Annotated in this window: 43 protein-coding genes and 3 pseudogenes (2 of these 46 running past the window's edge); 14 read left to right on the forward strand and 32 right to left on the reverse strand. The window is 71.9% G+C overall.

Annotated features, from left to right (window positions below; translation table 11 throughout):
- From IF01_RS0117800 to IF01_RS0117815, 4 genes are all read right to left on the reverse strand, one after another.
- Nucleotides 1–1,463, reverse strand: the 5' portion of a protein-coding gene (locus IF01_RS0117800; RefSeq protein WP_030394416.1) for a sugar ABC transporter ATP-binding protein. The gene continues 61 nt to the left of window position 1, outside the view; 1,463 of the gene's 1,524 nt are visible here — the first part of the coding sequence; its start codon is at nucleotides 1,461–1,463; its stop codon lies beyond the left edge, outside the window.
- Nucleotides 1,464–1,540: 77 nt separating this feature from the next.
- Entirely contained in the window at nucleotides 1,541–2,524 is a 984-nt protein-coding gene (locus tag IF01_RS0117805; RefSeq protein ID WP_030394417.1) for an ABC transporter substrate-binding protein, read from the reverse strand.
- 524 nt (nucleotides 2,525–3,048) lie between these two features.
- Nucleotides 3,049–4,038 carry a LacI family DNA-binding transcriptional regulator gene (locus tag IF01_RS0117810; RefSeq protein ID WP_051742850.1) on the reverse strand — a complete coding sequence of 330 codons (990 nt, stop codon included), beginning with the start codon at nucleotides 4,036–4,038 and terminating at the stop codon, nucleotides 3,049–3,051.
- 489 nt (nucleotides 4,039–4,527) lie between these two features.
- A complete protein-coding gene (locus IF01_RS0117815; protein ID WP_030394419.1) occupies nucleotides 4,528–6,084 on the reverse strand; it encodes an alpha-L-arabinofuranosidase B in 1,557 nt (518 codons plus the stop codon).
- Between the two features lie 370 nt (nucleotides 6,085–6,454).
- Here IF01_RS0117815 and IF01_RS49295 point away from each other — a divergent pair.
- Both IF01_RS49295 and IF01_RS43995 read left to right on the forward strand, forming a co-directional pair.
- A pseudogene (locus IF01_RS49295) lies at nucleotides 6,455–7,000 on the forward strand (RICIN domain-containing protein); the annotation flags it as partial.
- A 68-nt stretch (nucleotides 7,001–7,068) separates the two neighbouring features.
- A complete protein-coding gene (locus IF01_RS43995; protein ID WP_078880055.1) occupies nucleotides 7,069–7,428 on the forward strand; it encodes an RICIN domain-containing protein in 360 nt (119 codons plus the stop codon).
- Between the two features lie 83 nt (nucleotides 7,429–7,511).
- Here IF01_RS43995 and IF01_RS0117830 read toward each other — a convergent pair whose 3' ends face one another.
- The 6 genes from IF01_RS0117830 to IF01_RS0117855 all read right to left on the reverse strand — a co-directional run bounded on the left by IF01_RS0117830 (nucleotide 7,512) and on the right by IF01_RS0117855 (nucleotide 16,255).
- Nucleotides 7,512–8,972 (reverse strand): glycoside hydrolase family 10 protein, encoded by a 1,461-nt coding sequence (locus IF01_RS0117830; RefSeq protein ID WP_037780116.1) that lies wholly within the window; start codon nucleotides 8,970–8,972, stop codon nucleotides 7,512–7,514.
- A gap of 120 nt (nucleotides 8,973–9,092) precedes the next feature.
- A complete protein-coding gene (locus IF01_RS0117835; RefSeq protein ID WP_051755575.1) occupies nucleotides 9,093–11,465 on the reverse strand; it encodes a beta-xylosidase/alpha-l-arabinosidase in 2,373 nt (790 codons plus the stop codon).
- Entirely contained in the window at nucleotides 11,462–12,280 is an 819-nt protein-coding gene (locus IF01_RS0117840) for a carbohydrate ABC transporter permease (protein WP_030394424.1), read from the reverse strand. Before IF01_RS0117840 ends, IF01_RS0117835 begins: the two co-directional genes overlap by 4 nt.
- Nucleotides 12,280–13,197 (reverse strand): carbohydrate ABC transporter permease, encoded by a 918-nt coding sequence (locus tag IF01_RS0117845; RefSeq protein ID WP_051755578.1) that lies wholly within the window; start codon nucleotides 13,195–13,197, stop codon nucleotides 12,280–12,282. The genes IF01_RS0117840 and IF01_RS0117845 overlap by 1 nt, the downstream gene beginning before the upstream one ends.
- Nucleotides 13,198–13,226: 29 nt before the next feature.
- Complete coding sequence (locus tag IF01_RS0117850) at nucleotides 13,227–14,525, reverse strand: ABC transporter substrate-binding protein (RefSeq protein ID WP_030394426.1); 1,299 nt, start codon at nucleotides 14,523–14,525, stop codon at nucleotides 13,227–13,229.
- Nucleotides 14,526–14,884: 359 nt separating this feature from the next.
- Nucleotides 14,885–16,255: an extracellular catalytic domain type 1 short-chain-length polyhydroxyalkanoate depolymerase gene (locus IF01_RS0117855; protein ID WP_030394427.1), complete on the reverse strand. Its 1,371-nt coding sequence runs from the start codon at nucleotides 16,253–16,255 to the stop codon at nucleotides 14,885–14,887.
- Between the two features lie 586 nt (nucleotides 16,256–16,841).
- Here IF01_RS0117855 and IF01_RS0117860 point away from each other — a divergent pair.
- Complete coding sequence (locus IF01_RS0117860) at nucleotides 16,842–18,275, forward strand: non-reducing end alpha-L-arabinofuranosidase family hydrolase (RefSeq protein WP_030394428.1); 1,434 nt, start codon at nucleotides 16,842–16,844, stop codon at nucleotides 18,273–18,275.
- Between the two features lie 123 nt (nucleotides 18,276–18,398).
- Here IF01_RS0117860 and IF01_RS0117865 read toward each other — a convergent pair whose 3' ends face one another.
- Nucleotides 18,399–19,424, reverse strand: coding sequence for a LacI family DNA-binding transcriptional regulator (locus tag IF01_RS0117865; RefSeq protein ID WP_030394429.1), 1,026 nt, complete (start codon nucleotides 19,422–19,424; stop codon nucleotides 18,399–18,401).
- A 296-nt stretch (nucleotides 19,425–19,720) separates the two neighbouring features.
- On the opposite strand from IF01_RS0117865, the gene IF01_RS0117875 reads away from it, so the two are divergent.
- A complete protein-coding gene (locus tag IF01_RS0117875) occupies nucleotides 19,721–20,692 on the forward strand; it encodes a glycoside hydrolase family 6 protein (RefSeq protein WP_030394430.1) in 972 nt (323 codons plus the stop codon).
- A gap of 288 nt (nucleotides 20,693–20,980) precedes the next feature.
- On the opposite strand, the gene IF01_RS0117880 is transcribed toward IF01_RS0117875, so the two are convergent.
- The 11 genes and pseudogenes from IF01_RS0117880 to IF01_RS0117925 all read right to left on the reverse strand — a co-directional run bounded on the left by IF01_RS0117880 (nucleotide 20,981) and on the right by IF01_RS0117925 (nucleotide 33,541).
- Nucleotides 20,981–21,982, reverse strand: coding sequence for a LacI family DNA-binding transcriptional regulator (locus IF01_RS0117880; RefSeq protein ID WP_233290486.1), 1,002 nt, complete (start codon nucleotides 21,980–21,982; stop codon nucleotides 20,981–20,983).
- A 156-nt stretch (nucleotides 21,983–22,138) separates the two neighbouring features.
- Nucleotides 22,139–22,492, reverse strand: a complete 354-nt coding sequence (locus IF01_RS51895) for a non-reducing end alpha-L-arabinofuranosidase family hydrolase (protein WP_510991192.1) — start codon at nucleotides 22,490–22,492, stop codon at nucleotides 22,139–22,141.
- A gap of 183 nt (nucleotides 22,493–22,675) precedes the next feature.
- Nucleotides 22,676–23,656, reverse strand: a complete 981-nt coding sequence (gene xynA / locus IF01_RS0117885) for an endo-1,4-beta-xylanase XynA (protein ID WP_030394432.1) — start codon at nucleotides 23,654–23,656, stop codon at nucleotides 22,676–22,678.
- A gap of 263 nt (nucleotides 23,657–23,919) precedes the next feature.
- Nucleotides 23,920–24,084 (reverse strand): annotated as a pseudogene (locus tag IF01_RS45600) (helix-turn-helix domain-containing protein); the annotation flags it as partial.
- 66 nt (nucleotides 24,085–24,150) lie between these two features.
- Entirely contained in the window at nucleotides 24,151–26,619 is a 2,469-nt protein-coding gene (locus IF01_RS0117895) for a glycoside hydrolase family 9 protein (protein ID WP_030394433.1), read from the reverse strand.
- Nucleotides 26,603–26,971: pseudogene (locus IF01_RS45605) on the reverse strand (TIM-barrel domain-containing protein); the annotation flags it as partial. The pseudogene IF01_RS45605 and the gene IF01_RS0117895, both read right to left, overlap by 17 nt.
- A gap of 191 nt (nucleotides 26,972–27,162) precedes the next feature.
- Nucleotides 27,163–28,233, reverse strand: coding sequence for an aldose epimerase family protein (locus IF01_RS0117905; protein WP_037780118.1), 1,071 nt, complete (start codon nucleotides 28,231–28,233; stop codon nucleotides 27,163–27,165).
- Between the two features lie 101 nt (nucleotides 28,234–28,334).
- The gene (gene araA, locus IF01_RS0117910; protein WP_030394435.1) at nucleotides 28,335–29,843 is read right to left on the reverse strand and encodes an L-arabinose isomerase; all 1,509 of its coding nucleotides are present in this window, start codon (nucleotides 29,841–29,843) and stop codon (nucleotides 28,335–28,337) included.
- Between the two features lie 11 nt (nucleotides 29,844–29,854).
- Entirely contained in the window at nucleotides 29,855–30,523 is a 669-nt protein-coding gene (locus IF01_RS0117915; RefSeq protein WP_030394436.1) for an L-ribulose-5-phosphate 4-epimerase, read from the reverse strand.
- Nucleotides 30,520–32,217 carry a ribulokinase gene (locus IF01_RS0117920; protein WP_051755580.1) on the reverse strand — a complete coding sequence of 566 codons (1,698 nt, stop codon included), beginning with the start codon at nucleotides 32,215–32,217 and terminating at the stop codon, nucleotides 30,520–30,522. The genes IF01_RS0117915 and IF01_RS0117920 overlap by 4 nt, the downstream gene beginning before the upstream one ends.
- Before the next feature lie 331 nt (nucleotides 32,218–32,548).
- Complete coding sequence (locus tag IF01_RS0117925; RefSeq protein ID WP_051742852.1) at nucleotides 32,549–33,541, reverse strand: LacI family DNA-binding transcriptional regulator; 993 nt, start codon at nucleotides 33,539–33,541, stop codon at nucleotides 32,549–32,551.
- A gap of 564 nt (nucleotides 33,542–34,105) precedes the next feature.
- Between IF01_RS0117925 and chvE the strand changes: the two genes are divergently transcribed.
- The 3 genes from chvE to mmsB all read left to right on the forward strand — a co-directional run bounded on the left by chvE (nucleotide 34,106) and on the right by mmsB (nucleotide 38,113).
- Complete coding sequence (gene chvE, locus IF01_RS0117930) at nucleotides 34,106–35,230, forward strand: multiple monosaccharide ABC transporter substrate-binding protein (RefSeq protein ID WP_030394439.1); 1,125 nt, start codon at nucleotides 34,106–34,108, stop codon at nucleotides 35,228–35,230.
- Nucleotides 35,231–35,326: 96 nt separating this feature from the next.
- On the forward strand, nucleotides 35,327–36,874 hold the full coding sequence (mmsA, locus tag IF01_RS0117935; RefSeq protein WP_030394440.1) for a multiple monosaccharide ABC transporter ATP-binding protein: 1,548 nt from the start codon (nucleotides 35,327–35,329) through the stop codon (nucleotides 36,872–36,874).
- Nucleotides 36,875–36,877: 3 nt separating this feature from the next.
- Nucleotides 36,878–38,113 (forward strand): multiple monosaccharide ABC transporter permease, encoded by a 1,236-nt coding sequence (gene mmsB / locus IF01_RS0117940; protein ID WP_030394441.1) that lies wholly within the window; start codon nucleotides 36,878–36,880, stop codon nucleotides 38,111–38,113.
- Between the two features lie 131 nt (nucleotides 38,114–38,244).
- Here the strand turns inward: mmsB and IF01_RS0117945 are convergent, their stop codons facing one another.
- The 4 genes from IF01_RS0117945 to IF01_RS0117960 form a co-directional block, all read right to left on the reverse strand.
- On the reverse strand, nucleotides 38,245–39,750 hold the full coding sequence (locus tag IF01_RS0117945) for a GH1 family beta-glucosidase (protein WP_078880058.1): 1,506 nt from the start codon (nucleotides 39,748–39,750) through the stop codon (nucleotides 38,245–38,247).
- A gap of 48 nt (nucleotides 39,751–39,798) precedes the next feature.
- Nucleotides 39,799–40,725 (reverse strand): carbohydrate ABC transporter permease, encoded by a 927-nt coding sequence (locus tag IF01_RS0117950; protein WP_030394443.1) that lies wholly within the window; start codon nucleotides 40,723–40,725, stop codon nucleotides 39,799–39,801.
- 3 nt (nucleotides 40,726–40,728) lie between these two features.
- Nucleotides 40,729–41,739 (reverse strand): carbohydrate ABC transporter permease, encoded by a 1,011-nt coding sequence (locus IF01_RS0117955; RefSeq protein WP_030394444.1) that lies wholly within the window; start codon nucleotides 41,737–41,739, stop codon nucleotides 40,729–40,731.
- A gap of 137 nt (nucleotides 41,740–41,876) precedes the next feature.
- Nucleotides 41,877–43,235 (reverse strand): ABC transporter substrate-binding protein, encoded by a 1,359-nt coding sequence (locus tag IF01_RS0117960; RefSeq protein WP_030394445.1) that lies wholly within the window; start codon nucleotides 43,233–43,235, stop codon nucleotides 41,877–41,879.
- A 372-nt stretch (nucleotides 43,236–43,607) separates the two neighbouring features.
- Between IF01_RS0117960 and IF01_RS0117965 the strand changes: the two genes are divergently transcribed.
- From IF01_RS0117965 to IF01_RS48325, 4 genes are all read left to right on the forward strand, one after another.
- Complete coding sequence (locus IF01_RS0117965; protein ID WP_030394446.1) at nucleotides 43,608–44,663, forward strand: LacI family DNA-binding transcriptional regulator; 1,056 nt, start codon at nucleotides 43,608–43,610, stop codon at nucleotides 44,661–44,663.
- A 98-nt stretch (nucleotides 44,664–44,761) separates the two neighbouring features.
- Nucleotides 44,762–45,073 (forward strand): trypco2 family protein, encoded by a 312-nt coding sequence (locus IF01_RS0117970; protein ID WP_030394447.1) that lies wholly within the window; start codon nucleotides 44,762–44,764, stop codon nucleotides 45,071–45,073.
- 95 nt (nucleotides 45,074–45,168) lie between these two features.
- Complete coding sequence (locus tag IF01_RS0117975) at nucleotides 45,169–48,036, forward strand: trypsin-like peptidase domain-containing protein (protein ID WP_167349751.1); 2,868 nt, start codon at nucleotides 45,169–45,171, stop codon at nucleotides 48,034–48,036.
- Nucleotides 48,037–48,055: 19 nt separating this feature from the next.
- A complete protein-coding gene (locus tag IF01_RS48325) occupies nucleotides 48,056–49,351 on the forward strand; it encodes a hypothetical protein (RefSeq protein WP_157855265.1) in 1,296 nt (431 codons plus the stop codon).
- Nucleotides 49,352–49,627: 276 nt separating this feature from the next.
- Here IF01_RS48325 and IF01_RS0117985 read toward each other — a convergent pair whose 3' ends face one another.
- Nucleotides 49,628–50,746, reverse strand: coding sequence for a fatty acid desaturase family protein (locus IF01_RS0117985; protein WP_030394450.1), 1,119 nt, complete (start codon nucleotides 50,744–50,746; stop codon nucleotides 49,628–49,630).
- A 7-nt stretch (nucleotides 50,747–50,753) separates the two neighbouring features.
- Nucleotides 50,754–51,827, reverse strand: coding sequence for a ferredoxin reductase (locus IF01_RS0117990; protein WP_078880060.1), 1,074 nt, complete (start codon nucleotides 51,825–51,827; stop codon nucleotides 50,754–50,756).
- A gap of 113 nt (nucleotides 51,828–51,940) precedes the next feature.
- On the opposite strand from IF01_RS0117990, the gene IF01_RS0117995 reads away from it, so the two are divergent.
- Both IF01_RS0117995 and IF01_RS0118005 read left to right on the forward strand, forming a co-directional pair.
- Nucleotides 51,941–53,107 (forward strand): PucR family transcriptional regulator, encoded by a 1,167-nt coding sequence (locus IF01_RS0117995; RefSeq protein ID WP_030394452.1) that lies wholly within the window; start codon nucleotides 51,941–51,943, stop codon nucleotides 53,105–53,107.
- Nucleotides 53,108–53,447: 340 nt separating this feature from the next.
- Nucleotides 53,448–54,050 carry a DJ-1/PfpI family protein gene (locus IF01_RS0118005; RefSeq protein WP_030394453.1) on the forward strand — a complete coding sequence of 201 codons (603 nt, stop codon included), beginning with the start codon at nucleotides 53,448–53,450 and terminating at the stop codon, nucleotides 54,048–54,050.
- Nucleotides 54,051–54,392: 342 nt separating this feature from the next.
- On the opposite strand, the gene IF01_RS0118010 is transcribed toward IF01_RS0118005, so the two are convergent.
- From IF01_RS0118010 to IF01_RS48335, 4 genes are all read right to left on the reverse strand, one after another.
- Complete coding sequence (locus IF01_RS0118010; RefSeq protein ID WP_030394454.1) at nucleotides 54,393–54,590, reverse strand: hypothetical protein; 198 nt, start codon at nucleotides 54,588–54,590, stop codon at nucleotides 54,393–54,395.
- 120 nt (nucleotides 54,591–54,710) lie between these two features.
- Nucleotides 54,711–55,559: a hypothetical protein gene (locus IF01_RS44000; protein WP_051755582.1), complete on the reverse strand. Its 849-nt coding sequence runs from the start codon at nucleotides 55,557–55,559 to the stop codon at nucleotides 54,711–54,713.
- Between the two features lie 5 nt (nucleotides 55,560–55,564).
- Complete coding sequence (locus IF01_RS48330) at nucleotides 55,565–56,194, reverse strand: RNA polymerase sigma factor (protein ID WP_051755583.1); 630 nt, start codon at nucleotides 56,192–56,194, stop codon at nucleotides 55,565–55,567.
- On the reverse strand, nucleotides 56,191–56,361 hold the full coding sequence (locus IF01_RS48335; RefSeq protein ID WP_157855266.1) for a hypothetical protein: 171 nt from the start codon (nucleotides 56,359–56,361) through the stop codon (nucleotides 56,191–56,193). Before IF01_RS48335 ends, IF01_RS48330 begins: the two co-directional genes overlap by 4 nt.
- 371 nt (nucleotides 56,362–56,732) lie before the next feature.
- On the opposite strand from IF01_RS48335, the gene IF01_RS0118030 reads away from it, so the two are divergent.
- On the forward strand, nucleotides 56,733–57,671 hold the 5' portion of the coding sequence (locus IF01_RS0118030; RefSeq protein WP_030394458.1) for a hypothetical protein. The gene runs 171 nt beyond the window's last position; only the first 939 of its 1,110 coding nucleotides appear in the window; its start codon is at nucleotides 56,733–56,735; its stop codon lies off the right edge, out of view.

The raw sequence follows: 57,671 nt of genomic DNA on the forward strand, positions 1-57,671 counted from the left end.
TTGCGCAGTTGAGCGACCATCCGGCGGTCGCGCAGCACACCGACGCGGTGGCTGAGCCGCAGCACCTCCTCCAGTTCGGCGGAGATGAACAGCACCGCCATGCCCTTCTCGGCGAGGTCCGCGACCAGCTTCTGGATCTCGGCCTTGGCGCCGATGTCGATGCCGCGGGTGGGCTCGTCCAGGATCAGCAGCTTGGGGTCGGTGATCAGCCAGCGGGCCAGCAGCACCTTCTGCTGGTTCCCACCGCTGAGGTTGCGGACCAGCGCCTCCGGGTCGCCCGGGCGGATGTCCAGGGCCCGGATCCAGCGCAGCGCCAGCTTGTCCTGCGTGGTGCGCGAGAGCGGACGGGCCCAGCCGCGGGCCGCCTGCAGCGCCAGCACGATGTTCTCCCGGACGGTCAGCTCGCCGACCAGGCCCTCGGTCTTGCGGTTCTCCGAGCAGAACGCGATGCCGTGGCCGATCGCGTCGCGCGGGCTGCGCAGGTCCGTCTCGGCGTCGTCGATCCGCACCGTGCCGCGGTCCTTGTGGTCGGCGCCGAACAGCAGCCGGGCGGCCTCGGTCCGGCCGGATCCCAACAGGCCTGCCAGGCCGACCACTTCACCGGGCCGGATGGCGAGGTCGTACGGTTCGACGGCGCCCTTGCGGGCCAGGCCCTGGGCTCGCAGGAAGGCCCGGTCGCCGGTCGGGGCGGAGCGCTCGCGCCGCTTGCCGCCGGCGAGTTGGTCGAGTCCGGCGAGTTCGGCACCGATCATCCGGGAGACCAGTTCGACCTGGTTGAGCTCGCTGGTGAGGTACTCGCCCTCGAGCCGGCCGTTGCGCAGCACGGTCATCCGGTCGCAGATCTCGTAGATCTGGTCGAGGAAGTGCGAGACGAACAGGACGGCGACCCCCTGGTCGCGCAACCGCCGCATCACGGTGAAGAGCCGGCTCACCTCTTCGCGGTCCAGGCTGGAGGTCGGCTCGTCCAGGATCAGTACCCTGGCCGAGGCGTCCACCGCGCGGACGATGGCGACCAGTTGCTGGATCGCGATGGAGTAGTTGTCCAGCGGCGCGGTGACGTCGATGTCCAGCTCCATCGTCCGGACCAGTTCGGCGGCCCTGCGGCGCATTTCGGCCCAGTCGATCAGGCCGAGACGGCGCGGTTCGCGACCGATGAAGATGTTCTCCGCGACCGAGAGGTTCGGGCAGAGGTTCACCTCCTGGTAGACGGTGCTGATGCCCGCCTGCTGGGCCTGCAGCGGACCGGCGAACCGCACCCGCTGCCCGGCCAGCACCACCTCGCCGCCGTCCGCCGGGTACACTCCGGTCAGCACCTTGATCAGCGTGGACTTGCCGGCGCCGTTCTCCCCCATCAGGGCGTGCACCTCGCCGGGGAAGAGCCGGAAGTCGACCCCGTCCAGCGCCACCACCCCGGGGAACTCCTTGCGGATCCCCCGCACTTCCAGGACCGGTTGCTGACGCACCCCGGTTCTCCTCTCTTGTGCGACCCGGCCCGCCCGGGGAGCGATCCGCCGATCACTCCCCGGGCGGGCGGGCCCGATCAGTACTGGCGGGTCGGCAGTGCGGCAGCGGCCTGGTCCTGGGTGAAGACACCCTCTTCCGTCTTGATCCGCTTCGGGACCTGCTCGCCGGCCTTGACCTTCTTCACCAGGTCCATCAGCTGGTCGCCGAGGAGCGGGTTGCACTCCACATCGACGTTGATCTTGCCCTGGCTCATCGCGGTGAAGGCGTCCTTGACCCCGTCCACCGAGATGATCCTGATGTCGCTGCCCGGCTTCTTGCCGGCCTCCTCGATCGCCTGGATCGCCCCGAGCGCCATGTCGTCGTTGTGCGCGTACAGCACGTCGATCTTCGGCTGGGCCTTCAGGAAGGCCTGCATGACCTCCTTGCCCTTCGCCCGGGTGAAGTCACCGGTCTGCGAGGCCACGACCTTGAACTTCGCCTCGGCCTTGATGACGTCACCGAAGCCCGCCTTTCGGTCGTTGGCGGGCGCCGAACCCGTGGTGCCCTGCAGCTCGACGATGTTCACCTCGTCGGACTTGCCCTGGTACTCCTTCACCAGCCAGTCGCCGGCCTTCTTGCCCTCCTCGACGAAGTCCGAGCCGAGGAAGGAGACATAGAGCGAGTCGTCCTTGGAGTCCACCGCCCGGTCGGTGAGGATCACCGGGATCCTGGCGTCCTTCGCCTCCTTCAGCACGGTGTCCCAGCCCGACTCCACCACCGGCGAGAAGGCGATGACATCCACCTTCTGCTGGATGAACGAGCGGATCGCCTTGATCTGGTTCTCCTGCTTCTGCTGCGCGTCGGAGAACTTGAGCTCGATACCCGCCTTCTTCGCGGACTCCTGGACCGACTTGGTGTTCGCGGTACGCCAGCCGCTCTCCGCGCCGACCTGCGAGAAGCCCACGACCAGCTTGTGACCGGCACCCTTGTCGGCCGAGCCTCCGCCACCGCCGGAACCGCACGCGGTGAGAACGGTGACCATCGCACCGGCGACCAGGGCCGCCGCAGCTCTCTTGGGCATGGTGGGACTTCCTCTCGGGATCGTCGATCGCGCGAACGGCACCGGTCCAGATGAACGGGAGGTATCGGTGCCGTTTCGCTCGAAACAGATTGTTAACGCTCACAATCGCAACCGGCAAGGCTCTCGCGCCCCGTTACCCAATCTTGACCGCGCCATCCGCGACGGCCCGAGCTCCCGTCAACTCGCCGACGGACACGGGAGTTGATCACTCGGCGGAGACACCTCCCGACCTCCGCGACCGGACCGACCGCGCCACTGCGCACCCTCGGCGGGGCGTGGCAGGGCCCGCATCCGCGCCCGACCGGCCCCGACCTTCGGACGCGGAGCACCCGCTGCCCGCACGGATTCCCCGGCGCCCGCAGGATCCACCGCGCCCCACCGAGGGACGGCCTCTTCGCGGACCTCGACCGGCGGAGCGGCGGACACCCCAACCGCTCGTCGACACCCGGGCGTCGACGAGCGGGCGGGTGGGCGGCATCAGTCGCCGCAGGCGGGGCCGCCCCGACGGCGACGGGCGGGTGGGGTCAGTCGCGGTGGGCGGGGCCGGCGCTGCGGCGCAGGACCGTCTCCGGGGAGATCCGCACCGGGTCGCGGCCGTGGCCGACGCCGTCGAGCTCCTTGAGGAGCAGTTCGAGGGCGCGGCGCCCGAGTTCGCCGAAGTCCTGGCGGACAGTGGTGAGGGGCGGGGTGAAGTACGCGGCCTCGGGGATGTCGTCGAAGCCGATCACGCTGATCTCTCCCGGGACCGCCCGGCCCGCCTCGTACAGGGCGCGGAGCAGCCCCAGGGCCATGTGGTCATTGGCGCAGAAGACGGCTGTGACCTCGGGGTCGTGCGCGATCCGGCGGCCCGCCTCGTACCCGGAGCGGGAGCTCCAGTCCCCCGTCCCGGCCCGCGGCACGCGGGCGCCGGCGGCCTCCAGGGTCCGCCGCCAGCCGTCCTGGCGGTCGCGGCTCTCCATCCAGCCGGTGGCGCCGGCGAGGTGGTGCACGGTGCGGTGGCCGAGGTCGAGCAGGTAGCGGGTGGCGGCCTCGGCCCCGGCCCGGTTGTCGAACGACACCATCGGCACCCGGGAGCGGCCGCCGGAACCGACCGCGACCACCGGAACCGGGCTGGACAGCTTCGCGAGGGCGCCAACCGCGGAGACCTGCGGCGCGATCACCACGACGCCCTCCACGCCCTGGTCGCGCAGCCGGTCCACGGCCTCCTGCACGGAGCGGCTGTCCAGGGAGCGCAGGCTGGCGACGCTGACGAAGTAGTCGGCGGTGCGGGCGGCGCGCTCGATGCCGTCGAGCATCGACGCGGGCCCGTAGAGCGTGGAGTCGAAGGTGACCACACCGAGGGTCTGCGAGCGGCGGGTGACCAGGGCACGGGCCGCCGAGTTGGGCCGGTAGTCGAGTTCGCGGATCGCGGCGAGCACCCTCTCGCGGGTGCCGGGCCGTACGTGCGGAGCGCCGTTGAGCACCCGGGACACCGTCTGGTGGGAGACGCCGGCCAGCTTCGCGACGTCCGCCATCACCGGCTGTCGCACCTCCGTACCGACCGCTTCGGCTCCCACGTACTGCCCCCTCCGGTGCCACGGTCCGCCCGTCCGCCTCATGGCGGTGCAGCGGCGCCACTGTCTCATGCCTATAATGCGCAACACATAGGTTAGCGTTAACAGAAAAGGGCGAGGTCAGGGCCTCGCTCCAGCCTCGGGACGCCGGCCGGGGGCAGGCTGGGGGCAGGCCGGGGCACCTCTCCTCGACGTGGGCGGCGCACGCCCCGGATGACGTGCCGACCCGTCGGAGCGGAACTCCCGGAGGCGGCCGGGGAGGGACGACCCGCAGCCGAAGGCCCTCCGGTGCTTCGCGGGTGACGTGCGCGTCGCGAACACGCCGATGGGTCGGGGGAAGTACCGCTCCTCCCCCGCCGGCGAAAGCCCCGACGCCGAAGCATCACAGGCGGGAACGGCGAACGGGGCGGACCCACGACCGGGTCCGCCCCATCCGCCGAACCGGTCGGCTCAGCCCCAGGGCCGGGCGACCGTCCAACTCGTGTCGGCAGCCCAACTGGTCGTGCTGTCCCAGCTGTTGGAGCCGCCGTTGGCGGCCACGTAGGCCGTGTAGTTGTAGTGCCGGAGGAACTTCGACGGGAAGTTGACGGACCTGAAGGACGTGCCGGTCCCACTGTTGCCCTGAGTGGGGCAGAAGGTGGCGTCCTGGGCGAAGTCGCCGCCACCGTTGTCGGTGTTGAGGTAGAGCTGGTAGTCGAAATGGCGCAGGAACCGGCCGGGGCTGTTGGCGGACTCGAATGACACGCAGGAGCTGTTGGCCAGGCCGGCGCGCACGATCCAGGTGGCGTCGGCCTTGTCGAGTCCCGAGCTGGCGGAGTTTGTGGCGGAGATGACGACCTTGCTGTCCGCGTCGTCGTGACGGAGGTAGTGGGAGGTGCAGCAGGGTGCGGTGGTGGCCTGGAGGGAGATCCGGGATCCGGGCGTCAGCGTGCCGATGCCGGTCGAGCCGCTGGTGTAGCCGGCGGCGGTGATGTTGGCCTGCACGGCGTTCTCGGTGGCGTCCGAGGGGTAGCCCGAGGTCATGACGCCCTCGTAGAAGGTGCCTTGGGCCCACTTGCTGTTGTCGCCGCCGATGCCGAGGATGATCGCGCCCTGCTTCTTCATCGGGTTGTAGCCGCCGGCGGTGGGGCGTATGCCGTTGTAGAAGGTCGACAGGCTGCCCGCCTGGGCGTCGCCGCCGCGCAGGGCCCACTGGTTCGGCCCGCCCTTGAGCATGGCGGTCAGGAAGCGGTTGCTGACGCTCGGGTCATTGGCGTTGAAGCCGCGGTTCACCCCGGAGAACAGGCCGTTCTCCAGGTCGGCCATGACCCACGGGCCGTTTCCGCTGCCCCAGCCCCAGGCCTTGCTGTTGCCGAAGTAGAGGGCCTCCATGGTGCCGTTGCCGTCGTCGTTGTTGCTCGTCTCGGCATTGCCGTAGTCGAAGCAGCAGCCGCTGTTGAAGTGCGTGCCGTCGAAGATCGCGTACATGCCCTCCGGCTGGTCGCCGGTCGCGATGCCGTTGGTGTGGTTGTTCCGGTAGCCGGTCCCGGGGGCCACGTAGACGCCGTAGGCCTTGTGCCCGCCGACGGTGACCGGCGCCTGGAAGGCGTTGGCGAGGTTGTCCGGCCCGCCGGCCGCCCCGCCGCCGGGTGCCTGGGTGAGGTGGTTGCCCTTGCCGGACTGGTCGTAGACGACCGTGATGACGCAGGTGGTGCCGGCGCAGAAGGAGTCCTGGGCGGCGGCGTCGGCGTACCCGCCCGCGCTCAGCACCCCGATGTCCCTCGTCGCACCGTCGGTACCGCGCCTGACCTGGTAGAGCGCTCCGCTGTACGAGCCGTACAGCGCCCGGGTGCTGCTGTGCGCCGCCACGCAGGGCGTGTTGCCGGCGGCGTAGATGTCGCACGGGCCCTGGGTGGCCGCCTGCGAGGTGGTGGCGCTGCCGGTCAGGACGCCGGCGGTGAGGGCGGCCGTCAGAGCGGCCCCGAGAACGGCCTTCCGGGCGCGGCGGATCACTTGGCGATACGTCATGGAGGCTCCCTTGCACGGGTGGAGGAAGGGGAGTTTTGTTAGCGCTAACAATCTGCGGCTGCAAGATCGGCGCGCCGGGACCCTCGCGGAGATGAGTGGACCCCGTCAAACGACTCACCACTATCACCACCCGTGGAGACGGCGTCAAGGCGTCCGACACGGCCAACAAAGCCGCGTCTTCGCACCTCTGGACGGGATCTGGCGGCCGGAGCTATAAACGTGACACCTGCCGAAAGGTCTGATGCCGCGCTCCTCGCGCCCCCGGCAGCCCGTTGACCGAACCTCCGTCACTCGCCGGCCCAGCGCCGTCCGATCCAATTCTTGTTAGCGCTAACGGACCCGTGTCGGCCTCCTCCCCCCACCCGGAAGGACCCTCGATCCGGCGTCGATCACCCGCACCGGCACCACGGGTCTGGCCCTCTCCGCGACCGCCAACGGTTCGACCGTCGCCCTCGGGCCGTTCCACGACGCGCAGGGCTTCAACTACTCCGTCTACTGGAACACCAGAAGGACCAGCGGGTTCCGCCTGCTCAACGCGGGCAGCGGGCTCGTGCTCGGCGTCCAGAACATGTCCACCGCAGACGGTCGGCCGGCCCTCCAGTGGAACGACAGCGGCACCGCCGACCACGACTGGGAGCTCGTCGTCGACGGCACCGCGCTGCGGCTGCGCAACGTCAACAGCGGCAAGGTCCTGGGCGTGCGGGACATGTCCACCGCCGACGACGCCCCGGTGCTCCAGTGGTCGGACAACGGCACCGCCGACCACCGGTGGACCGTCGTCGGGGCGGCCGACGGCTCCCACGGCCTGCGGAACGCCAACAGCGGCCGCATGCTCGGCATCGCCGGGGCCTCCACCGCCCAGGGCGCCTTCGCCGTGCAGGTCCCGGACACCGGCTCGGCGACCAGCCGGTGGCGGTTCTCGTCCCGACCGGCACCCGGCGCATCCAGAACGTGGGCAGCGGACTTCTGCTCGGCGTGTCGGCGATGTCGACCGCCGACGGCGCCCGGGTGCTCCAGTGGGGCGACAACGGCACCGCCGATCACCTCTGGACCGCGGTGGTCGACTCCGGGGGCAGGCTGCTGCTGAGGAACTCCAACAGCGGCAAGGTGCTCGCGGTGGAGGGCGGCGCCCCGGCCAACGGCTCCAGGATCGTCCAATGGAGCGACAACGGGGCCGAGGACCACCGCTGGCACCTGCGACACGGCGGCGGCGACACCTTCCGCATCCAGTCCGCCGTCGGCGGCCGCATGCTCGGCATCGCCGGTGCGTCCACCTCCCAGGGGGCCGAGGCCGTCCTGTGGGACGACAACGGCACCTCCGACCACCTCTGGCGGTTCCTCTGACCGAGGGCACTCCAGCGCCCCGTCGCTCCGTGCGGCGGGGCGCAGGAGTGCGCGCGTGGGGGCGCGTGCGGGCCACCGTCAGGTCAGGCCGCGCCGCAGACGACCCCGTTGAGGCTGAACTGGCCGGCCGGTCCGGCGTTGCCGGTGTGGGTGGCCTGGAAGCCGAAGGAGACCGAGCCGCCGGGGGCGATGGTGCCGTTGTAGCCGAGGTTGCGAGCGGTGAGCCGGCCGGCGGCGGGGCCGACCGTCGCGTTCCAGGCCCCGGTGACGGTCTGCCCACCGGGCAGGGCGAAGGACAGGGCCCAGCCGTCGACGGTGCTGGAGCCGGTGTTGGTGACCGTCAGGTTCTCGGTCAGGCCGGTGTTCCAGGTGTTGAGCTCGGCGGTCACCTTGCAGGCAGCCCCGTCGGTCGGCTTCGGAGTGGGGGTGGAGGTGGGGGTCGAAGTGGTGGTCGGGGTCGGGCTCGGCGAGGGGTTCGAGGTGGAGCCGCCGAGGGCGTCGACCGAGGCGTAGTAGGCGGGCTTCGGCCGGTAGTTGTTGTCGTACATGGTGCCGGCGCCCTCGCCGGGGAAGGTGCCGGGGATCCACGAATCGGCGTCGCCGACGTCCCACTGGCTGAGGCCGACGCAGCCCTTGACGGCCAGGCAGGTGGTGACCACGTTCGCGTAGTCGCGCCCCTGCTGGGCCAGCTCGGCGCTGTCCGGCGGCAGTTGCATGCGGTCGTCGAGCTCGGTGACGGCCACCTCCAGGCCGAGCGCGGTGAACCGCTCCAGGTTCGCCTTCAGGCTCGACGGGACCTGGCCGACGACGAAGTGGGCCTGGAAGCCCACCCCGTCCAGCGGCACGCCCTGGCTCTTCAGCGACTTCGCCAGGTTGTACATGGCGTCGCTCTTCGCGTTCAGGCCCTCGATGTTGTAGTCGTTCAGGTAGAGCTTGGCACCCGGATCGGCGGCCCGGGCGGTGCGCAGCGCGTCGGCGACGTAGCCGGTGCCCATCGCACGGTAGAAGGCGTCCTCGCGGAAGGTGCCGTTCTCGTTGAAGAGCTCGTTCACCACGTCCCAGGCGTAGAGCTTGCCCTTGTAGTGGGTGGCCGTGGTGGTGATGTGGTTGCGCATCGCGGTCTGCACCTGGCTCGCCGGCAGCTTGTCGACCCAGGAAGGCAGTTGGTTGTGCCAGACCAGGGTGTGGCCGCGCAGCTTCATCGAGTGGGCCTGGCCGAAGGCGACGATCCGGTCGCCGGGGCCGAAGTCGAAGCTGCCCGGCGAGGGCTCGACGCTGGCCCACTTCATCTCGTTGGTCGGGGTGAGCATGCCGAACTGGGTGCCCGCGACGGTGGTCAGGGCGGTGTTGTTGAGGTCGCCCTGACCGATCGCGGTGCCGAAGTAGATGCCCTTCGCCTCGGCGAGGCTGCGAAGACTGCCTGCCGCCGCGCCGGCCTGGTCGGCGGGGAGCAGGCCGGCCGCGGCGACCGCGGCGGCGGTGACGGAGACGGCCAGGGCGCCGAGGGCTCGGTGGGAGCGCCTCGGGCGGGGGGTGCGGAACATGCGGACAGGCACCAGCGTGGTCCCTTCTCTTCTCGGGTGGGGAAGGAGCTGGGCGTGCGGTGGAGCTGGGGGGATCGGCGGCCCGTCAATACTCGGGACCGACGAAGCCGTGGGGGCCCCTCAGGCCGAGCGGAACTCCGCGTGCAGGCGGCGGGTGTGGTCCAGGACCCGGACCGGTCCGTCCAGGCGGACCGCGGCGGTCAACCGGACGTCGGTGCTGGAGGCCGCGATCCGCAGCTCCAGCTCTCCCGGCTCCACGACGCGTCGGCCGTCGCGCCCGGTGAAGGAGGCGAGATCGGCGGGGACGGCGATCCGGACCCGGACCCCCGCTCCCGGATCGAGGTCGATCCGCCGGTAGCCGACCAGCCGCTGCACCGGCTGGACCACGCCGGCGACGGGGTCGTGCAGGTAGAGCTGGACGGTTTCGCTGCCGCTCCGGTCCCCGGTGTTGCGCAGGGTGAAGGACAGCTCGAAGGTCCCGTCCGTCGCGGCGACGGCCCGTTCCACCTCCAGGTCGGTCCAGCTGAAGGTGGTGTAGCCGATACCGTGCCCGAAGCCGAACGCGGGCGTGGGATCGGTGCTGGAGACCTCGCTGGCTCCCGCCAGGCGGGCGGCCAGGTAGGTCGAGGACTGGACACCGGGCCGGGCCGGAATGCCGACGGGCAGTCGGCCCGAGGGGTTGATCCGGCCGCTGAGCACGCCGGCGACCGCCTCGGTGCCGGCCTCGCCCGGGAAGAATGCCTGGACGACGGCCGCCGCCTCGGTCACGGCCCGGCCCAGGGCGTAGGGCCGGCCGGCCAGCAGTACCGGTACGACCGGCGTGCCGGTGTCCAGCAGGGCGTCCAGCAACTGCTGCTGGACGCCGGGAAGTTCCAGGGACTCCACGTCGCAGCCCTCGCCGCTGGTGCCGCGCCCGAACAGTCCGGCCCGGTCGCCGAGGGCGACGATCACCACATCGGCCCACCGGGCCGCCTCGACGGCTTCGGTGAAGCCGGACGTGTCGGGGCTGTCGATGCCGGACCCCGGGACGGTGCGGATCCCGCTGCCGGGGAACTCGGCCGCCAGCGCCTCTGCGAGCGTGGGCAGCTCGATGCCGGCCGGGACATCGGGGTGCTGGCCGCCGACGTGCACGGGGAAGGAGTAGCAGCCGAGCACCGCGGTCGGGGCCTCGGCGTTGGGGCCGATCAGCGCGATCCGCCGTGGTGCTCGCAGCGGCAGGGTGCCGTCGTTGCTCAGCAGGACCACCGCCCGTTCGGCGATCTCCCGGGCCAGCGCGCGGTTCTCCGCCGGGTCGAGGTCGATCGCGCCGCGCAGCGCCTGCGGGTCGTCCAGCCGGAGCCCGGTGAGCGCGGCGGGGACGGCGTCCCAGTCCTCGTCCAGCAGGCCGAGTCGGGCCTTCTGGGCCAGGACGCGGCGCAGGGCCCGGTCGACCAGCGCCTCGGGGACCGTGCCGTCCTCGACGGCACGCAGCAGCGGTTCGCCGAAGGTCTTGACGGTGGGCAGTTCCACGTCGACGCCGCTGGCCAGGGCGAGCGCCGCGGCCCCGGCCCAGTCCCCGGCGACACCGTGCAGCACTTTGAGGAAGGCGATGCCGAAGTAGTCGGCGACCACCGTCCCGTCGAAGCCCCAGGTGTCCCGGAGCAGTCCGGTCAGCAGGGCTTCGTCGGCGGCCGACGGGATGCCGTCGGTGTCGGTGTAGGCGTGCATGACCGAGCGGGGGCGGCCTTCGCGCACGGCCATCTCGAACGGCGGCAGGATCACGTCGGCGCGTTCGCGGGGGCCCATGCCCACGGGGGCGAGGTTGCGTCCGGCGCGCGAGGCGGAGTAGCCGGCGAAGTGCTTGAGGGTGGCGACGACGCCCGCGGACTCCAGGCCCCGGACATACGCGGTGGCCACCGTGCCGACCAGGTAGGGGTCTTCGCCGATGGTCTCCTCGACCCGCCCCCAGCGAGCGTCGCGGACCACGTCGAGGACGGGGGCCAGGCCCTGGTGGACGCCGACGGAGCGCATGTCGCGGCCGATCGCGGCGGCCATCCGCCGGATCAGGTCGGGGTCGAAGGTGGCGCCCCAGGAGAGCGGCACCGGATAGGCGGTGGCGCCCCAGGCGGCGAAGCCGGCCAGGCACTCCTCGTGCGCGACGGCGGGTATCCCGAACCGGTTGGCGGCGGCGATGCGCTGCTGGCTGCGGGCGAGCGAGAGCGCGCCGAGCGCCGGGTCGACGGGAACGGTTCCGAAGGGGCGGGTCAACTGGCCCAGTCCGGACGGCAGCAGGTCGTCGAGGTCGGGCGGCGCATCCATGTCGTGCTGGTGCGGGGCGACCTCACCGCCCTCGTCGGAGGCACCGACCCAGATGCCGACGAGCTGGGCCAGCTTCTCCCGCGGCGTCATCTCGGCGATCAGGGCGTCCGCGCGCTCCTCGGGACCGAGCGCGCGGTCGCGCCATCGGCCGGTCCGGTCGGCGGACGGGGTGGCGAGGTTCGTGTGGCCGGTCATTTTCCTCCGACGCCCATCAGGCCCTGGATCAGGGCCCGCCGGGCGAACAGGTAGACGATGAAGATCGGGAGCATCGACAGCACCACGGCGCTGAGCAGGCCGGGCACGTCGACGCCGTGCTCGGTCTGGAAGTCGTACAGGCCGAGTGTGATGACCTTGGTGCTGTCCGACTGGGTGAGGATCAGCGGGAACAGGAAGCCGTTCCACGCCTGCAGAGCGGCGAAGACCACGACGGACGACAGGCCGCCCCTGGACAGCGGCACCACCAGCTGCCAGAACACCCGCCAGGGGGTCGCGCCGTCCATGGCCATGGCCTCGTAGAGCTCGTTGGTGATGTCGCGCATGGCACCCGTGAGGACCAGCGTGCACACCGGCAGGCAGAACGCAGCGGTGGGCAGGATGACGCCGAGCAGGTTGTCGTACAGGCCGGCCTTGCTGATGACGTAGAACATCGGCACGATCACGGCCTGCGCCGGGATCGCCAGACCCAGCAGGAAGATCCGGAAGACCGTGCCGATGGTCCTGCCCCGGGCCCGCACGATCGCGTAGGCGAGCGGGGGCACGACCAGCAGCACGATCGCCACCACGCACAGGGTGACCAGGAGCGTGTTGAGGAAGTCCTGGCCGAAGCCGTTGGAGAAGTCGTCGACGTAGTTCTGCAGGGTCAGCTCGGAGGGGAAGGTGAGCGGCCCCTTCGAGGAGTAGTCGGCGCGGGTCCGGAACGTCGAGATCAGCAGGACGTACAGGGGGAAGCCGACCAGGACGAGCCAGAGCGACGAACCGAGTCCGGCGAGGAGGTTGGGGCGCCGTCGCATCACAGTCCCTCCGAGGTGCTGCGCATCCTGTCGTAGCCGGACAGCCGCACGACCGCGAGCGAGACCAGGGTGGCGACCATCACGAGGACCAGGGCGATCGCCGAGCCCTCGCCGAAGTCGAAGCTCTTGAACGCCCGCCGGTACATGTAGAAGGCGCTGTTGGTGGTGTCGGTGCCCGGGCCGCCCTGGGTGAGGATCAGGACGGTGTCGAAGGTGGTGAGACCGCCGACCAGCATCAGGATCACCGAGGTGATCATGGTGTTGCGCAACTGCGGCAGGGTGATGTGGAGGAACTGCCGCACCTTGCCCGCGCCGTCGATCGCCGCCGCCTGGTACAGCACCCGCGGGATCGCCCGGGCCCCGCCCTGGTACAGCAGGGCGTGCATCGGCGTCCACTGCCACATGCCGACGAAGGTGAGCACCGCGAGGGCGCCGGCCTGACTGCCCATCAGGTTGCCGTCGCCGAAGAGCCACTCCATCTGCGAGGGCACCCCGAAGTTGGGGTCCAGGACGGCGCGCCAGACCACCGAGACCGCGGTCGCGGACAGCAGCAGCGGGATGAAGAAGATCGCGGACAGCACGGCGCGGTTGCGCTGGTGGCCGGCCGCCCACACCCCCAGCAGGATGCTCACCGGGGTCTGCACGACCGCCCCGGCCACGGTCAGTACCAGGGTCAGCCGGACGCTCTGCGTCATCACCGGGTCGTGCAGCAGCGAGGTCCAGTTGGCGAGGCCGTTGAACCGGGGGGCGTCGACCCCGTTCCAGCTGGTGAAGGAGAGTACCGCGACCAGTGCCAGCGGCACGATGGCGAACAGCAGGAAGAAGACGGTCGCGGGCACGGCCCAGGCCAGGCCCGGGCGGGTCACCCCGACACCGGTCCGGCCCTCCGCCCGGAGGCGGCCGACGGACCCGGACATGTGGGAGAGAGCACTCATGGCGACCCGTCTCAGGAGGCGGGCAGGGCCTGCATGGCCCTGACGAAGCCGTCCACGTCGAGCTTGCCGCTGAAGAACTGCTGGACGGCGGTGCGGATCGGCGTGTTGGCGGCCGGCGGGTAGGCCTGGTCCCAGGACAGCTGGAACGACGGGGCGGCCTTGACCAGGTCGTACTGGTACTTCGAGTAGTCGGGGTCGGCCGCCGTGCCGAGGAACTGCTCGGTGTTGGTGGTGGTCGGCAGGTTGCCGATCGCCAGCTGCGCCTTGACGAACTCCTCGGAGTACATCAGCTTCAGGAAGGCCGCCGCCGCCTCGGGGTGCTTGCTCTTCTTCAGCACCGAGTAGAAGTTGTTGGTGTTGCCGACCAGGTTGGCCGGGTCGCCCTTGCCGCCGGCGATGCCGGGGAAGCCGCTGTACCCGAGCTGGCTCTTGGCGAACTCGGGATTGCCGTCCTGCTGGGTGGCGTACTCCCACGAGCCCATCAGCTCGAAGGCCGCCTTGCCCTTGGCCAGCAGGGCCGGTGAGCCGCCGTCGGTGAACTTCACCGAGTCGAAGTTCGAGCCGAAGGCACCGGCGTCGACCAGCTGCTCGAGCATGCCGAGGGCCTTCTTGGCGTCCTCGCTCTCCCAGGCGCTCCTGTCGCCGGACAGGGCCTTCTGGAACAGCTCGGGGCCCGCGACCCGGTCGAAGACGTACTCGTACCACATCAGGGTCGGCCACTGGTCGCCGCCGCCGAGGGCGAAGGGTGTGATGCCCTTGGCCTTGAGCGCCTGGACGGCACCCAGCAGCTCGTCCCAGGTCCTCGGGACGGCCAGGCCGGCATCGGCCAGCACCTTCTTGTTGTGGAAGAGCAGCACGGGCTGGGTTCCGCGCATCGGGATGCCGTAGGACTTGCCGTCGATCACCGCGGTGTTGAACACCGACGGCAGGAAGTTGCCCTTCAGCCCCGGGTCCGCGGCGATCATGTCGTCCAGCGGGAGCAGGAGGTCGGACTTCACATAGGGCTGGATGCTCCCGCCGCCCCAGTTGAAGAAGACGTCCGGCGCCTGGGGGGTGTTGATGACGGTGTTGAGCTTGGCCTGGTAGTCCGCGCCGGGGATGGTGTCCAGGACGGCCTTGACCTTCGACGTCCTGTTGAAGGTCTCGACGATCTGCTTCTCGACCTTGTTGCTGGCATCCCCGTACACCAGCACGTGGATCGTGCCGGAGTCCCCGCCGGAGGAGGGGGAGGAACCGGCGCTGCTGCAGGCGCTCGTCGTGACCAGGACGGACGTCAGACCGAGCGCAACAGCGGAAGCGCGTATCTTCACAGAGCTCTCCAAAAGTTTCGGGATGTACCTCGAAAACGTCGCTTGCCCGGGACGGTAAGTTGCGGAGATGTTTCGGGTCAAGCCCTCAACGCCTCCTTCCTGGAGGCTCCTTGGCCGGCTGCGGCGGTTCGCGCCCCGGCCGGGCGCGGAGTGGAACACCCCTGCGCACGGCCGGACCTGGGACGGACCAGGCCGGGAGTGGTCCCCGGTCAGGTCCGTCCGGTGTTGGGCGAGTTCCCCGACGACCTCCCTCACGGGGGTGGCTCAGAAGTGTCGAAACTTTCGAAACTGCCGACTGTCCGAGGCATCACCCCGCGGGCTCAGCCGGTTCGGTACGGCCGGGCAGTGCCCACCCGTTCTCATCCGAAGGTCCACTGCTGGTTCCTGCCGCCGCTGCAGGTCCACAGCTGGACCGGGGTGCCGTCCGCGGTGGCCAGGCCGGCCACGTCCAGGCAGAGGCCCGACTGCACGCCGGTGACGGTGCCGTTGGAGTTCAGCTGCCACTGCTGGTTGGCCTGGCCGTTGCAGGTCCAGACGATCGCGCTGGTGCCGGGCGTGGTGCCGTGCGCGGCGGCGTCCAGGCAGAGCGTGGCGCCGCTCACGGTCACGGTCAACCGGCCGGACGAGGTCCTGGTCCAACTCTGGTTCGCACCACCCGTGCAGGCCCGGATCTGCTGCCGGTTGCCCGGCGCCGTGCTCGCGTCGGTCAGGCACTTGCCCGCGTCCACCGCGCGCAGCGCGCCGGTCGTGCCGCCACCGGAGGATGCCTTGTCCAGGCCCATGAAGCGGATCGCCTCGGCGGCCATCGTGGATCCCTTGACCGGCAGTTCGTGCCCGGCGCCGGCGAGACTGTACGCCTCCACCTGGGTGACGCCGGCGCCGTTGTCGTACCGGGTGCGGGTCCAGTTGGCGGCCGGGGTGTCCGTGGCCGACGGGGTCTGGCCCACGCCCAGGACGTCGGTCCACTGCTTGACCTCCTCGCCGAGGAGGTTGTGGCTCAGCGTGGTGTCGGCGGTTCCGTGCCACAGCTGCACCCGGGGACGCGGCCCGGTGTAGCCGGGATAGCCCGTGTTGCGCACCAGACTGCCCCACTGCTGCGGGGTCCTGGAGATCCGGCCCTGCGCGCAGGCCGGGTTCCAGGCGCGGACGGAGCCGGTGCGGAAGCAGTGGTAGGGCACTCCCATGAACGCCGCACCCGCCTTGTAGACGTCGGGGTACTCGGCGAGCAGCACGTTCGTCATCATCCCGCCCGACGACTGCCCGGTCACGTACACGGCGTCGGCGTTGCCGCCGTAGTGCTGCTCCGTGTAAGTGATCATCGACATCAGCCCGACCGGGTCACTGCCGCCGTCGCGGGTGAGCGCCTGGTCGGAGGAGACGTCCCAGCAGCTTCCGCCGGGGTTGCTCGAGGGGTAGACGACGAGGAAGCCGTACCGGTCGGCCAGCGACGCGAAGTCGGTGCTCGAGTACAGGTAGGGACCGCTCCCCTGGCATCCGTGCAACGCCAGCAGGATCGGCGGGTCGACCCTGACGCTCGTCGGCACGTACAGGTTCATCACCAACCCGGTCGGATTGGTGCCGAAGTCGGTGATCCGGGTCAGCGAGGCCGCGGCTGCCCGGGGGGCGGTCGGCAGGCTCAGGCCCACCGCGAGGCAGAGCACGGCGAGCACGCCAAGCAGCCGTGAGACGAGCGGGCGGGATCGCGAGACGAGCGGGCGGGATCGGGACATGGGACCTCTCCGTCCGGCTAGCCAGATCGTGAGGAGGTTCCCGGCGCCCACCGCGGACCGACACCACCGATGGTCGCGCCGGTCCACCCCCGCCGTCAACGGTGTCCGCGCGGGCCGGGTGCCGCCGGTCCGGAGCGCCGGTGACCGGGGACGGCCTCGGCACGGCTCGTCAACGCCGGTTTATATCCTCGGTGTTGACAACCCGCACAGGGTTGCTGGAGATTTCACCCTGGCAGTGGATGTTTCTGCCAGGTAAATTGTGAACGCTAACAGACGTAGTCGAGGATCCGGCGCCCGCCCCTGCCCTCGCCGTCCCGCCGCACCGCACTCGCCGCGCCGTCCACCAGGAACGGACCGCCGACGGGTGCGCTCGCACCATCGCCGCCGCACGTCCTCTGCCCCCACCCAGCACGCGGCCCTCCTCCCGGCAGGGAGGTCCGGACCTGCGCTACGCCCCCGGAACGGTGCGGCACACCGTCATGTTCCGTCCTGGAGCGGACGGTTCGGGTGAAGGTCCGTGCCCGGGAGGCGGCCGTCGGGGCGCCGCGCGACGGCCGTCTCCCGTCCACCAAGAGAGAGGTCCCCCATGCACACCGGAAATCCCAGTCGCAGGAAACTGTCCGCACTGCTCGCCACCGGGGTCGCGGCCGCAGTGGCGCTGGCGGCCACGCTCGTCGCCGGCCCGGCCCAGGCCGCCACCACCGCCGCCCTGCGCGGGGTGGGTTCCGGCCGCTGCCTCGACGTGTCGAACGCCGGCCGGTCCGACGGCTCCGAGCTGCAGATCTACGACTGCTCGGGCGGCGCCAACCAGCAGTGGACGTCGACGTCCGCCAACCAGCTGGTGGTCTACGGCAACAAGTGCCTGGACGTTCCGAACCATGCCACCACGCCCGGCACCCGGGTGCAGATCTGGTCCTGCAGCGGCGCGGCGAACCAGCAGTGGCGGGTGAACGCCGACGGCACGATCGTCGGCGTCGAGTCCGGGCTCTGCTTGGACGTCACCGGCGCCGGCACGGCCAACAGCACGGCGGTCGGGCTCTGGACGTGCACCGGTGGCAGCAACCAGAAGTGGACCGGCCTGACCGGGACGACCCCGACACCCGACCCGACGGGCGGCACGTGCGCCCTCCCGTCGAGCTACCGGTGGTCCTCCAGCGGTGCGCTGGCGCAGCCCGCCCACGGATGGGCCGCGGTGAAGGACTTCACCACCGTCACCTACAACGGCAAGCACCTGGTCTACGCCTCGAACGTCAACGGATCCTCCTACGGTTCGATGGCGTTCACCCCGTTCACCAACTGGTCGGACATGGCCTCGGCCGGCCAGACCGCGATGAACCAGAACGCGGTGGCGCCCACCCTGTTCTACTTCGCCCCCAAGAACATCTGGGTCCTCGCCTACCAGTGGGGCCAGTGGCCCTTCATCTACCGCACCTCCAGCGACCCCACCAACCCCAACGGCTGGTCCGCCCCCCAGCCGCTGTTCACCGGCGGCATCCCCGGCGCAGCCCCCATCGACCAGACCCTGATCGCCGACGACCAGAACATGTACCTGTTCTTCGCCGGTGACAACGGCAGCATCTACCGGGCCAGCATGCCGATCGGGAACTTCCCCGGCAGCTTCGGCTCCACCTACACCACGGTCATGAGCGACACCGTGAAGAACCTCTTCGAAGCGCCCCAGGTCTACAAGGTCAAGGGCCAGAACCAGTACCTCATGATCGTCGAAGCCCGCGGCGCCAACGAACAGCGCTACTTCCGCTCCTTCACCGCCACCAGCCTCAACGGCTCCTGGACCCCCCAGGCGGCCACCGAGAGCAACCCCTTCGCCGGCAGGGCCAACAGCGGAGCCACCTGGACCAACGACATCAGCCACGGCGACCTGGTCCGCGACAACCCCGACCAGACCATGACCGTCGACCCCTGCAACCTCCAACTCCTCTACCAGGGCATGGTCCCCGGCTCGACCGCCCCGTACGACCAACTGCCCTGGCGGCCGGGCCTCCTCACCCTCAAGCGCTGACCCGGCCCCCGCGCCGGCTGCGGCGACGTGACGGTCGGCTCCGCGGCGGCCTCGGCAAGCGCCACGGCGGCCGGTTCCGCCCGCGCCGGCGCGGCCCCGCCGCTCACCGCCCGGCGTCGACCGTCAGGACGAGCCGTCGGGGGCGGACCCCCGCACGACGAGCCGGGTCGGCAGGATCAGCGGACTCGGGTCCCGCCCCTCCACGGCTCCGACCAGCATCCGGGCCATCTCCTGCCCCAGCGCTCGCACCGGCTGGTGGATCGTGGTCAGCGGCGGGCTGGAGTGCCGGGCGCTCTCCAGATCGTTGAACCCGATCACGGCGACGTCCTCCGGCACCCGCAGCCCGTGCTGCCGCAGGGTCCGCAGGGCACCGATGGCCATCGCGTCGGAGGCGGCGAACACCGCGTCCGGGTCGCGGTGCTCGCGGAGCAGCCGCTCCATCGCCTCCGCGCCGCCGTCCTCGGTGAAATGACCGGGCTCGACCCCTAGCAGCGGGACCCCGGACAGCGCCAGTCCCTCGGCGAAGCCCTGCTCGCGTGCGACGGCGGCCCGGGCGTCCGGCTGACCGGTGATCGCGACGGGCCGCCGGCGGCCGGTCCGCACGAAGTGCTCGGCGGCCAGCCGGCCGCCGCCGCGGTTGTCGGCGTCCACGTACCACCGCGGCGTGCCGACCAGCGGCAGGCCGCCGAACACCACCGGCAGGTCGGCCTGTGCGCCCAGCCGGGCCAGCGGGTCGTCGCCGCGCAGCGCCATCAGCATCACACCGTCGGCCCGCCGGGAGCGCAGCATCCGTTCGAACCGCTCCCGGCCGCGTGGGGTGTTGGCCAGCAGCAGGATCAGTTCGAGGTCCGTCGACTCCAGTGCGCCGCTGACGCCGACGACGACCTCGGCGAAGAACGGGTCGGCGAACAGGCCCGGCTCGTCGCTGGAGACCGCGAGCACCACCGCACCGACCCGCCGGGTCGCGAGCGCCTGGGCGGTCGGGTTCGGGACGAACCCCAGCTCCCGGACCGCCCGCTGGACCGCCTCGCGCTTGGCGCGGCTGACGTTCGGGGCGTTGTTGATCGCCCGGGACGCCGCCGAACGCGACACGCCCGCGCGTTCGGCAACCTCGTCGAGGGTCGGCATGCGCTTGGGGGACGACACCATGGAAGGGACTGCTCCTCGGGCTCGCGCGGGCGGCGGACAGCGCCATGATTCCACGCCCCCGGCCGCGCTCCCGGCCTGCCGGAGGCAGGCGATCCGGTAGCGCTTCCAAGCTCTGACGCCCGACGGCCGCCCAGGTCGATTTCTTGTTCAACCCATTGACATGTCCTCCGCCGGAGCCCAATCTTCCCCTCGGTGCGTTCCGTTTTCGCGGTCAGAACTGGAAGCGCTTCCACTGCTCCCCCGCTTCCACATCCACGCCCTTCCCCTTCTCCGCCCCCACCCCCGGAGGAAGAACCATGCGCAACCTCGTTCGCACGGCAGCCGCCCTGCTGGCCGGTGCCCTCAGCACCGGCCTCGCCCTCGTCAACGCCGGCCCGGCCCACGCCGCCGACCCGACCGGCATGACCAGCGGCTTCTACACCGACCCCGAGAACTCGGCACTCGGCTGGGCCAACGCCAACCCGGGCGACGGCCGGGCCGCCGCGATCCGGTCCTCCATCGGCAACACCCCGGCCGCCCGCTGGTTCGGCAACTGGAGCGGAGACATCGGCGCGGCCGCCGGCGCCTATGCCGGCCGTGCCGACTCCGTCGACAAGCTGCCGCTCCTGGTCGCCTACAACATTCCCGACCGGGACATCTGCGCCGGTCACTCCGGCGGCGGCGCGGGCAGCCGGGCCGCGTACGACAGCTGGATCGCGGCCTTCGCGAGCGGCATCGGCAGCCGACCGGCCCTCGTCGTCCTGGAACCCGACGCACTCGGCCACGAGAGCTGCATGACCTCCGCCCAGGTCGCCGAGCGCAACGCCATGCTGAGGAACGCCATCGCCCAGTTCAAGGCCAAGGCTCCCAACACCTGGGTCTACCTCGACGCCGGGAACCCCGGCTGGATCGGCGCCTCGGCCATGGCGCAGCAGCTGGCCGCCGCCGGTGTCAGTGGGGCCCACGGCTTCTCGCTGAACGTCTCCAACTACTTCACCACCGAGCAGAACACCTCCTACGGCAACGCCGTCAACTCCGCCCTGAGCTCCTTCGGGTACACCAAGCCCTTCGTGGTCGACACCAGCCGCAACGGCAACGGCTCCAACGGCGAGTGGTGCAATCCGGCCGGCCGCCGGATCGGCACGCCCACCCGGCGCGGCGGCGGCGCCGAGATGCTGCTCTGGATCAAGATCCCCGGCGAGTCCGACGGCAACTGCGGCGTCGGCAAAGGCTCCTCGGCCGGGCAGTTCCTGCCGGAGGCCGGCTACAAGATGATCTACGGCTACTGAAGCTCCGGGGCGCTGCCGGACCGCCCCGACGCGGTCCGGCAGCGCCTCCACGCGAGGCCCGCGACGAGGAGGCCCGTGCGCAGGTCCCCGCACCGGTCCGTCCCGCGGCCGGGGCGCGGCGACGTACGGGCACGGCCACGGGCATGCGGCCGCACGTCGGCGCGATCGATGCCGGCCGGCCTCGTCGGTGCCACCGTGCCACAGTGCCACGACCGGTAACGGCCCCTCCCGCCCCTCCGGCGGTCATTCGGGGACGGCCCCGCTCCGGCCTCCGACCGGCCCGGCCGGCTACCGCGGCGGAGCGGTACTGCTGCGCTCGACCAGGGTGGTGGCCAGGTCCACCCGCAGGGCGGCGGGCCTGACGCCCCGCCCGAGGTCGATGACCAGGCGGGCCGCGACCTCGGCCATCTCGGTCAGCGGCTGGCGGACGGTGGTCAGCGGCGGACCGACCCAGCGGGCCAGCGGCAGGTCGTCGAAGCCGACCACGCTGAGGTCCTCGGGAACACGGAGCCCCAGCTCCCGGGCGGCCTCGTAGACCCCGAGGGCCTGCAGGTCGTTCCCCGCGAACACCGCCGTCGGCCGGTCCGGTCCCCCCAGCAGTTCGAGCCCGATCCGGCGGCCCGACTCGTGGTGGAAGTCTCCCTCGCGGACCAGCTCAGGGTCGTAGGCGATCCCCGCCATGTCCAGTGCCGCCCGGTACCCGTCGGCCCGGGCCCGGCTGCACATCATCCGGGCCGGCCCGCCGATGAGGCCGATCCTGCGGTGTCCGAGGTCGAGCAGGTGCCGGGTGGCGGCCAGGCCGCCGTCCCAGTTGGTGGTACCGACGGCGGGCACCTGCTGCCCCGGGTCGCCCGCCGGGTCCAGCACCACGAACGGGATGCCGCGCCCTGCCAACTGCTCCTGCTGCGCGCGCTCCAGGCCGGACAGCACCAGCAGGACACCGGTCGGCCGCCGGGCGAGCACGCCGTCCACCCAGGACTGGCCCGGTGTCGGGCCCCCGGCGGACTCGGAGAGCACGATGCTCAGACCTTCGTCGCGCGCCACGTTCTCGACGCCGCGGATCACCTCCGTCGCCCAGGAGCTGTCCAGCTCGTGGAAGACCAGGTCGAGCAGCGGGCTGATCCGGCTCTCACCGCCCCGCCGACGGTAGCCGTGCTGCCGGAGCAGCCTCTCCACCCGCTCACGGGTGGCCGGGGCGACGTCGGCCCGACCGTTCAGGACCTTCGAAACAGTCGGCGCCGAGACGCCCGCCTCCTGCGCGATCTCGGCGAGGGTCGCCACTCTTGTCACCAGGTCCTCCCGCACGCCCCGCCGGGCGAGCTCCGCTGCTGTGATCCGGCCGTACGGGACGGATGCTAACCGCTCGGCTGCGGGGGGCGAACCCCGCCGCAGCTGCCGGCGGGCGCGGACGGCCACCTGGATTTCCCGGACGGTGCGGACCGGCCGTCACGGTGACCGCCCGGCGGGTGGCGGACCGACCGTGCCACCGGCCGCTGCGGTGGCCGGTGGCACGGTCGGTCCGGGGCCGGATGCGGGTCGGAAGGTGCTGTCGGCCCGGGCCAGGAAGCCTATCCGGTAGGGCAGTTCGATGCAGGGCGGCTGCCTGGGGGTGGCGGGGTCGACCCCCTGGCAGACGTACTGGAGCTTGCAGGGGTTCACGGTGAGGGCCTGGTCGATGGAGGCGCGGACCGGCTCTCCGTGGACACCGCCTCGGCACGGCGCTGCGTCGTGCCGAGGCGGCTGTGAGGTCCGGTCCTGGGGGGGAAGCCTGGGTCGGGGCGAACCGTTAGCGCTAACAATTCACGTGATCAACCGGCATGTCCAGGGAGGAGACGACGGGGGCCGATCGGCCGTCAAGTGGTCGTGCAGGATCAGGACCGCGCGACCGGTCGGCGCCGTACGGACCGTCAGGTCGGCCGTGCGACGGCGCGGCCCATCGGCGCCGCCGGGCCGAGGGCGGCGGAGGCCGTCGCAGGGGTCGGGTCAGGCGGTGGTGCAGGAGGCGGTGGGCCAGGTCCAGTTGCCGTTGGGCTGGATCGTCACCCCGAAGGTATTGCCGCTGCCGTTGGGCTCGGCCACCAGGACCTGCGAACTCGGGAAGGCGGCAGTGGTGTTCCAGGTCGACAGGACCTTCGCCGGGGCCGGCACGTTCATCGTCACGGCCCAGTTGCTCGCGCCGCTCACCGCGACGTCGAGGTTGTAGCGGTCGCCCCACGACTGACCGGCCGACAGCGTCGCCGTACAGCTGCCGCCGCCGGTGCCGGTTCCGGCGGCATCGACGGTGATGTCGGAGCTGCCACTGCTCTGGTAACCCTCGGTCGCCAGGATCATGTAGTTCATGGTGCCGAGCCGCATGCCGGCCCGGGCCCAGGCGTCGAAGTGGTTCCCGGTGGTGATGGTGCCCCCGGTCCGCTTCGTCTGCCGCACGCTCCAGAACTGCTTGAAGGTCCTGATCCCCTCGATGGAGGGAGCGTTGTACCGGGTGGTCTCGTAGATGTCGTACGTGCCGCCGTCGCTGCTGACGGTGCCCTTGAACGCCCCGGTGGGCCGGTAGGTCCCCCAGTTGTCGACGATGTAGTACTCGACCAGGGGGTTGGTGGACCATCCGTAGAGCGTCAGGTAGGCGTTCCCCGAGGGATTGAAGCCGCCCGAGTAGTTCACCGCGCGCCGCCCCCCGGTGGCCCAGCCCTTGCCGGCCACGAAGTTGCCGGTGTTGCTCCACCGGGTGCTGTAGCGGCCCCCGGAGCTCAGGTTCATCGAGACCGATCCGGGGCTGTCGGTCCAGAACGAGTAGTAGTAGCCGTTGTCGGTGCCGGTCCGGTTGGACGTGACCACGGTGTCCGCCCTGGCGGTCGTCGGCAGCACCAGGGCGGCCACGAGTGCCACCATGACGGTGCACGTGCTCCTGACGACGCGTCGGAAGCCGCCGGGCCGCGGGTCACTGGTCCGTGCGAGTGGGTTCATGCGCCAACTCCTCTTGATGGCAGATCAGTTGGAACGAGCGAGCTGTCGTACAGTGTGCCCGCCGGTCATCCCTGTCAATACATTCGACATATTCACCGAAAGATTCGACACGCTGTTGACGGTCTCGTCCGCACCGATTCCCAGGTCAGCGGTGCTCCAGGCCAGGCGGCCGGCCGGGCCGGGCCTTCTCCGGCCGCAGTCGGTGAGATCTGCCGCAATGACGAAGAACCACGCCGGAAACTTTCGGCCCAACGGAACGGGCCCTACGGAACGGGCCCGGCGGCCCGGACCCCGCGGGGCGACGCCCCGAGCTCCCGTCGGCACGCCTTGTTGAACGCCTGGAGGTCGGGGATCCCGACCGAGGCCGCGACGGCGGGGATGGAGAGCGTGGTGGCCTGGAGGAAATGACGCGCCCGCTCCATCCGCCGGACCGGACGGACCGGTCCGTCCGGTCCGTCCGGTCCGGCACGGGAAGCCCGTCGGCCGAGGCGTACTCAGGCGCAGGCGGCTCCGTTCACGGTGAAGAGCGCAGGAGCCGGGTTGGTGCCGGAGTAGGTGGCCTGGAAGCCGAGGCTCGCACTGCCACCGGGGGCCAGGGTGCCGTTCCACCCGGCGTCCCGGGCCGTCACCGCGCCGCCGGACTGGCTCACGGTGGCGTTCCAGGCGCTGCCGACCCGCTGGTCACCCGGGAAGGTCCAACCGAGGTTCCAGCCCGAGATCGCCGTCGTGCCCGTGTTCTTGAGGGTCACCGTCGCCGTGAAGCCATTGCTCCAGGCGCTGTCGATCCGGTACACGACCGAGCAGGGCGCCCCGGACGGCACGTCGTCGTCCGCCTCCGTCGCCGTGAATGTCGCACCCTGCACCCCCGGGCCCCCGACCGTGAAGGTCGCGCTGCCCGCGAGCGCGTCGGCGTCCTGCGCGGCGGAGACCGGGACCTGCTGCGCCGTAGCCCAGTCGGCCGGGGTGAACACCAGCGTGGCCGCCGCCGAGAGGTCCTGGTCTCCGGCACTGCGGGCCACCGTGACGGTGACGTTCTGCGCCGGAGCGGCCGAGAGCCGCACGCCGACCGACGTCGAGCCGCCCTCGGGGACCGTCACCGCCGACGGGGCCACCTGGACCGCCGGCACCACCGGGGTGCTGCGCCGCTCGGCCGCGAAGGCCGCCAGCCAGGCCAGTGACGCGTTCCAGTTGATCGCCACCTCGTTGGTGGAGTAGGAGCCGATGTCGTCCACATAGCAGGCCGCGGGGGCGCAGCCGGTGAGCTTCTCCTTGGCGACCGGGTCCTCGAGCCCCGCGTTCGGGCCGCCCGCGAAGGAGCCGGCCGGCGGGTGCGGGGCGGAGGCGTCCTTCTGGTGCGCCCAGAACCGGTGGTGCTGGTTCTCGGAGTGGCGCTCGCCGTAGCCGGTGACGTAGGAGAGATCGAGTGCGTTGCGACCGAGCAGGTAGTCGAGGGATTCCAACGCTCCGGCACGGTAGCGCTGTTGTCCGGTGAGCTCGTGGGCGACACCGAGCAGCATCGCGTTGTTGGCCACCGAGCTGTTGGAGCCCCAGACATAGGCGGTGGCGGCGAGCGGTACGGCGTAGCCCTGGGCGGCCATGGTGGCCAGGTGGCCGTCGGCGGCCGCGATCAGCCCGCCGCGCAGCCGGGAGACGTCCTCGGCGGGCAGGGCGACGCCGGGGACGGTGGCCAGGGTGATCCGGCCGAGGGTCGCGGTGCCGCCCCACCAGAATCCGTCCACCGGCCTGGTGTGGTGCGGCGACGACGTGACGGCCTCACGGTACTGGGACTCACCGGTGGTGGCGAGGAGTTCGGCCGCCGCCCAGTAGAACTCGTCGGAGACGTCGGCATCCTCGTACGCGCCGCCGCCGGTGTTGTCGGTGGCCGGGGCGAGCAGGCTCGGATTCGCCTTGGCGGCTGCCCAGGCGCGGCGGGCGACCTCCAGGCTCCGGGCGGCGAAGGCGGCGTCGTACGGCGCGTACACCCGGGCGGCCTGGGCGGCCACGGCCGCCAGGTTGAGCGTGGCGGCCGTGGAAGGCTTGTGCACCTCACGCTGTGCGTCGTCGAGTTCGGGCCTGGTCGGCAGGGCGGTCCACTTGTCGTCGTGCAGCTTGTGGAAGGCCGTGCCGGCCATCGGCCTGCCTGCGGGGACCTGCATCCGCAGCAGGAAGTCCAGCTCCCAGCGGGCCTCGTCCAGCACGTCCGGCACGCCGTTGCCGCGCTCGGGCACCTTCAAGGTGGAGTCGCCGAGGGCGGCGTCGCCGCCGGAACGGCGGGCCCGTTCGAAGGAGTTGACGAGTTCCCAGGTGGCGATGCCGCCGTTGACCACGTACTTGCCCTGGTCGCCCGCGTCGTACCAGCCGCCGCGTGCGTCCACCCGGTAGTCGCAGACCCCGGTCTGGCAGGGCACGCTGGTGTCGCCCTTGTTCGGCGCCACGCCCAGGTGTCCGGCGGGCCGGGCGTAGGCACTGCCGCCGGCCAGCGCCGCGTCGATCGCGATGCCGCTGCGCTGCTGGTAGAAGAAGGACATGCTGTCGGCGCGCAGCCCGTCGTACAGCGAGGCGGAGATGTCGAAGGGGTGGCTGGCCCGGCCGTCGACGACCAGGGTGTAGTCGGTGCCGCGTCCGGTGTAGGCGCTGAAGTCGACCAGGTGGGTGGACTGGCCCGAGGCCTGGTCGGCGCCGTGGACGGTGGTGCTGCCCGAGGCGGCCACGGCGCCCGAGGCATCGCGCAGTTGCCAGGCGAGCGGCGCGGTGGCGGAGCTGACCACGGTGGCCCGCTTGGGGCCGTCGGGCAGGTAGCCGACCTGGTTGACCCGGACGGGCGTGTCGGCGACGGGGGTGGCGGCGGCCGCGACCGGGGTGGTGAGGGCGGTCGCGGTCGGACCGCCGGCGGCCAGGAGGACGACGGTGACGGCGGCGGCGACTCGGCGCGGCACGCCGCGGGCGGAAGGGGCAGAGGGCACGGGGAGCCTTCCTCGGCGGGTGGGGGGAAGAAGTGTGGGAGCGCTCCCACTCATGAAGCCAGCCTCCGGCCTTTCCCGTCAAGGCACGTGATGGAAGGTTGGTCCACGCCCCCTCGGGCACGTAGTACTCGACCGTGCCGTCCTCGGTGAAGACCGGGGCCACCAGCAGGTCGTCACCGAGGCCGAACTGGGCCCAGCGCTTGAACACCGCGGGGGTCGGAGTGCCCTCGAAACCGCCGATGTCGTGGCTCCAGAAGCCGAAGCCGGAGAGGCCGAGGGACAGGCCCCCGCGCAGCGACTCCGCCATGGCGTTGAAGTGCGGTTCGCAGTCGCCGCCCCAGTGCACCGGGTACTACTGGCCACCGGCGCCTCGGTGGCCGCCGGCGGGGCGGTCACTCTCGGCGCCCGGGACGCGCGGGTCTTCGTCGCGAACCGCGGGACGACGTGAGCCGGGGCGGCGGGCCCCGTCCGGCCCACCGCCCCCGCCCATCTCCCCCCACCCCCCACCCACCGCGCACCGCGCACCGCTCGACGGCACGTCCGCTACTCCGCCGAGAAGCGGTAGACCGTCGTCGAGCGGTACTCCTCCCCCGGGCGCAGGACGGTGGAGGGGTAGTCGGGGCGGTTCGGGGAGTCCGGGAAGTGCTGGGTCTCCAGCGCGACGCCCGCGTGCCGCCCGTAGCGGCGGCCGGAGCGGCCGGTCAGCGAGCCGTCGAAGTGGTTTCCCGTGTACACCTGGAGGCCCGGCTCCGTCGTCCGGCACTCGACCCGCCGGCCGCTGGCCGGGTGGCTCAGCTCGGCGACCCGCCGGAAGCCGACACCGTCCAGGACCCAGTTGTGGTCGAAGCCCCCGCCGGCCAGGCGTACCTGCGGGTCCTCGGCGGCGACGCGCTCACCGATCACCGCCGCTTCGCGCAGGTCGAAGGGTGTGCCGGTGACGTCGGCGACCGGGCCGAGCGGGATCAGCCGCGCGTCGACCGGCAGATAGCCCTGCGCGTCGACCCGGAGCAGGTGGTCGAGCACCGTCCCGTGGCCCTCGCCGGCCAGGTTGAGGTACGCGTGGTTGGTGAGGTTGACGACCGTCGGGGCGTCCGTGGTCGCGAGGTAGTCGATCCGGAGTTCACCGTCCGGGTCGAGCAGGTACGTCGCCACCGCACTGAGGGCCCCGGGAAAGCCCTGGTCGCCGTCGGCGCTGTCGAGGCGCAGGCGCACTCCCGCCCGGCGGCCCTGCCGGACGGGCACGCCGGCCCAGAGCCGGGTGGCGAAGCCGTCCGCGCCGCCGTGCAGGGTGTGGCCGTTCGGCCGGGTCGTGAGCGGGTGCTCCGTGCCGTCGAGCGACAGCAGGCCGTCGGCGATCCGGTTGGCGTAACGGCCGACCGAGGCACCCAGGTAGGCGGCCTCGCCCAGCAGATCCTCGACGTCGTCGCAGCCGAGGACGACATTGGCCAGTCGCCCGTGCCGGTCGGGCACGTGCAGCGCCTGGAGGCGGGCGCCCAGGTCCAGCACCTCCGCCGTCGGGCCGTCGGGCGAGCCGATGGTCCAGCGGGTGACGGGCCGCCCGTCCGGCAGGGTGGCGACGACCTCCTGGGAGACGGTCGGTTCGCCTTGCGACACGAGTGCGTCTCTCGACACGGGATCACTCCGTTCCTTGCGGGTGGTGGGACCCGGCGACGCCCGCCGGGCGGGCGGGCGTCGCCGGGTCCGGGGCGGGGGTGCTACAGCCCCTGGGCCAGGCGGTGGTAGGCCTGGTTCCAGCGCAGTTCCTTGGTGAACCGGCGGATGTCGGTGCCGGCGTCGATCACCGCGAGTTCCACGGCCAGCATCTCGGCGAGGTCCTCCAGTTCCTCCGTGCCCAGCGCGCCGGTGAGCACGGTGTGGTGCGGCGCGCCGGCCGTCAGCCAGGCCTCGGTGGAGGTGGCCAGGTCCGGGCGCGGCTTCCAGACGGCGCGGGCGACGGGCAGGTTGGGCAGCGGCTCCGGCGGGGCGACCACGTCCACCGCGTTGGCGACCAGCCGGAACCGGTCGCCCATGTCCGCGAGGCCGACCACCACGGCCGCTCCCGGCTCGGCGTCGAAGACCAGGCGGACCGGGTCCTCCCGGCCGCCGATGGACAGCGGGTGGATCTCGCAGGACGGCGTGCCGGCGGCGATGCTCGGGCAGACCTCCAGCATGTGGGCGCCGAGGATCAACTCCTGTCCCGGCCGCAGGTGGTAGGTGTAGTCCTCCATGAAGGAGGTGCCGCCGGGCAGTCCGGTGGCGGCCGCCTTGAGCGTGCGCAGCAGCACGGAGGTCTTCCAGTCGCCCTCGCCGCCGAAGCCGTAGCCGTCGGCCATCAGCCGCTGCACGGCGAGGCCGGGGAGCTGGCGCAGCCCGCCGAGGTCCTCGAAGTTGGTGGTGAAGGCCCGGAACCCGCCCCGTTCCAGGAAGCCGCGCAGGCCCAGTTCGATCCGCGCCGCGTAGCGCAGCGACTCGTGCCGATCCCCGCCGGGACGCAGCTCGGGGGCGAGCCGGTAGAGCTCCCGGTACTCCTTGACCAGGGCGCCGACCTCGCCGTCGTCGGCCGCGTCGACGGCGGCGACCAGGTCGTTCACGCCGTAGGTGTTGACGGAGACGCCGAAGCGGAGCTGGGCCTCGACCTTGTCGCCCTCGGTGACGGCGACGTCGCGCATGTTGTCGCCGAAGCGGGCGAGCTTGAGCGTGCGGAGTTCGGCGCGCCCCGCGGCGGCGCGCGCCCAGGCACCGATCCGGTCGGCCACGCTCGGGTCGCCGACGTGTCCGGCGACGGTCTTGCGCGGGACGCCGAGGCGGGACTGGATGTAGCCGAACTCGCGGTCGCCGTGGGCGGCCTGGTTCAGGTTCATGAAGTCCATGTCGATGGTCCGCCACGGCAGTTCGACGTTGGCCTGGGTGTGCAGGTGGAGCAGCGGCTTGCGCAGCGCGTCCAGTCCGGCGATCCACATCTTGGCCGGGGAGAAGGTGTGCATCCAGGCGATCAGGCCGATGCACTCGTCGTCCGCGTTGGCGTCGAGGCAGATCCGGTGGATCGCGCCCGCGTCGGTGAGGACCGGCTTCCAGACGACCTCGACCGGCACGGCGGAGGCGGCGCCGAGCCGCTCGGCGACGACGCGGGACTGCTCCGCGACCTGGCGCAGCGTGTCCTCGCCATAGAGTCCCTGACTGCCAGTCAGGAACCAGACCTCGCGGCCCTCCGCAGGCTTCTTCATGGGGTGGCTCCTCACCGGGCCTGGGGCTGGCCGTAGACGTTCTGGTAGCGGAAGTTGAGGCTGTCGATATCGGACTGCGGGATCGGCAGGGGCTCGCCGAGCTGCCGGGAGATGTGGACGGTGCGGGCCACGTCCTCGCACATCACGGCGGCCTTGACCGCCGCCTTGGCGTCCTTGCCGATGGTGAAGACGCCGTGGCTCTTCATCAGGACGGCGGGCGAGCGGTGGCCCTTGAGGGTGTCCACGATGCCCCGGCCGATGGAGTCGTCGCCGATCAGCGCGAACGGGCCGACGGGAATCTCGGCGCCGAACTCGTCGGCCATCGCGGTGAGCACGCAGGGGACGGCCTCACCGCGGGCGGCCCAGGCGCAGGCGTAGGTGGAGTGGGTGTGCACCACCCCGCCGACTTCCGGCATGTGCCGGTAGACGTGGGCGTGCGCGGCGGTGTCCGAGGAGGGCGAGTGGTCACCCTCGACGACGTTGCCGTCCAGATCGCAGACGATCATGTTCCGCGGCGTCAGCTCCTCGTAGGAGACGCCGCTGGGCTTGATGACCAGCAGGTCCTCGCCGGGGACTCGGGCGGAGACGTTGCCGGCGGTCCAGACCACGAGGTTGTAGCGGACCAGCTCCTGGTGGAGGTCGCTGACCTGGCGGCGGACGGCGTCGACGGTCGCGTTCACTTGGCCTCGCTCGGGGTGGTGAGGGCGGTGTTCCGGATGTCGCGCAGGCGGTGCAGGAGCTTGTCGGCGCCGAGGCCGAAGTGGTCGTGCAGGGCGCGGTACTCGGCGAAGAGCCGGTCGTACGCGTCGGCGGCGGCCGGGTCCGGCTGGTACGCGCCCCGGCGCACCCTGCCCATGGCGGCGGCCGCGGTCCGTACGTCCGGGTAGGACCCGGCGGCGACGGCGGCGTGGATCGCCGAGCCGAGCGCCGGGCCCTGCTCGGACTCGGCGAGCGAGACCGGGCGGCGCAGCACGTCGGCGTAGATCCGCATCAGCAGGCCGTTCTTCTTGAGGCCGCCGGTGACGACGAACTCGGTGACGGGGACACCGCCCTGTTCCAGGGCCTCGACGATGACGCGGGTCCCGAAGGCGGTGGCCTCCAGCAGGGCGCGGTAGATCTCCTCCGGACGGGTGGCCAGGGTGAGGCCGACGATCGCCCCCGAGAGGTGGTGGTCGACCAGGGTGGAGCGGTTGCCGTTCATCCAGTCGAGCGCCACCAGGCCGTGCGCGCCGACCGGCTGGTCGGCGATCTTCCGGGTGAGCACCTGGTGCAGGTCCTCTCCGTTCGCCTCGGCCTCGGCCAGGTAGTCGGCGGGGACGCCCTGACGCAGCCACCAGGCGAAGATGTCGCCGACGGCGCTCTGGCCGGCCTCGTAGCCGTAGGAGCCGGTGACGATGCCGTCCTCGACCACGCCGCAGATGCCGGGGACGTCGGCGAGCGTGGCACCGTTGACGACGTGACAGGTGGAGGTGCCCATGATGGCGAGGAGTTGGCCGTTCTCCACCGCCTGCGCGGCGGGTGCGGCGACGTGTGCGTCGACGTTGCCTGCGGCGACCGCGATGCCCTCGGGCAGACCGGTCCACCGCGCCGCTCGCGCGGTGAGCGGGCCGACCCGGGAGCCGAGCGGGGCGAGCGGGTGCGCCAGGCGGGTGCGGGCGAAGTCGGCGAAGTCCGGGTGGAGCCCGGCCAGGTAGTCCTCGCTCGGGTAGCTGCCGTCCTGGTGGATGCCCTTGTAGCCGGCGGTGCAGGTGTTGCGGCTCTCGGCGCCGGTCAGCTGCCAGACGATCCAGTCGGCGGCCTCGATCCAGCGCTCGCACGCCGCGTACACGGCCGGGTCCTCCTCCAGGACCTGCAGGGCCTTGGCGTACTGCCACTCGGCGGAGATCCTCCCGCCGTATCGGGAGATCCACTTCTCGCCCCGGGCGTGGGCCAGGGCGTTGATCCGGTCGGCCTGGCCCTGCGCCGCGTGGTGCTTCCAGAGCTTGGGCCAGGCGTGCGGGCGGGCCGCCCAGGCGGCCGTCTCGGCCAGCGGGGTGCCGTCGGCGAGCGTCGGCAGGACGGTGCAGGCGGTGAAGTCGGTGGCGATCCCGACGACGTGAGCGGGGTCGACGCCGGATGCGGCGAGCGCGGCCGGGACGGCGGTGCGCAGGACTTCGCGCCAGTCCTCGGGGTGCTGCAGCGCCCAGTCGGGCGGCAGCGGCCGTCCGGTGCCGGGCAGTTCGCGCTCGATGACGGCGTGCGGGTAGGGGTGGACGGCGGTGCCGACCTCCTCGCCGTCCCGCACGCGGACCACCACGGCGCGGCCGGAGAGGGTGCCGAAGTCGATCCCGACGACGTATCTCTCCGGGTCGGGGGCAGCGGGAATCACGGTCACGTCGTCATCCTTCTCACGGGGGCGCGGCATTGGGGCGACAAACCTGTGGTGTCGCCTGTCGCCGGTGGTTCCGCGGCCGGGGCAGGGGGGCAGCACACCGGCGACAGGCTCCGTTCCGCGGTCTCCCCCTCAGGAGGGCGGAACGAGGGGCCACCGGCCGGGCGCCCCCGCGCGGGAACGGGCGGCGCCTGACCGGCGGAGTGAATGGGCGTTTCGTTCGTGTTAACGCTCACGGAAATTGTGAGCGTTAACATTCGAGGTGTCAAGGGACGTTGCCCGGTCGAGCGTCGGCCCGCCCCGGGCGGTCAGCGCACGGCGGGCCGTCGGCGGTTCACCGGCGGACGACCGGGGCCACGCTGCGACGCAGCACCAGCTCGGGCTGGATCCGCACATGCCTCGGGGAAGGTCGCGCATCACCCTCCAGCTCCCCCAGCAGCAGCTCCAGCGCCCGCTTGCCGAGTTCGCCGAAGTCCTGCCGGACGGTGGTCAGCGGCGGGATGAAGTAGGCGGCCTCCGGGATGTCGTCGAACCCGACCACGCTGATCTCCTCCGGCACCGACCGTCCGCCCTCGTTCAGGGCGCGCAGCAGGCCGAGGGCCATGTGGTCGTTGGCACAGAAGACGGCGGTGACGTCCGGCAGTTCGGCGATCCGCAGCCCGGCGTGGTAACCCGAGCGGGCGCTCCAGTCGCCCCGCTCCACCTCCGGCACCGGGGCTCCGGCGGCTTCCAGCGTGCGGCGCCAGCCCTCCTCGCGATCCTTGCTCTCCAGCCAGTTGGCCGGGCCGGCCACGTGGTGCACGGTGCGGTGGCCCAGGTCGAGCAGGTGCCGAGTGGCGTCTCCGGCCCCGAAGCGGTTGCCCACCGACACCATGGGCACCTGGGTCTGGTTGCCCGATCCGACCGCGACGACCGGCACCGAGCTGGAGAGCCGGGCCACGGCGCTGACGGCGGAGGTCTGCGGGGCGATCACCACGACGCCCTCCACGCCCTGGTCGCGCAGCCGGTCGACGGCCTCCTGGACCGAGCGGCCGTCCAGGGACCGCAGGCTGGTCACGCTCACGAAGTACCCGGCGCTGCGGGCGGCCTGCTCGATCCCGTCCAGCATCGAGGCGGGCCCGTACAGCGTCGAGTCGAAGCTGACCACGCCGAGGGTCTGCGAGCGCCGGGTGACCAGGGCCCGGGCCGCGGAGTTGGGCCGGTAGTCCAGTTCGCGGATGGCGGCCAGCACCCGGTCCCGGGTGTCCGGCCGCACGTGCGGGGCTCCGTTGAGCACCCGGGACACCGTCTGGTGGGACACGCCCGCCAGCTTCGCCACGTCCGCCATCACGGGCTGGCGCTGTTCCGTCCCGGCACTCTCGATCCCCACGGGCTGTCCCCTCCTCGGCTGCCGACCACAGTACGCGACCAGGTCCGGACCGCTCCCCCGCCCTCGGCCGAACGATGCGGCGCGCTTCAGGCGCGCCGTTCACGCCCCTCTCCGCGCCCGCCGTTCGGACCGCCGAAATCCGGCCGCCGCGGCACGTGAGCGCACCCGGGTCCGCCCCGACCGGCCCGGGAAAGAGGCCCGACCGAGCACCCCGCACGGGGCCGGCGTCCGGCCCCCGACCCAGGGATGTCGAAGACGAAATGACTTTCGGAGACGGAAACGCGCGCCGCCCGGCCGCCTCCGCCCGGGGACGACCACCGGATCCCGGGGATCCAACAATGCCCCGAACCCCTTGACTCCGCACATGTGAGCGTTAACACTCATGTATCGCCAGGCCGGGGCGGCCGTCACCCCGAGGCCCCACAGCCCGAGGGAACACTCCCGGCCGGCCTCGCCCGACCGCTCCCAGTCGCCCAGTCAGGGGATGCGCTGTGCCGGTCGCGGAACATCACTGGAGGAACTGTGCGGAAGATCTCGGCGGGGCTCGTCGCCGCGGGCCTGGTGCTCTCGCTGGCGGCCTGCGGCCAGAGTGCCAACGGCGTCGGCGACGGCGTCGGCGACGGCGGCGGCGGCGGCGGCGGCGCGGCCAAGGGGGACGCCAAGGGCGGTCTGGTCGGCATCGCCATGCCGACCAAGTCGTCGGAGCGCTGGATCAACGACGGCGCCAACATGGTCAAGGAGTTCCAGGCCAAGGGGTACCGGACCGACCTGCAGTACGGCGACAACGTGGTGGAGAACCAGGTCTCCCAGGTCGAGAACATGATCACCAAGGGTGCCAGGCTGCTGGTGGTCGCCGCCATCGACGGCTCCTCCCTCACCAATGTGCTGCAGAAGGCCAATGACGCCCACATCCCGGTGATCTCCTACGACCGGCTGATCCGGGGCACGGCGAACGTCGACTACTACGCGACCTTCGACAACTACAAGGTCGGGGTCCTCCAGGGCGGCTACATCGCCGACAAGCTCGGCCTCAAGGACGGCAAGGGCCCGTTCAACATCGAGCTCTTCGCCGGCTCGCCGGACGACAACAACGCCAACTTCTTCTTCAACGGCGCGATGAGTGTCCTCAAGCCCTACATCGATCAGAAGAAGCTCGTCGTACAGAGCGGCCAGACCGACTTCAACCAGGTCGCCACGCTGCGCTGGGACGGCGGGCTCGCCCAGTCCCGAATGGACAACCTGCTCAGCAAGTCGTACACCAACGCCCGCGTCGACGCGGTGCTCTCGCCGTACGACGGCATCTCGATCGGCATCCTCTCCTCCCTGAAGGGCCTCGGCTACGGCACCGTCAAGTCGCTGCCGATCGTCACCGGCCAGGACGGCGAGCTGGCCTCGGTCAAGTCGATCATCGCCGGCGAGCAGACCCAGACGGTCTACAAGGACACCCGTCAGCTGGCCAAGGCCGCAGTCCGGATGGGCGACGCCCTGCTGACCGGCGGCAAGCCCGAGGTCAACGACACCGGCCAGTACGACAACGGCGTCAAGACCGTCCCGGCACAGCTGCTGCAGCCGGTCAGCGTCGACAAGGACAACTACCGGCAGGTCCTGGTCGACAGCGGCCAGTACACCGCGGACCAGCTCAAGTAGCCCGTGGGGCCCGGTCCGCCGGACCCCTCCCGAACCGGCGGTGGGGCGCCCCCGAGACCGGCCCCGCACCGCCCCTGACGATACGGACGCACAACCATGGCTGGACCCGTTCTCGAAATGCGGTCGATCAGCAAGTCGTTCCCCGGCGTCAAGGCGCTCTCCGAGGTCAACCTGAGCGTCTCCGCCGGCGAGGTCCACGCCCTCTGCGGCGAGAACGGCGCCGGCAAGTCCACCCTGATGAAGGTGCTCAGCGGCGTGTACCCGCACGGCAGCTACGAGGGCGAGATCCTCTTCGAGGGCGAGCCCTGCCGGTTCAAGGACATCCGGGCCAGCGAGCAGCGCGGCATCGTCATCATCCACCAGGAACTGGCGCTGGTGCCGTACCTGTCCATCGCCGAGAACGTCTTCCTCGGCAACGAGCACGCCTCCCGGGGCATCATCAGCTGGCACCGGACGCTCACCCACGCCGCGGAGCTGCTCCGCCGCATCGGCCTCGACGAGAGCCCGCAGACCAGGGTCGCCGACCTCGGCGTGGGCAAGCAGCAGTTGGTCGAGATCGCCAAGGCGCTGGCCAAGAAGGTGAAGCTGCTCATCCTGGACGAGCCGACGGCCGCGCTGAACGACGAGGACAGCCTCAAGCTGCTCGACCTGATCCTGGAACTCAAGGCGCAGGGCATCGCCTGCGTCGTCATCTCGCACAAGCTGAACGAGATCGCCCGGGTCGCGGACACCGTGACCGTCCTGCGCGACGGCCGGGCCGTCGAGACCATCGCGATCGGCCCCGAGGGCATCTCCGAGGAGCGGATCATCCGCGGCATGGTCGGCCGCGACCTGGAGCACCGCTACCCCGAGCGCACCCGGAACATCGGCGAGGTCGCCTTCGAGGTCGAGGACTGGAGCGTCCGGCACCCCATCGACCAGCAGCGGATGGTGGTCGACGGCGCCTCGCTGAACGTGCGGCGCGGCGAGATCGTCGGCATCGCCGGTCTGATGGGCGCCGGGCGCACCGAGCTGGCGATGAGCGTCTTCGGCCGCTCGTACGGCCGGTGGGCGGCCGGCACGGTGCGGCTGCACGGCCGGGAGATCCGCACCCGCACCGTGCCGGAGGCGATCGGGCACGGCATCGCGTACGTCACCGAGGACCGCAAGCAGCTCGGCCTCAACCTGATCGACGACATCAGCCGGAACATCTCTTTGAGCGCGCTCGGCAAGGTCGCCCGGTTCGGCCGGGTGGACCGGCACGAGGAGGCCAGGGTCGCCGAGTCCTTCCGGCGCACCATGAACATCAAGGCGCCCACGGTCTTCACCCGGACCGGCACGCTCAGCGGCGGCAACCAGCAGAAGGTCGTCCTCAGCAAATGGATCTTCGCCGGGCCGGAGGTGCTGATCCTCGACGAGCCGACCCGCGGCATCGACATCGGCGCGAAGGCGGAGATCTACACCGTCATCGCCGAACTGGCCGCCCAGGGCAAGGCCGTGCTCGTCATCTCGTCCGAACTCCCCGAACTCCTGGGCCTGTGCGACCGGATCTACACCATGGCCGAGGGCCGGATCACCGGTGAGGTGGACCGGGCCGACGCCACCCAGGAATCCCTTATGCGGCTCATGACCATGAGCGCCGCATCCAGCAACGAGCAGGTGTGAGGCATGGCCCAGACCGAGATCATCCCGGATTCGTCCCCGAAGGCACCGCAGGCCGGACCGAGCCCCTCACTCGGCGGCGCACTGGCCCGGGCGCTGCGCGGCAACGTACGCCAGTACGGCATGCTGGTCGCCCTCGCGCTGATCGTGCTGCTGTTCCAGATCTGGACCGACGGCATCCTGCTCCAGCCACTCAACATCACCAACCTGATCCAGCAGAACGGCTACATCCTCATCCTGGCGATCGGCATGATGATCGTCATCGTCGCCGGGCACATCGACCTCTCGGTCGGCTCGCTGGCCGCCTTCGTCGGAGCGGCCGCCGCGGTGATGATGGTCAAGCACCACGTCCCGTGGCCCGCGGCGATGCTGGGCGCGCTGGCCATCGGGGCACTCGCGGGCGCCTGGCAGGGCTTCTGGATCGCCTACCTGGGGATCCCGTCGTTCATCGTCACCCTGGCGGGGATGCTGCTGTTCCGCGGCGGCACCCAGATCCTGTTGCAGGGGCAGTCCGTGGCGCCGTTCCCCAAGGGCTTCCAGAACATCAGCAGCGGCTTCCTGCCCGAGGTGGGCCCGCACACCGACTACCACAACCTCACTCTGCTGCTGGGCCTCGCCGTCCTGGGCGTCGCGATCCTCCAGGAGGTGCGCGGCCGGCGCCGGACCGCCTCGTACGGTCTGGAGTTGCTCCCGCTCGGGCTGTTCCTGGCGAAGCTCGCCGTGGTGACCGCCGCGGTGCTGGTCTTCACCCTGCTGCTGGCCAGCTACCACGGCGTGCCGATCGTGCTGCTGATCCTCGGCGCGCTGCTGGTCGGCTTCGGCTACCTGATGCGCAACTCGATCATCGGGCGGCACACCTACGCGATCGGCGGCAACGAGGCGGCGGCCGAGCTGTCCGGAGTGAAGAGCAAGCGGGTCGTCTTCCTCGCCTTCACCACCATGGGCGTCCTCGCCGCGCTCGCCGGCCTGGTCTTCGCGGCGCGCCTCAACGCCGGCACCCCGCAGGCGGGCATCAACTTCGAGCTGGAGGCCATCGCCGCCGCGTTCATCGGCGGCGCCTCCGCCAGCGGCGGCGTGGGCACCGTGCTCGGTGCGATCATCGGCGGCCTGGTGCTGGGCGTGCTCAACAACGGCATGTCACTGGTCGGGATCGGCACCGACTACCAGCAGGTGATCAAGGGCCTGGTACTGCTCGCGGCCGTCGGCTTCGACGTCTACAACAAGCGCCGGGCAGGCTCCTGACCACCCGCTCGACAGGACGGGCCGCCGTGCTTCGCACCGCGGCCCGTCCTGTCGGTCCACCGGCGGCCCGGCGCCCCGCTCCGGACCCGCGAGGGGCGGAGGGCAGGGCCGCACGGGGCCGGAGGCCGGTCCTACGCTTCCCGGGGCGGGTGGAGCTCGCCGGTGCGGGCGACGCGGCCGTACCAGCGGGCGCTGGACTTGGGGGTGCGGGCCAGCGTCCGCCCGTCGACGTGGACCACGCCGAAGCGCTTCTCGTAGCCGTACGCCCACTCGAAGTTGTCCAGCAGCGACCACAGGAAGTAGCCGCGGACGTCCGCGCCGTCGGCCATGGCCCGGTGCACCGCCGCGAGATGGCCGTGGACGTAGGCGGCGCGCTCGGGGTCGTCGACCGTGCCGTCCGGGCCGGTCGTGTCCTCGTACGCCGCGCCGTTCTCGGTGACGACCAGCGGGATCTCCGGATGCCGCCGGGCCAGCCCGGTGAGCAGTTCGTGCAGGCCGGACGGGTCGACCGCCCAGCCCATCGCGGTCGCCCGGCCCGGGGCCCGGTGGAAGCCCACCGTGTCCGCCGCCGGCCAGGGTGAGGCGGCGCCGCCGCCGTGGCCGTCCTGCCGGGCGGGTTCGGCACCCTCGGCGGTCGCGGACACCACGGTCGGTGTGTAGTAGTTGACGCCGAGCCAGTCGAGTCGCTGGTTGGCCGTCCGCTCGTCACCCGGTCGGACGAAGGACCAGTCGGTCAGGCCGGCGGTGTCGTCGAACAGGTCCTGGGGGTAGGCGCCGTCCAGCATCGGGCCCAGGAAGATCCGGTTGCCGACGGCGTCGATCCGGCGGACCGCCTCCCGGTCCGCCCCGGACGGGGTGAGCGGGCGCAGCGCGTGCAGGTTGAGCGAGACGGACAGCCGGGCGCTGCCGGGGAGCGCGGCCCGCAGGGCCTGGGCGGCCAGCCCGTGGCCGAGGTTCAGGTGGTGGGCGGCCCGCAGCGCGGCCACGGGGTCGGTGCGGCCGGGGGCGTGGACGCCCGAGCCGTAGCCGAGGAAGGCGCTGCACCAGGGTTCGTTGAGGGTGGTCCACTGCTCGACCCGGCCGGCGAGTGCCTCGCCCACCAGGGCCGCGTACTCGGCGAACCGCTCCGCGGTGGTGCGCTCCGGCCACCCGCCGGCCGCCTCCAGCTCCTGCGGCAGGTCCCAGTGGTAGAGCGTCGCGACGGGGGTGATGCCGGCGGCGAGCAGTTCGTCGGTGAGCCGGCGGTAGAAGTCCAGGCCCCGCTGGACCGCAGGGCCCCGACCGGTGGGCCGGACCCGGGGCCAGGAGACCGAGAAGCGGTAGGCGGTCAGTCCGAGGTCGGCCATCAGCCGGACGTCCTCGCGGAAGCGGTGGTAGTGGTCGACCGCCACATCGCCGGTATGGCCCTCGAAGACCTTGCCCGGCGTGCGGCAGAAGCTGTCCCAGATCGACGGCGTGCGGCCGTCCTCGGCGGCGGCGCCCTCGATCTGGTAGGCGGAGGTGGCCGCACCCCAGAGGAATCCGGTCGGGAAGCGGGGGTTCCCGGTGGGGGCCGGTACGGCGGGCACCGGTGAGGCGGAGGAGTCGGCGGCGGAGTCGGCGGAGTCGGCGGAGTCGGCGGAGGTGGTGAGTGGCATGGCGGTGCTCCCAGGGGTGTGCGGGGCAGCGGACGCGGGGACAGGGTCTCAGTTCTTGACGGCGCCGGCGGTGATCCCGCCCACGATGTGCTTGCCCAGGAGGGCGAAGACCAGCAGCAGCGGGACGGTCGAGATGAGCGCACCGGTCAGGACGACCGCCTGGTCGACGCTGTGGTTCCCGGAGCCGAGTCCGGCCAGGGCCACCTGGAGCGTCGGGCTGCCGTCGGGGGTCAGGGCGATGAAAGGCCAGAAGAAGTCGTTCCACGCCTGGACGAAGACCAGCATGCCGAGCACGGCCATGGCCGGCCGCGCGACCGGGAACACCACGTGCCAGACCACGCGCAGGCTGTGCGCGCCGTCGACCCGGGCGGCCTCGACCAGTTCCACGGGCAGGGCGTCCAGCAGGTACTGCCGCATGAAGAACACGCCGAAGGCGGCGACCAGGGAGGGCAGCACCACGGACTGGAGCTGGTCCACCCACCCCAGGTCGGTGATGATCCGGTACAGCGGGATCACGCTGAGCTGCGGGGGGACGGTCATCGTCGCCACCACTGTCGCCAGCAGGACGTTGCGGCCCCGGAACGGCAGCTTGGCGAAGGCGAAGCCCGCGAGGGTGGAGAAGAGCACGGTGGACACGGCCACCAGGGAGGCCACCACCGTGGTGTTGACCAGTGCCTCGCCCATGTCGACCTGGTTCCACGCGAAGGCGAGGTTGTCGAACAGGTGCCGGCCCGGCAGCAGGGGCGCCGGTGCCTCGACGACCCGCTCGCCGGTGTGCGAGGCGGCGACGAGGTTCCAGTAGAGCGGGAAGAGCGAGACCAGCGCGGCCAGGCCGAGCAGGACGTAGGTGAGCGGCCCCGCGTGGTTCCGGCGCCCGGCGGACGGCCGCGGTCGGACTCGCCTGCGGCTGCGCGCGTCGTCGTCGGCTCCGCCGGGGAACGCGGTGGTCGTCGGTGCGGGAGCTGCGGTGCGCACGGATCAGCCCTTCCTTCGACGCGTACGGACGGCCACGGCCCGGAGGGCCCCGGCCAGTAGGAGGAGGAGCAGCATCACCCAGGCGATCGCGGAGGCCTGGCCGAGCGCTCCGGTGACCCAGCCCTTCTCGTACATCAGCAGGCTGAGCGTCTGGAACTGGTTCCCGCTGCCTCCGCTCACCCCCAGGCTGCCGCCGAAGAGCATCGGCTCACCGAACAGTTGGGTCGCTCCGATGGTCGACACCACAATGGTGAACAGGATGGTCGGCCGGATGGAGGGGACGGTCACACTGACGAACTGTCGCCACCGCGAGGCCCCGTCGAGTTCCGCGGCCTCGTACAGGTCGCGGGGCACGGCCTGCATCGCGGCCAGGTAGATCAGCGCGTTGTAACCCGTCCACCGCCAGGTGACGATGACCGAGATGGCGATCTGCGCCGGCCACTTGGAGGACTCCCAGTCGACGGGGTCGAAACCGACCAGGCCCAGTGCGGTGTTGATCAGCCCGTAGTCGCTGTTGAAGAGCTGGGCGAAGACCAGGGTGGCGGCCGCGATCGAGGTTGCGTAGGGCGCCAGGACGGCGACCCGCAGGAATCCGCGCCCGCGCACCTCCCGGTTGATCAACTGGGCCAGGCCGAGGGCGAGCAGCAGCTGCGGGACGGTGGAGAGGACACCGATGGTGAAGGTGTTCGCGAGCGCGTTCCAGAAGAACTCGCTGTCCCACAGGCCGGTGTAGTTGTCCAGGCCCCGCCACTCGGCGGCACCGCCGAGTTCGACGCGGTGCAGCGAGAGCCAAGCCGTGTAGACCAGCGGGAAGAGGCCGAAGGCGGCGAAGCAGAGGAAGAAGGGGGCGACGAACACGTAGGGCGCCGCCCGTTGGTCCCAGCGGTGGCGGATGCTGCGCCGACCCGGTGGTTCCCGGCGGGTGTTCTTCGGTCCGCCGGCGGCGCGGGGCGGGTCCGGCGGCGGGTCGGACGGCGGGCGGCCGTCGGCCGTCGCCCGGGAGGGAGGGGGCACGGGGGCGTCCTTCCTGGTCGAGAAGTACGGGGAGAGCGGGTGGGGCGGGAGGGCCCGGCCGCGCGGCGGCGCGCCCGGGACCGCCCGCCACGCGGACCGCACCGGGCGGCACCGCGGACGGCACCGGGACGCGCCGGCTACTTCGCGATCTTGTCGTCGATCAGCTTGCGGACGTTGTCCCAGGCCTGGGCGGGGTCGGTGCCGCGCTGCTCGATGTCGAGGATCCCGTTGTCGGTGAGGAAGGTCTTCACCTGGCCGTCCCAGCGGCTGATCGGCACGGGGCGGATACCGGCGGCGGCCTCGGAGTAGATCCGGCCGACCGGCGCGTCCCCGAAGAAGGGCAGCTTCGCGTCCTGGACGGCGGCCGAGGTCAGGGTCGACCTGGAGGAGGGGATGTTGCCGTTGACCGCGAAGACCTTGGCGTGCTGGGCCGGCGCGGTGAGCCAGGCAGCCAGCTTCGCGGCCTCCTCCGCGTGGGCGCCCGACTTGGGCACGGCGAGGAAGGAACCGCCCCAGTTGCCCGCCACGGGGGCCGGAGCGATGTCCCACTTGCCCTGGTTCTCCGGCCCGGCCTGGTCCTTGATGATGCCGGTCATCCAGCTGGGGCAGGCGACGGTGGCGAACTTGGTGTTCTTGAAGCCCGCGTTCCAGGTGCCCTTCTCGTCGAACTGGCGCAGCTTCGCGGTGATGCCCCCGGTGGCCGCCGCGGTCGCGATCGACCAGGCCTTCTGGACACCGGGGCTGTTCCGGTAGTCCAACTCGCCCTTGGCGTCGGCGTACTGGACCGGCTCACTGGCGACCACGGCATTGAACAGGCCGCTGGCGGAGTCGTGGAAGGCGGTGCCCTCGGGGGCCTTCGACCGGTAGGCGCGGCCGGTGTCCAGGAACTTGTCCCAACTGCCCGCCCAGAGCGCGCCGACCTGGGCGCGGTCGGTGGGCAGCCCGGCCGCGGCGAAGAGGTCCTTGTTGTAGCAGATGGCCATCGGGCCGATGTCGGTGCCGAGGCCGACGACCTTGCCGTCGGCGGTGGTGGCCTGCTTCGTCTTCCAGTCGAGGAAGCCGGCGAGGTCCGCGCCGCCGGTCTTCCCGAGGTCGACCCACTTGCCGGCCAGCGCGGGCCCGGTGGCCTCGGCGATGTATCCCACCTCCACGGCCTGGATGTCGGCGAGGCCGCTGTCCCGCGAGAGCCGGAGCTTGAGGGTGTCCCAGTACTTCTGGCCGTCGGCCACGTTGGACTCGACGATCTTGATGTTGGGGTGGAGGCTCTCGTACTCGGCGTACAGCTTGGCTCCGGTCTCGTTGTCGTAGCCGAAGGAGCCGAAGGTGCCGATCCTCAGGGTGACGGTGCCTCCGTCGGCGGCGCCGCCGCTACCACTGCCACCGCTACCGCTACCGCTGCTGCTGCAGGCGGCGAGCACGGCGGTGGCCGCGACCAGGGCCGCGACGGCGGTGGACCGGCGGCGGCCGGGGGTGAGTCCTCTGTCGGTGCTGTGCATGCCACTCTCCTCGTCCGGGTGGTGTCGGGAATCGCGCCGATGGGGCGCCGGCAGGGTTCTGCCTGGGCACGGGTGGAAGCACGGCGGGCCTCGCTCGGCCCGACCGGAGCGTGGGAGCGCTCCCATGCCACAGCCGGAAGGTTGCTGCGCGGGTGGGGCGATGTCAAGAGATGAACCCGAACTCGTCCAGCGAGACCCCGATTCACGCTCAGCCCGCCACTTCTCGAACTCACCCCGGCACGCTCCGACGACCCGCCGCGCTAGAGTGGGAGCGCTCCCAATCCTCCGGGGGCGTCAGCCGGCTTGACCGGGCCGCCACCCGGCGCGGTTTCATACGGGGATGGAGACAGCGCCGACGAAAGGCACCAGGCTGTGAGCGGACGACAGACCGGCAGGCCCACCCTGGAGGAGGTCGCGACCCGGGCCGGCGTGGGCCGCGGCACCGTCTCCCGGGTGATCAACGGCTCACCCCGGGTCAGCGAACAGGCGAAGGAGGCGGTGGAGCGGGCTGTCGCCGAGCTGGGATACGTCCCCAACCGGGCCGCCCGGGCCCTCGCGGGCAATCGCACGGACGCCGTCGCCCTGGTCGTCCCCGAGACCGAGAACCGGCTCTTCGCCGAGCCCTACTTCCTGGACATCATCCGCGGTGTGAGCGCCGAACTGGCGGATGCCGACATGCAGTTGCTGCTCACACTGATCCGCACCGACCAGGAGCGGCAGCGCTTCGAGCAGTACCTCGCGGCCCAGCGGGTGGACGGCGTCCTGCTGGTCTCCGTGCACCGCGACGACCCGCTGCCGGACCTGGTCCGCGCGCTCGGCCTGCCCGCCGTCCTGAACGGGCGCCGTTCGGAGAACGAGCCGGTGGCCTACGTCGACTCCGACAACGTCGGTGCCGGCCGGTCGGCGGTCGAGCACCTGGCCGGACGCGGCCGGCACCGGATCGCCACCATCACGGGCCCGCTCGACATGTTCGCCGCCCAGGGCCGCCTCGACGGCTACCGTCAGGGACTCGCCGCCGTCGGCCTGCCGACGGACGACCGACTGGTCTCCACCGGCGACTTCACCGAGGAGGGCGGCCGCCGCGCCATGGCGGAGCTCCTGGAGCGCTGCCCGGACCTCGACGCGGTCTTCGCGGCCTCCGACCTCATGGCGGTGGGAGCCAGGGCCGTCCTGCGCGCCCGCGGCCGCGAAGTGCCCGGCGACGTCGCGCTGGTGGGCGTCGACGACTCCCCCGTCGCCCGCCACTCGGACCCCCCGCTGACCAGCGTCCGCCAGCCGATCGAGGAGATGGGCCGCCGGATGGCCCGCGCACTGCTCCGGCAGATCGCCGCGAACGGCGCGGGCGGCTCCGACGTCGAGGAGGACGGCGGTGAGGAACGGCCCCGCCTGGTGCTGCCGACCGAGCTGATCGTCCGCGCGTCCTCCTGACCGGCGGGCGACCCGGTCCTCCCCCTCGCGAATGTGCACCACTCAACGCGAGTGTAGGATCCGGTTCGGCGACAAGCGGATCCAACAGGGGGAAGCGCGTGATTGAACTGTCCGACATGGTCCGCGAGTTGAGGCAGCAATTGACGACGGCGCTGGCCGACGGCACGGACGAGGCGGTCCGGTTCGAACTCGGCCCCGTCGAGCTGGAGGCCACGGTCGCCGTCAGTCGTGAGGGAGGTGCGGACGCCAAGGTCCGCCTCTGGGTCGTCGACGCCTCGGCGAACGGAAAGTACGCCCGGGCCCAGACGCAGCGGATCACGGTCACGCTTGTGCCCAGGACCAAGGCCCCCGGCCAGTCGGAGTTCCGCTCCGTCCTCATCGGTGGCGAGGACGTCGAGGGAGAGCGGTGAGCGCCCCCGGATGCCGATCCTGAGCAGCGCGCCTCCGGGCGCCACCCGTCCCGCCGCTCCGCTCAGGGGGTGAGCGGGTGCTGAGGGTGGATCGGGTGGCCGAGAGCCTGGTAGCGCCGACCGGTAGCAGCGGCGGCAGACGAGGCTCGGGCTACCTGGTCGCGCCGCACCGCGTGCTGACGGCGGCGCATGTCGTCGAGGGGGCAGCCGGGATACGCGTGCGGTTCGAGGCCGACCGGCCGGGTGAGCGGGTCGTCCCGGCGGACGTGGTCTGGAAGCACCACGGGATCGACATCGCCGTGCTCGCTGTCGGGGGTGCCGGGACGGACGTCACCGCCTGCGCGTACGGCCGTCTCGGCGAGCACGACGCCGTCGTACTCTGCACAGCTGTGGGGTTCCCCCGTTTCAAACTGCGCCGGCACAGCGACGGTTCGAGCTTCAGGGACGCGGAGCACATCCACGCACGCTGCGCCGCGCTGTCGAACCGGCGTGAGGGAACCCTCGACCCCGCCGTCGACTCGCCGCCGGGGAAGGATCCGGACGCCGAACGGGACAGCTGGGAGGGGATGTCGGGTGCCGCCGTCTTCAGCCGCGGCCACCTGATCGGGGTAGTCAGCCGCCACCACCTGTCCGACGGTCCCGGCCGCATCGCCGCCGGCCGTGCGGATCGATGGGCCGAGGCCCTCTCACCGGACGAACTCGCCTCGCTGACAGAAGCGGTGAAGGGCGAGTTGCGTCCGCACCTGCTACCGGACGTGCTGCCCGCGCCACCTCGCGGCATCCTCCACGAGTCCTACCGGGCGCAGCTGGGCGACTTCGCACCGGAGGAGTTGCGGGACCGCCGGTGCGAGATCGGTTCCCTGGTCGAGTTCTGCGGCGGACGCGAGCCCTACCTCTGGGTCCAGGGTGCCCCGTGGGCGGGAAAGACCGCGCTCGCTGCCTGGTTCGCCCTGCATCCACCGCGAGGGGTGATACCGGTCTGGTTCTTCGTCACCGCGCGCTATGCCGGTCAGGCCGACAGCGCCGCCTACACCGAGGCGGTCGTCGACCAGCTCGCCGCGATCGCCGGGCGGGAGCCGGTGAGCCGGGACTCGTCCCCGGCACGCAACGGCGAGCTCACCCTGCTGCTGCGTCTCGCCGCGGAGCGGGTCCACGAGGACGGCGGCACCCTCGTCCTGATCGTGGACGGTCTCGACGAGGACCGGTCGCTCCGGCCCGGAGGCACCGGACGGAGCATCGCTTCGCTGCTTCCGGAGCGCCTTCCGCCCGGCGTCCGCGTCCTGGTGACCAGCCGGCCCGGCCCCGGCGTCCCGGCGGACGTCAGGGGCGGCCATCCGCTGCGCGGTTGCCCGGTCCTGCGGTTGGCGGCCAACGCGGCAGCGCTCCACACCGAGCACGAAGCCAGGTTCGAACTGCGCCAGGCCCTGTCCGGCACCAGCGCCCAACGTGATCTGGTGGGGCTGTTCACCGCCGCGCGCGGCCCGCTGAAGCCCGAGGACCTGCGGGAGCTCACCCACGAGCCCGCGTTCGAACTGCGCCGACTGCTCGACAGCGGCTTCGGCCGTATCCTGCGGCCGACCGGCAGCGGGTCACCGGAGCCGCTCGGCGAGGGGAGCCTCTCCCCCGAACGGGAGTACGGACACGTGTTCTCCCACGAAACCATCCTCGCGATCGCCCAGCAGGAGTTCGGCCCGGACCTGGCCCCCTACGTGGAGCGGCTGCGGGCCTGGGCCGCCGGCTACGCCCGGCAGGGGTGGCCCGCGAACACCCCTGCCTACCTCCTGCGCCCTTACGGTCGCCTGGCCGCCGACCTGCGCGGTCCCCGGGACACTGCCCTTGCCGTCTCGCTCGTCACGGATCCGCGGCGCCACGCACGGCTGCGCACGGACACCGACAACGACGCCGTGTGCCTGGCGGAGATCGCGGCGGTGCACGAGGCGGTGCGCAGCCTCGGGACGGACGACCTGGTCGCGTTGACGGCACTGGCGGTGGCAGGCGACCTGGTGGCCCGCCGCAACGAGGATCTGCACCTGGCGGTACCTGCCGTCTACGGCCGCCTGGGCAGGGTCGGGCTCGCCGTCGGGCTGGCCCGCAGTGTCTTCCATCCGCTGAACCGGGGCCTCGCCCTGGCGAAGCTCGCCCACGTCCTCGGCGAGGCGGGTGACCGGCGGGCGGTGGGTCTGGCGGAGGAGGCCGTGCGGCTTGCCGAGGGAGAACGGACCGGGCGCGACGCGGACGCGGCCGCAGGGTCCTGGTGGCACGCGAAAGGGGTCCAGGCTGCCGCGCTGGCGCGTACGGGCCGACGGGCCGAGGCGGTCTCCCTCCTCGCGGAGCTGTCCCGGGCGGAAGGCGAGGAGGCCGTCGGATTCGTTCGGGCGGTGTCGTTGGCGGCCGTCGCCGTAGGGGATGCGGGATCGATGTCCGGTTTGCTGCGGGCGGCGGAGGACGCCGTCGACGGCACCGCTCTCGCGCCGCACCATCGTGCGCAACTGCTCAGCATGCTCGCGCAGGTATGGGCGGACTGCGGCTGCCCGGACGAACGGGACCGGCTGCACGACACGTTGCTGGCCCTGGTCCGGCAGAGCCCTCACGACCTGCGCCTTCCGCCGATCGCCGCCGAGGCTGTGCGCGCCACGCGCCACGCGTCCCGGGCTCGCGGACGAGCTGGCCGCAGCCGTCCTGGCGGCGTGGGCCGACCCCGGCTCGCCCGCCGGGGTCGGCGGCGGGCCCGGCGCGGTGTACGCGCTCCTCGCCGGACACCGCATGGAGGAGGCCCGCCGGCTCGCCTCGACCATGGAGCCCGACGTCACCGCGAGGGACTGGCTCGAACGGAGCTACGCGTGGGGTGCGATCTCACGGACCCTCGCCGAGGGATGGGCGCGCGACGGCCGGGCCGCGGCGGCCTGGGCCGCGCTCGCACCTTCGTGGAGCAGCAGCACGGTGGACCTCTACCGGCCCGGTAGCGCCGCGACCGTCGCGGAGTTGCTCGCCGCGTCCGGGCGGAGCGAGGAGGCGGAGGAGGGGCTCGCCACCGCGGCGGGCGTGCCCCGAGGGGTCTTTGCCGAAGCAGTGACCGCACTGGCCCACCATCACGCGGCGGACGATCCGGACCGGGCGCTGCGCCTGCTCCACCGGGCTGTGCGCGGGCCCGCCGGCGGCGGGCGGACGCTCTCCGTGTACCAGCAGGACCAGTTCGCCGACCTGGCAGGGGGGATGGCTGCGGCGGGTCGGCCCGACGACGCCGAGCGGCTGGTCGCGGCGCTCGCCGATGCCGGTGTACGGACCCGGGGCTGGGCCGCGGTGTCGCTGGCTGTCCCGCTGTCGGACCATGGCCGCGCCCTGCGGCTCGCCGAGCGGGCCGCGTCCATGCTGCCCGAGGTCGAGGATCTCGGGCGGACCCCGGGAGTTGTGACCTCCGTCGTTCAGGCGCTGGCCCGGATCGGTGCGACCCGAAGACTGTCCGAGGTGCTGGACGCCCACCAGGAGACGTGCTCGCCGTTCTCGGACGATTTCCGGCAGGCTCGGATCCAGGCGGTCGCGCTGCTGTGGCCGCACGCCCCGGACATGGCAGGCCGGCTCGCGGACATGGCTCTTCGCGAGCTGGCCGAGGCCACGGCGAGCAACACGCGCGTCGCCGAACTGCTGATCGCCGTAGGCCGTCACGACCAGCGGCGGGCCTCGGCCGCCAGGGATCTCCTCGACTCCCGCAACCCCGGTTCGTACCTTTTCCAGCTGGCTCAGCAGAAGCGGCGCGGATGGCCCGGGGGTCCCCCGAACTGGGTCGACGCCGTGCTGGCAGGCCTGCTCGAGGCCACGGTCGACCGTGACCGGGCCCTTCGCGGATACATCGATCCCGTCGTGGCCCAGGAGGGCGAGTTGCCGCTGCCCGGTTCGCGAGCCGGGGCGGTGGCGCTGGTGTACGCGGCGCTCGGAGATAACGACGCGGCACTGGCCCGGGCTCGGCGAGCCCGTAGCGAGGCCGAGCGCTCGGAGGTTCTCGCGCATCTCGCCGCCCACGCCGCCTGCCTGTCGACCGACTCCGTGGCGGTGCCGTTGTACGAGGACCGGGACGACGTCCTCCCGGTGGTCCGCCGACTGGCCGCCCAGCTCCTGCCTTCCTCCTCCGGCCCCGACCTCCCCCGCGCCAGGGCCTTGGTCGCGGAGGCGCTGACTCCCCGCGGCTGGCACCACGCCGTACCGGTGCTGTCGAGCCTGGCACCAGCGGCGCTCCTCCGGGCAGGGGCGAGCGTGTTCGAGGACCTCGAGATCGTCCTCTGACCGGGCGTTTCGTTCCCGAGTTCGGAGATCCACGGATCCGGAGGCTCCTCCGGACGGCGCCGGCGACCCGCGAGCCGGCGCCGTCCGGTAGGCGCTCGGTATCGACCTGCGCCTCTGGCGCGCGGACGGGTCGGCTGCCGGCCGGCGCCGGCCCACCGCCGGTCACCGGTCACGGGTCAACGGCAATGACGTTGTCATGAGCCCGTCCCGAGGACTGCTCCCGGCCCGCCCCCATAGGCTCGGCCTCGGTCCGAAGGGATCGACCGGTACCGGGAATCACGCCGCGACGAGCTCCCGCTCCCGGTCCCGCGTCGTGACCTCGCGCTTCCTGTTCGGCAGCGAGAGCCGGAAGACCTTGCGCCACGCGGAGAACACCTGCTTGGGCAGCGGCCCGGTGACGTACTCCAGCTCGTACTTCTCGAACAGCGCGCGCACCTTCACCGCGACCTCGGCGTACCGGTTGCTCGGCAGGTCCGGGAACAGGTGGTGCTCGATCTGGTGCGACAGGTTGCCGGTCATGAAGTGCATGGCCCTGCTGCCGCTGATGTTCGCCGAGCCCATCATCTGGCGCAGGTACCACTGGCCGCGCGTCTCGCCCTCGATCGACCGGCGCTCGAAGACCTGAACGCCCTCGGGGAAGTGCCCGCACATGATCACCGAGTGCGACCAGATGTTGCGGACCAGGTTCGCGGTGAACGTGGCGGCGAGAGTGGTGGGAAACGACGGGCCCGACAGCAGCGGGTGGACCACGTAGTCCTTGAGCGCCTGCTTGCGGATCTTGCGGCCCACGGCCCTGGCCCGCGCGCGGAACTCCGGGTCCTTTCGGCGGCTCCTGTGCAGGTTCTTGCCGAGCTCCAGGTCGTACGCCGCGATGCCGTACTCGAAGAAGCAGGCGTTGACGAGGTTCCACAGCGGCTGGCCGAGGTGGAACGGGTGCCACTTCTGGTCCTCGTCGACGCGCATGATGCCGTAGCCGAGGTCGTTGTCCTTGCCGATCACGTTGGTGTACGTGTGGTGCAGCTCGTTGTGCGAGTGCTTCCACTGCTCGGACGGCGAGACGTGGTCCCACTCCCAGGTGGTGGAGTGGATCTTCGGGTCCCGCATCCAGTCCCACTGGCCGTGCAGGACGTTGTGGCCGATCTCCATGTTCTCGATGATCTTCGCAACGGACAGACCGGCGGTGCCGAGCAGCCACGCGGGCGGGAAGATCGAGAACAGCAGCACACCCCGGCTGGCCAACTCGAGCTTCCGCTGCGCCGAGATGACCCTGCGGATGTAGGCGGCGTCCTTCTCCCCGCGGCCGGCGATCACCTCGTCGCGGATCGCGTCCAGCTCGCGGCCGAGCTCCTCGATCTGCTCCGCGGTCAGATGGGCGGTGGGGTCGATGGCGGTCAAGATGCTCCTACCGTTCGATGTCGCAGGGGCCCGCCGCGGCGGACACACAGGTCTGGATGAGGACGCCCGGCTCGGCCTCGGTGATCTCGCCGGTGCGCAGGTCGCGGACGGCGCCCGCTCTGAGCGGCGTGACGCAGCCGAAGCAGATGCCCATGCGGCACCCGGACGGCATGAGCACTCCGGCTTCCTCACCGACGGCCAGCAACGGAGTGGTGCCGTCCGCGGCGACGGTCCTGCCGGTGGTGCTGAAGGTGACCTCGCCGCCGTCGACGCCGTCACCGCCCTCGCCGACCACGGCGGTGACGGGGCGGAAGCGCTCGGTGCGCAGGCGCTCCCGCACGCCGTGCCCGGCCCAGTGGTCCTCTGCGGCGTCGAGCAGGCCCGCCGGGCCGCAGGCCCAGGTCTCGCGCTCGGCCCAGTCGGGCACGAGTTCGTCGAGACGGGCGATGTCGAGCCTGCCGTCCGCGGCGGTGTGCACCTCGGTGAGACGCAGCTTCCCGACCGCGACCAGGTCGCGCAGTTCACCGCGGAAGATCACGTCCTGCGGCTTCGGCGCGCAGTGGACCATGACGACGTCGTCGAAGTCGATGTCGCGCAGCATGCCCATCACGGGTGTGATGCCGCTGCCGGCCGTCAGGAAGAGCACCTTCGCGGGCGCGGACGGCGGCAGCACGAAGTCACCGGTCGGCTGTTCGAGCCGGACCAGCGTGCCCGGCGTCGCCCTGCGGATCAGGTGGTTGCTGACCTTGCCGTCCCGGACCGCCTTCACGGTGATCGTGATGCGGCCGTCCCGGCGGTCCGTCGGCGAGGTGATGGAGTAGGCGCGCCACAGCCGCGTCCCGTCGACGTCGACCCCGATCCGCACGTACTGGCCGGCCGTGTGACCGCGCCAGTCCCGTCCCGGTCTGATCACGACGGTCGCGGCGTCACCCGTCTCGGGGTGCACGGCCTCGATGCGCCCACGCAGGTCGGCGCCCGCACGGAGCGGGCCGACCAGGTCGAGGTAGTCCGACGGCAGCAGCGGCGTCGTGACCATCTCCAGCAGTTTCCAGGCCCTGCTGCGGAGGGCTGTACTCGTCATGACTCCAGCTTGCTGCGCCTCAGGGCGTAAAGTCCTGACCACAGGATGTAAATCTGTCCGGTCCAATTGTTCGCAGGGAACAAACAAGGAACAAGAACGTGAGCCATGCAATCATGAGCCATGCCATGTGGAGGGTCGGCGAACCGGCCCTGGACGGGCCGACGGTCGCCGCACTCCGGGCCACGCTGAGGGCCACCGCCGACGAGGTCGTCCAGGCGATCATCGACGAGGTCCCCTCCTACGCCAACGCCCTCTCGGGCCGCATGGGAAGCACCATCCGTCGGGCCGTCCGCACCGCGCTGGGGCACTACCTGGACCTCGCGAGCGGGAACGCCACCGGCGGCGACGCCGGTGACGCGGCCTACGAGCTCGGCCGCGGCGAGGTGCGCGACGGCCGTTCGATGGATGCCCTGCTCAGCGCCTACCGCGTCGGGGCCCGGGTGGCCTGGCGGTGCCTGGCGGCGGGCGCCGTGCCCGCGGGTCTGCCCGCCGCCGAGGTCGCCAGGTTCGCCGAGCTGACCTTCGCCTACATCGACGAACTCTCCGCCGCGAGCGCCGCGGGCCACGCCGACGAACTGGCCGCCCGGGGCCGGGCCCACGAGCGCCACCTGGAACACCTGGCCCGCGAGCTCCTCGCGGACGCGAGCCCGGACGTGCTGCTGGCCTCCGCCCAACGGGCCGGGTGGCAGCCCCCGGTGTCGCTGACCGCGGTCCTGCTGCCCGCCGACCAGGCCCGGCCCGCCTACCGCACGCTCGACCCGGGCACGCTCGTCCTCGACGACCTGCCGGACGCCACCGGTGTGCTGCTGGTCCCCGACGCGGACCGATCACACCTCCTGCGGCGGCTCACCGACCGCACCGCCGTCGTGGGTCCCGCCCGGCCGTGGACCCGTGCGTCCGCCTCGTACGCACGCGCCGTCCGCGCGCGCACCCTCTCCCCCGACATCCGTGACACCGAGGAGCACCTGCCCGAGCTGGTGCTGAGCGCCGACCCGGACGCGTTCGCGGACCTGCGCGCCCGAGCCCTCGCACCGTTGCGGCCCCTGCCCGTCGCGACCGCGCGGCGCCTGGAGGAGACGCTGCGGGCGTGGCTGCTGCACCAGGGCCGGCGGGACGAGGTGGCGGCGGCGTTGTTCGTCCATCCCCAGACGGTCCGGTACCGGATGACGCAGCTGCGGGAGCTGTTTCCGGACCTCGCATCGCCGCACCGGGTCCTCGAACTGACCCTGGCCGTGGGACCCGGGGCTGCCGGGGCGTCCGGGGCGAGGGTGGTCGGGTGAGCGTCAGGGTTCGGTCCGGCCGTACGCCTGGGCCGGGTCACCGGACGACGGCGGGGGCGAGGGCGGAGGCGAGGGTGCAGTCCTCGAGCCACAGGGCCCGGTCGTCGACACGGTCACCGGGTGCCAACGGGGCGCGGCACCGACTTGAGACAGCCGATACCCATCGCCACGGGGCGGTCGAACAGTGCACGGGGAGCAGCGGACATGTCGAAGATCTGTCTTATCATCAGAGAACCTCCATCGCACGGCTGTTGGCGAACCATAAGGCGTGGTCATCGCAGCCGGACGGCCGCTCAAAATTCCTGGCGGTGACTCCCGCGCCTCTGCTTTGATGGCGCCCATGAGCGACGAAACACTCCGCCGGATCGCGATCCTGCTGTTCCCGGACGTCGAGGAACTGGACGCCGTCGGCCCGTGGGAGGTGCTCTCCTACTGGACGCGCAAGTTCCCCGAGGACGGCTGGCGCGTCGACTGCGTCTCGCGGGACGGGGCTCCGACGCAGTGCGCGAAGGGCCTCACGATCCTGCCGCACTTCTCGCGGGACGCGATGCCGCCCGTCGACGTCTTCCTGCACCCCGGCGGGCAGGGTACCCGGCCGCTGATGGAGGACGAGGACCACCTCGCCTGGGTGCGCAAGCTCTCCGCGGAGGCGGCATTGACCACCAGCGTCTGCACCGGGGCGCTGGTATTCGCCAAGGCGGGTCTGCTGCGCGGCCGCGCGGTCACCACCCACCGGACGTCCCTCGACCTGCTCGCCGAGCTGGAGCCCACGGCCGAGGTCCGCCGGGACTCCCGCTTCGTCGACGACGGCGACCTCATCACCTCGGCCGGCATCTCCGCCGGGATCGACATGGCACTGCACCTCGTGGCGCGGCTGCACTCGGTCGAGCGGGCCCGCCAGGTGCGCCACGGCATCCAGTACGACCCCGAGCCGCCGGTGTAGCCGGCGACGGCCGCCGCGCGGCGTCCCCCGCACGGCACTGGCCGGATGCCGGACCGATGTCCTCTTCGCCGTGCTGCGAGACAGCACCGTACGAATCCCGGCCTGCGGCCACGACGCGGGCCTGCCTCTTGTCCACCGGCAGCAGCCGTGATCCGCTCGGCAATGCCCTGCTCAGCCCTCGATGCCGCCTGCCCCGCTGAAGCGCTGACGCTCTCTCCCCCGCGCTGTACGGTCGCGGAGATCGCGCCCCGGCCCTGTTCCGGGCTGCGGTCCGGGGAGAGGGCCGGGGTGCGGCGGCGGGCCGGGCGGTTCGGGTCCCCGTGGCCGGTGGTGCTCGTGCGGTCAGGTCTGCAGGAGGGAGCCGATCCTGTCCCAGAGGGTGAATCCGAGGTTGAGCAGTCCGACGACGATGCCGGCGGTGGTGACGGCCTTGTCCGCCGGCCTGGGCCTCCTGCTGACGGCGCCGGTCGTTGTGGTGGACGGCCGGTGGTTCGTGTCGGCGGCCCGGGGTGCGTCCTCGTGGTGGTCCGGGGTTTTCATCGTCTTCTCCGTCGTGCCGAGCGGCCCGGTGTCCGGGAGGTGGTCCGCCCTTGTTCGTGGGGTGCCGGTCGGGCCGGTGGAGCGGTGTCCTGGCGCAGGTGCGGGCCGGGGTGGGGATGGTCAGCTGGTGGTGGCGAGGTCGTGGAGGTGGTCGGCGAGGTCGTCGCTGGGCAGGCTGATCGGTCCGTACTCCGCGTCGCGGACGATGTCGAGGTCGTCGAGTGCTTCGCGCAGGGCGGGGTCCGGTGGGTGGGGTGCGGCGCCCAGGGCGGTGAGGTGGTCACTGACCAGGGGCAGGCAGGCGAGGTGGCAGCCGGGGACCGGCGGCAGGAGCGCCGCCGTCGCGGGGCGGCCGGGCAGGAATGCCTCCGGGCGAACGGCCTGGGCGAACCAGTGCTCGGCGGCTTTCATCTCGCCCAGGCGGACGTGGTGGAGGTAGAGGCACAGGCACGCGGCTGCGTTTTCGGCGCCGCCGGCGAACTGCCACCAGAACTGGGCCTCCTGGTAGCGGCCCACGAGGTGGAGGAGGCAGGCGAAGACCAGGGCGCCGTGCGGTTCCACGGTGCCGTCGTGCAGGCGCTTCAGGGCGTCGGCGGCGCCGTCCTCGCCGATGATCACGCCGGCGAGGGCGCGCAGGTAGCGGTCGGCGTGATCGTGGTGGGTCAGGCTCTGGGCGTCGGCGGGCGAGCACTCCCCCGCCGGTCCGCCGGGGCCCGGGAAGGGCGGCGGACCGTCCGGTCCGGGCCGGGTGGCCGCCCTGGGCAGTTGCGGTGCGGGAACGGTGCGCCACCGTCCCTCGTGCCCGGCGCCGCTGCCGACGGGGTCGTCCGTCTCATGGGCGCAGCGCTCGGCGCGGCGGACCGCGAGTTTCTCGGCGATGCGTCGGCGGCCGGCGGTGAGGTCGTAGAGGGGGATGGGGCCGGCGGCGCGGATGCCGCCTCCGGCCAGCAGGATGTCGAGCGGGTCCATGGGGATCACTCCTCGTCGTGCGTGCGGCCGCGCACGAGCGTGCGGCGCGGTGCGAGGCGGGTCTTGAGGCGGGTTCTGGCCTGGGAGACGAGGGAGCGGACGGTGCCCTCCTCGATTCCCATGACTTCGGCGATGTGGGTGGGGGTGTAGCCGGCGAGGAAGCGCAGGACGACGACGTCGTGCTGGCGGCCGGGGAGTTTCTGGATGGCGCGGGCGACGCTGATGCCGATGCCGAGGTCCTCGACCATGCACTCGTCGACCTGTTCGAGGAGGCGCTTGGCGCGTTCGATGAGGACGTAGGCGAAGGCGGCTTCCTCGATGAGCGCGAGGTGTTCGGCCCGGCGCAGGCATTCGGCCTCCACGACCCGGCGCAGCAGGGCCCAGGCGTAGGCGGCCGGGCTGGGTTGGGCGAGGACGCGGTGCCAGCGGTCGGCGAGGGCGACGAAGACGTCGTCGACGAGGTCGCACACGACGGCGGGGTCGCCGAGGTGGGCGAAGGCGTAGTCGGTGTAGCGCTGGGCGTGCAGGTCGTGGAAGGCGGTGAACGATATGGGCAGGGGTGCCGGGTCGGGGGCCGGTCGGGGGACGCGGGTGCTGGAGGTGTCGGCCGCGTCCGCGGGCGGGAAGTCGTTCACCGCTCCCCCCGGGTCGGGTCCGGGACGGCGCCGCGCGGTGCGGTGCGGTGGTGGCGCGGCGTCCGCGGCTGGGCGGGGGGCGCGCAGGCGGTGCGGATGGTGACGGGGTGGTGCCCGGGCCGGCGGGTGGCGCCGGTCAACAACTTGGCGGGGATGGGGGTCGTCACGTGCTGGTCCTTCACTTCTCGATGGCTGCGCGCTCCGTGACGGTGAGTCAGTGCGGGGAGTCCGGAGCGTGTCTGAGGCCAGCTTCTCGGTCGAACATCGAAAATGTTCACGCCCAAGAGGAAGAAATTCCGGATCCGAGTGCTCCGATCCGGCGAACCGGTGGCCCCACGAACGGGAGAGTGCCGGCAGCGCGGCCCAGGACGCCGACCGGGCCACGTGTTCAAGACTCCGCTCCTTCCGGTGGAGAAGAAGCGTTGCTCGTTCATCTCTCAGCAGAGACGGCGGCTCGCGCCGTCGGCCGGGGAGAATGATCGATCGAACGCGCACCGACCCCTGTCGGCAGCCGCGCCGGACGGACAGAATCACCCGTATGACAACCGCCACGGTCGCACCGCCCACCGGTGCCGCTCCCCTCGACCTCGCCAGGGGATTCCTGACCGGCGGCGTGATCGGGGCGTCGCTGGCCGCCTTCGTCGTCGGCTGCACTCTCGGCAGGGTCCCCCTGATCGTCGCCGGTCCGGCCCTGCTCGCGGCCTACGCGCTGCTGTTCCGCCTCGCCGGCGCGCCGCGCCGGGCCCGGGAGGGCGCCCTGGCTCCCCTCACGGCACTGGCGCTGATCGACGGACGGGAGATGCGCACGGTCGCGGAGACGGACGTCCCGGTGCGCTTCGACCTGACCGTCGCCCCGGACCTGGCGCCCGCCTTCCGCATCCGGATCACCCAGGACGTGCACGTCTCCGAACTCAGCAACCACCGGCCGGGCACGGTCCTGGTGGTCCGCTACCCTCCGGACCGGCCGTGGCTGCTGCGGATCGTGAGGCGGCCGACCCCGGAGTGGGAGGACCGGGCGGCCGGCGCCGTCCTGGAACCGGCATCCGGGCCGGTCGTGGTGGCAGACCGCCCGGACGGCTGCGCCTGGAGCCTGACCACCCTGCTCGGGGTGCTGCTCGGCGCGGCCGCCGTGGTCCTGCTCATGCGGGCCGAGCTGTTCGGGAGGGACACCGACACGCCCGCCGCCCGGCCCGTCACCTCGTCGAGCACGAGCACGAGCACGTTCTCGGTGACGGCCACGGTCACCTCCTCGACCACCGGCACGGTGGCCTTCGGCCCCGGCCGGTCGGTGCTGGACCGGGGCGTGCTGCGGGAGGCCGTCGAGTCGCTCACCGGGGGCGGGGGCGGGGACGGCAGGCAGGCGCTGACCGTCGTGGTGCGGGAGCAGCTGCTGACGGTGGTGTTCGCCCCCGACGGGGTGAGCGCCCCGGCGTTCGACCCGCGGTCGCTGCCCTTCGATCGCGTGCCCGCGCTGGTC

Origin of the sequence: Kitasatospora purpeofusca, from assembly GCF_000718025.1 — a bacterium.
Lineage (GTDB): Bacteria > Actinomycetota > Actinomycetes > Streptomycetales > Streptomycetaceae > Kitasatospora > Kitasatospora purpeofusca.

Bases quoted from the DNA above. Each gene is read 5' to 3' on its own strand.
- IF01_RS0117865 (WP_030394429.1), bottom strand. From the start codon at position 19,424: ATGGTGTCGTCCCCCAAGCGCATGCCGACCCTCGACGAGGTTGCCGAA.
- IF01_RS0117830 (WP_037780116.1), bottom strand. From the start codon at position 8,972: ATGTTCCGCACCCCCCGCCCGAGGCGCTCCCACCGAGCCCTCGGCGCC.
- IF01_RS0117960 (WP_030394445.1), bottom strand. From the start codon at position 43,235: ATGCACAGCACCGACAGAGGACTCACCCCCGGCCGCCGCCGGTCCACC.
- IF01_RS0118005 (WP_030394453.1), top strand. From the start codon at position 53,448: ATGAGCGACGAAACACTCCGCCGGATCGCGATCCTGCTGTTCCCGGAC.
- IF01_RS0117855 (WP_030394427.1), bottom strand. From the start codon at position 16,255: ATGTCCCGATCCCGCCCGCTCGTCTCGCGATCCCGCCCGCTCGTCTCA.
- IF01_RS0118010 (WP_030394454.1), bottom strand. From the start codon at position 54,590: ATGAAAACCCCGGACCACCACGAGGACGCACCCCGGGCCGCCGACACG.
- IF01_RS0117990 (WP_078880060.1), bottom strand. From the start codon at position 51,827: ATGACGAGTACAGCCCTCCGCAGCAGGGCCTGGAAACTGCTGGAGATG.
- IF01_RS43995 (WP_078880055.1), top strand. From the start codon at position 7,069: ATGTCGACCGCCGACGGCGCCCGGGTGCTCCAGTGGGGCGACAACGGC.
- IF01_RS0117925 (WP_051742852.1), bottom strand. From the start codon at position 33,541: ATGGCGGACGTGGCGAAGCTGGCGGGCGTGTCCCACCAGACGGTGTCC.
- araA (WP_030394435.1), bottom strand. From the start codon at position 29,843: ATGAAGAAGCCTGCGGAGGGCCGCGAGGTCTGGTTCCTGACTGGCAGT.
- mmsB (WP_030394441.1), top strand. From the start codon at position 36,878: ATGGCCCAGACCGAGATCATCCCGGATTCGTCCCCGAAGGCACCGCAG.
- IF01_RS0117875 (WP_030394430.1), top strand. From the start codon at position 19,721: ATGCGCAACCTCGTTCGCACGGCAGCCGCCCTGCTGGCCGGTGCCCTC.
- IF01_RS0117815 (WP_030394419.1), bottom strand. From the start codon at position 6,084: ATGACGTATCGCCAAGTGATCCGCCGCGCCCGGAAGGCCGTTCTCGGG.
- IF01_RS0117840 (WP_030394424.1), bottom strand. From the start codon at position 12,280: ATGCGACGGCGCCCCAACCTCCTCGCCGGACTCGGTTCGTCGCTCTGG.
- IF01_RS0117995 (WP_030394452.1), top strand. From the start codon at position 51,941: ATGAGCCATGCCATGTGGAGGGTCGGCGAACCGGCCCTGGACGGGCCG.
- IF01_RS0117945 (WP_078880058.1), bottom strand. From the start codon at position 39,750: ATGCCACTCACCACCTCCGCCGACTCCGCCGACTCCGCCGACTCCGCC.
- xynA (WP_030394432.1), bottom strand. From the start codon at position 23,656: ATGAACCCACTCGCACGGACCAGTGACCCGCGGCCCGGCGGCTTCCGA.
- IF01_RS0117805 (WP_030394417.1), bottom strand. From the start codon at position 2,524: ATGCCCAAGAGAGCTGCGGCGGCCCTGGTCGCCGGTGCGATGGTCACC.
- IF01_RS0117835 (WP_051755575.1), bottom strand. From the start codon at position 11,465: ATGACCGGCCACACGAACCTCGCCACCCCGTCCGCCGACCGGACCGGC.
- mmsA (WP_030394440.1), top strand. From the start codon at position 35,327: ATGGCTGGACCCGTTCTCGAAATGCGGTCGATCAGCAAGTCGTTCCCC.
- IF01_RS0117810 (WP_051742850.1), bottom strand. From the start codon at position 4,038: ATGGCGGACGTCGCGAAGCTGGCCGGCGTCTCCCACCAGACGGTGTCC.
- IF01_RS0117845 (WP_051755578.1), bottom strand. From the start codon at position 13,197: ATGTCCGGGTCCGTCGGCCGCCTCCGGGCGGAGGGCCGGACCGGTGTC.
- IF01_RS0117860 (WP_030394428.1), top strand. From the start codon at position 16,842: ATGCACACCGGAAATCCCAGTCGCAGGAAACTGTCCGCACTGCTCGCC.
- IF01_RS44000 (WP_051755582.1), bottom strand. From the start codon at position 55,559: ATGGACCCGCTCGACATCCTGCTGGCCGGAGGCGGCATCCGCGCCGCC.